The 41,632-nt window shown below is 69.4% G+C and carries 40 protein-coding genes and 7 pseudogenes; 25 read left to right on the top strand and 22 right to left on the bottom strand.

The window, feature by feature from the left end; translation table 11 throughout:
* Window positions 1-143: 143 nt before the first annotated feature.
* The gene (locus ACIBTS_RS45905; protein WP_399327407.1) at window positions 144-1,601 is read left to right on the top strand and encodes an NF041680 family putative transposase; all 1,458 of its coding nucleotides are present in this window, start codon (window positions 144-146) and stop codon (window positions 1,599-1,601) included.
* A gap of 8 nt (window positions 1,602-1,609) precedes the next feature.
* Here the strand turns inward: ACIBTS_RS45905 and ACIBTS_RS45900 are convergent, their stop codons facing one another.
* A complete protein-coding gene (locus ACIBTS_RS45900; protein ID WP_399327405.1) occupies window positions 1,610-2,557 on the bottom strand; it encodes a hypothetical protein in 948 nt (315 codons plus the stop codon).
* A gap of 294 nt (window positions 2,558-2,851) precedes the next feature.
* Between ACIBTS_RS45900 and ACIBTS_RS45895 the strand changes: the two genes are divergently transcribed.
* Window positions 2,852-2,986: a hypothetical protein gene (locus ACIBTS_RS45895; protein WP_399327403.1), complete on the top strand. Its 135-nt coding sequence runs from the start codon at window positions 2,852-2,854 to the stop codon at window positions 2,984-2,986.
* 128 nt (window positions 2,987-3,114) lie between these two features.
* Here the strand turns inward: ACIBTS_RS45895 and ACIBTS_RS45890 are convergent, their stop codons facing one another.
* Window positions 3,115-5,313 carry an MMPL family transporter gene (locus tag ACIBTS_RS45890; RefSeq protein ID WP_399327401.1) on the bottom strand — a complete coding sequence of 733 codons (2,199 nt, stop codon included), beginning with the start codon at window positions 5,311-5,313 and terminating at the stop codon, window positions 3,115-3,117.
* A 345-nt stretch (window positions 5,314-5,658) separates the two neighbouring features.
* Between ACIBTS_RS45890 and ACIBTS_RS45885 the strand changes: the two genes are divergently transcribed.
* From ACIBTS_RS45885 to ACIBTS_RS45875, 3 genes are all read left to right on the top strand, one after another.
* Entirely contained in the window at window positions 5,659-6,468 is an 810-nt protein-coding gene (locus tag ACIBTS_RS45885; RefSeq protein ID WP_399327399.1) for an FAD-dependent oxidoreductase, read from the top strand.
* A 35-nt stretch (window positions 6,469-6,503) separates the two neighbouring features.
* Window positions 6,504-6,989, top strand: coding sequence for an SRPBCC family protein (locus ACIBTS_RS45880; RefSeq protein ID WP_399327397.1), 486 nt, complete (start codon window positions 6,504-6,506; stop codon window positions 6,987-6,989).
* A 134-nt stretch (window positions 6,990-7,123) separates the two neighbouring features.
* The gene (locus ACIBTS_RS45875; RefSeq protein WP_399327395.1) at window positions 7,124-7,711 is read left to right on the top strand and encodes a TetR/AcrR family transcriptional regulator; all 588 of its coding nucleotides are present in this window, start codon (window positions 7,124-7,126) and stop codon (window positions 7,709-7,711) included.
* Between the two features lie 636 nt (window positions 7,712-8,347).
* Here the strand turns inward: ACIBTS_RS45875 and ACIBTS_RS45870 are convergent.
* The 3 genes and pseudogenes from ACIBTS_RS45870 to ACIBTS_RS45860 all read right to left on the bottom strand — a co-directional run bounded on the left by ACIBTS_RS45870 (window position 8,348) and on the right by ACIBTS_RS45860 (window position 11,861).
* Window positions 8,348-8,917 carry a DUF4232 domain-containing protein gene (locus ACIBTS_RS45870; RefSeq protein WP_399327393.1) on the bottom strand — a complete coding sequence of 190 codons (570 nt, stop codon included), beginning with the start codon at window positions 8,915-8,917 and terminating at the stop codon, window positions 8,348-8,350.
* Window positions 8,918-9,040: 123 nt separating this feature from the next.
* Window positions 9,041-9,401 (bottom strand): annotated as a pseudogene (locus ACIBTS_RS45865) (GNAT family N-acetyltransferase); the annotation flags it as partial.
* Window positions 9,402-9,845: 444 nt separating this feature from the next.
* Entirely contained in the window at window positions 9,846-11,861 is a 2,016-nt protein-coding gene (locus tag ACIBTS_RS45860) for a glycosyl hydrolase (protein ID WP_399327391.1), read from the bottom strand.
* 1,648 nt (window positions 11,862-13,509) lie between these two features.
* Here ACIBTS_RS45860 and ACIBTS_RS45855 point away from each other — a divergent pair.
* Window positions 13,510-14,928, top strand: a complete 1,419-nt coding sequence (locus tag ACIBTS_RS45855; RefSeq protein ID WP_399327389.1) for an ATP-binding protein — start codon at window positions 13,510-13,512, stop codon at window positions 14,926-14,928.
* Between the two features lie 426 nt (window positions 14,929-15,354).
* Here the strand turns inward: ACIBTS_RS45855 and ACIBTS_RS45850 are convergent, their stop codons facing one another.
* Entirely contained in the window at window positions 15,355-16,398 is a 1,044-nt protein-coding gene (locus tag ACIBTS_RS45850; protein WP_399327387.1) for a fatty acid desaturase family protein, read from the bottom strand.
* 273 nt (window positions 16,399-16,671) lie between these two features.
* The gene (locus ACIBTS_RS45845; RefSeq protein ID WP_399327385.1) at window positions 16,672-17,460 is read right to left on the bottom strand and encodes a hypothetical protein; all 789 of its coding nucleotides are present in this window, start codon (window positions 17,458-17,460) and stop codon (window positions 16,672-16,674) included.
* Between the two features lie 202 nt (window positions 17,461-17,662).
* Here ACIBTS_RS45845 and ACIBTS_RS45840 point away from each other — a divergent pair, with 202 nt between their 5' ends.
* The 6 genes from ACIBTS_RS45840 to ACIBTS_RS45815 all read left to right on the top strand — a co-directional run bounded on the left by ACIBTS_RS45840 (window position 17,663) and on the right by ACIBTS_RS45815 (window position 20,380).
* Complete coding sequence (locus tag ACIBTS_RS45840; RefSeq protein WP_399327383.1) at window positions 17,663-18,094, top strand: Asp23/Gls24 family envelope stress response protein; 432 nt, start codon at window positions 17,663-17,665, stop codon at window positions 18,092-18,094.
* Window positions 18,095-18,130: 36 nt separating this feature from the next.
* Entirely contained in the window at window positions 18,131-18,358 is a 228-nt protein-coding gene (locus tag ACIBTS_RS45835) for a hypothetical protein (protein ID WP_399327381.1), read from the top strand.
* On the top strand, window positions 18,355-18,801 hold the full coding sequence (locus ACIBTS_RS45830) for an Asp23/Gls24 family envelope stress response protein (protein WP_399327379.1): 447 nt from the start codon (window positions 18,355-18,357) through the stop codon (window positions 18,799-18,801). The genes ACIBTS_RS45835 and ACIBTS_RS45830 overlap by 4 nt, the downstream gene beginning before the upstream one ends.
* Window positions 18,798-19,487: a DUF6286 domain-containing protein gene (locus tag ACIBTS_RS45825; protein ID WP_399327377.1), complete on the top strand. Its 690-nt coding sequence runs from the start codon at window positions 18,798-18,800 to the stop codon at window positions 19,485-19,487. The genes ACIBTS_RS45830 and ACIBTS_RS45825 overlap by 4 nt, the downstream gene beginning before the upstream one ends.
* Window positions 19,488-19,496: 9 nt before the next feature.
* Window positions 19,497-20,090, top strand: a complete 594-nt coding sequence (gene amaP / locus ACIBTS_RS45820) for an alkaline shock response membrane anchor protein AmaP (protein WP_399327375.1) — start codon at window positions 19,497-19,499, stop codon at window positions 20,088-20,090.
* Between the two features lie 119 nt (window positions 20,091-20,209).
* Window positions 20,210-20,380, top strand: a complete 171-nt coding sequence (locus tag ACIBTS_RS45815; protein WP_319670842.1) for a hypothetical protein — start codon at window positions 20,210-20,212, stop codon at window positions 20,378-20,380.
* A gap of 239 nt (window positions 20,381-20,619) precedes the next feature.
* Here the strand turns inward: ACIBTS_RS45815 and ACIBTS_RS45810 are convergent, their stop codons facing one another.
* Together ACIBTS_RS45810 and ACIBTS_RS45805 are read right to left on the bottom strand one after the other, a co-directional pair.
* A complete protein-coding gene (locus ACIBTS_RS45810) occupies window positions 20,620-21,891 on the bottom strand; it encodes a PP2C family protein-serine/threonine phosphatase (protein WP_399327373.1) in 1,272 nt (423 codons plus the stop codon).
* 848 nt (window positions 21,892-22,739) lie between these two features.
* Window positions 22,740-23,285, bottom strand: a complete 546-nt coding sequence (locus ACIBTS_RS45805; RefSeq protein WP_399327371.1) for a hypothetical protein — start codon at window positions 23,283-23,285, stop codon at window positions 22,740-22,742.
* Window positions 23,286-23,810: 525 nt separating this feature from the next.
* Here ACIBTS_RS45805 and ACIBTS_RS45800 point away from each other — a divergent pair.
* Window positions 23,811-24,467 carry a DUF5994 family protein gene (locus ACIBTS_RS45800; RefSeq protein WP_399327369.1) on the top strand — a complete coding sequence of 219 codons (657 nt, stop codon included), beginning with the start codon at window positions 23,811-23,813 and terminating at the stop codon, window positions 24,465-24,467.
* Window positions 24,468-24,953: 486 nt separating this feature from the next.
* Here the strand turns inward: ACIBTS_RS45800 and ACIBTS_RS45795 are convergent, their stop codons facing one another.
* The 6 genes from ACIBTS_RS45795 to ACIBTS_RS45770 all read right to left on the bottom strand — a co-directional run bounded on the left by ACIBTS_RS45795 (window position 24,954) and on the right by ACIBTS_RS45770 (window position 29,150).
* Window positions 24,954-25,325 carry a hypothetical protein gene (locus ACIBTS_RS45795; RefSeq protein WP_399327367.1) on the bottom strand — a complete coding sequence of 124 codons (372 nt, stop codon included), beginning with the start codon at window positions 25,323-25,325 and terminating at the stop codon, window positions 24,954-24,956.
* Between the two features lie 171 nt (window positions 25,326-25,496).
* Window positions 25,497-26,213: a GAF and ANTAR domain-containing protein gene (locus ACIBTS_RS45790; protein WP_399327365.1), complete on the bottom strand. Its 717-nt coding sequence runs from the start codon at window positions 26,211-26,213 to the stop codon at window positions 25,497-25,499.
* 79 nt (window positions 26,214-26,292) lie between these two features.
* Entirely contained in the window at window positions 26,293-27,054 is a 762-nt protein-coding gene (locus ACIBTS_RS45785) for an ANTAR domain-containing protein (RefSeq protein ID WP_399327363.1), read from the bottom strand.
* Window positions 27,044-27,715 (bottom strand): hypothetical protein, encoded by a 672-nt coding sequence (locus ACIBTS_RS45780; protein WP_399327361.1) that lies wholly within the window; start codon window positions 27,713-27,715, stop codon window positions 27,044-27,046. The genes ACIBTS_RS45785 and ACIBTS_RS45780 overlap by 11 nt, the downstream gene beginning before the upstream one ends.
* Window positions 27,712-28,134 carry an STAS domain-containing protein gene (locus ACIBTS_RS45775; RefSeq protein ID WP_399327359.1) on the bottom strand — a complete coding sequence of 141 codons (423 nt, stop codon included), beginning with the start codon at window positions 28,132-28,134 and terminating at the stop codon, window positions 27,712-27,714. The genes ACIBTS_RS45780 and ACIBTS_RS45775 overlap by 4 nt, the downstream gene beginning before the upstream one ends.
* A 662-nt stretch (window positions 28,135-28,796) precedes the next feature.
* Window positions 28,797-29,150: a hypothetical protein gene (locus ACIBTS_RS45770; RefSeq protein WP_399327357.1), complete on the bottom strand. Its 354-nt coding sequence runs from the start codon at window positions 29,148-29,150 to the stop codon at window positions 28,797-28,799.
* Between the two features lie 277 nt (window positions 29,151-29,427).
* On the opposite strand from ACIBTS_RS45770, the gene ACIBTS_RS45765 reads away from it, so the two are divergent.
* The 8 genes and pseudogenes from ACIBTS_RS45765 to ACIBTS_RS45730 form a co-directional block, all read left to right on the top strand.
* Window positions 29,428-30,126, top strand: coding sequence for a hypothetical protein (locus ACIBTS_RS45765; protein WP_399327355.1), 699 nt, complete (start codon window positions 29,428-29,430; stop codon window positions 30,124-30,126).
* Between the two features lie 61 nt (window positions 30,127-30,187).
* On the top strand, window positions 30,188-30,322 hold the full coding sequence (locus ACIBTS_RS45760) for a hypothetical protein (RefSeq protein WP_399327413.1): 135 nt from the start codon (window positions 30,188-30,190) through the stop codon (window positions 30,320-30,322).
* A gap of 266 nt (window positions 30,323-30,588) precedes the next feature.
* Complete coding sequence (locus ACIBTS_RS45755) at window positions 30,589-30,780, top strand: mobile element transfer protein (protein WP_399327353.1); 192 nt, start codon at window positions 30,589-30,591, stop codon at window positions 30,778-30,780.
* 15 nt (window positions 30,781-30,795) lie between these two features.
* Window positions 30,796-30,990, top strand: a complete 195-nt coding sequence (locus tag ACIBTS_RS45750; RefSeq protein ID WP_399327351.1) for a hypothetical protein — start codon at window positions 30,796-30,798, stop codon at window positions 30,988-30,990.
* A gap of 22 nt (window positions 30,991-31,012) precedes the next feature.
* Window positions 31,013-31,264, top strand: coding sequence for a SpdD protein (locus ACIBTS_RS45745; protein ID WP_399327411.1), 252 nt, complete (start codon window positions 31,013-31,015; stop codon window positions 31,262-31,264).
* Window positions 31,265-31,591: 327 nt separating this feature from the next.
* Window positions 31,592-32,014, top strand: a pseudogene (locus tag ACIBTS_RS45740) (replication initiator); the annotation flags it as partial.
* Entirely contained in the window at window positions 32,007-32,219 is a 213-nt protein-coding gene (locus ACIBTS_RS45735; RefSeq protein ID WP_399327349.1) for an excisionase family DNA-binding protein, read from the top strand. The pseudogene ACIBTS_RS45740 and the gene ACIBTS_RS45735, both read left to right, overlap by 8 nt.
* Window positions 32,219-32,584, top strand: a pseudogene (locus ACIBTS_RS45730) (site-specific integrase); the annotation flags it as partial. The gene ACIBTS_RS45735 and the pseudogene ACIBTS_RS45730, both read left to right, overlap by 1 nt.
* 209 nt (window positions 32,585-32,793) lie before the next feature.
* Here the strand turns inward: ACIBTS_RS45730 and ACIBTS_RS45725 are convergent.
* Both ACIBTS_RS45725 and ACIBTS_RS45720 read right to left on the bottom strand, forming a co-directional pair.
* Entirely contained in the window at window positions 32,794-32,895 is a 102-nt protein-coding gene (locus ACIBTS_RS45725) for a hypothetical protein (RefSeq protein WP_399327409.1), read from the bottom strand.
* A gap of 80 nt (window positions 32,896-32,975) precedes the next feature.
* A pseudogene (locus ACIBTS_RS45720) lies at window positions 32,976-33,050 on the bottom strand (hypothetical protein); the annotation flags it as partial.
* Between the two features lie 185 nt (window positions 33,051-33,235).
* Here ACIBTS_RS45720 and ACIBTS_RS45715 point away from each other — a divergent pair.
* Window positions 33,236-33,358, top strand: a pseudogene (locus tag ACIBTS_RS45715) (IS5/IS1182 family transposase); the annotation flags it as partial.
* An 18-nt stretch (window positions 33,359-33,376) separates the two neighbouring features.
* Here the strand turns inward: ACIBTS_RS45715 and ACIBTS_RS45710 are convergent.
* From ACIBTS_RS45710 to ACIBTS_RS45690, 5 genes and pseudogenes are all read right to left on the bottom strand, one after another.
* Window positions 33,377-34,097 (bottom strand): annotated as a pseudogene (locus tag ACIBTS_RS45710) (class I SAM-dependent methyltransferase); the annotation flags it as partial.
* A 22-nt stretch (window positions 34,098-34,119) separates the two neighbouring features.
* A complete protein-coding gene (locus ACIBTS_RS45705) occupies window positions 34,120-37,467 on the bottom strand; it encodes a S8 family peptidase (protein WP_399327347.1) in 3,348 nt (1,115 codons plus the stop codon).
* Window position 37,468: 1 nt separating this feature from the next.
* Entirely contained in the window at window positions 37,469-38,524 is a 1,056-nt protein-coding gene (locus ACIBTS_RS45700; protein WP_399327345.1) for a CU044_5270 family protein, read from the bottom strand.
* Complete coding sequence (locus ACIBTS_RS45695) at window positions 38,521-39,165, bottom strand: RNA polymerase sigma factor (protein WP_055635628.1); 645 nt, start codon at window positions 39,163-39,165, stop codon at window positions 38,521-38,523. Before ACIBTS_RS45695 ends, ACIBTS_RS45700 begins: the two co-directional genes overlap by 4 nt.
* Window positions 39,166-39,236: 71 nt before the next feature.
* Window positions 39,237-39,788 (bottom strand): annotated as a pseudogene (locus tag ACIBTS_RS45690) (AAA family ATPase); the annotation flags it as partial.
* A gap of 467 nt (window positions 39,789-40,255) precedes the next feature.
* On the opposite strand from ACIBTS_RS45690, the gene ACIBTS_RS45685 reads away from it, so the two are divergent.
* From ACIBTS_RS45685 to tgmA, 3 genes are all read left to right on the top strand, one after another.
* Window positions 40,256-40,672, top strand: a complete 417-nt coding sequence (locus tag ACIBTS_RS45685; RefSeq protein WP_399327343.1) for an ATP-binding protein — start codon at window positions 40,256-40,258, stop codon at window positions 40,670-40,672.
* Window positions 40,673-40,680: 8 nt separating this feature from the next.
* Entirely contained in the window at window positions 40,681-41,031 is a 351-nt protein-coding gene (locus ACIBTS_RS45680; protein ID WP_399327341.1) for a hypothetical protein, read from the top strand.
* Between the two features lie 119 nt (window positions 41,032-41,150).
* Window positions 41,151-41,453: a putative ATP-grasp-modified RiPP gene (tgmA, locus tag ACIBTS_RS45675; protein WP_399327339.1), complete on the top strand. Its 303-nt coding sequence runs from the start codon at window positions 41,151-41,153 to the stop codon at window positions 41,451-41,453.
* Window positions 41,454-41,632: the final 179 nt, after the last annotated feature.

Genomic DNA, 41,632 nt, shown 5'->3' with positions numbered 1-41,632 from the left:
CTAGCTTGATCTTTAACATGCGGCGTCGAATGGTGTGTCGAACTTGATCACCTGGTCCGGTAACCGCCGTACACGGAAGCGGCCTTCGGCTGAACATGTGCTCCGACCAAGGAACACACACGTTCAGCACGAAGGCCGTGAGGATGAGTCTGCTGCATCACGACATCCGGCGAGAGCCGGTGGCGCAACTGTCACGCTTCCGGGGCGAGTTCTATGCCTGTCTGACCGCTCGTTCGGACGCGTTGTTCGAACTGGCTGATGCCATTCTGTGCGGCGACGGGCCGGTGAGGTCGCTGGCCGAGCTGTCGCTGGTGGGTGAACACCGCCGCGGCCATGGAGGGCTCTACGCGGCCATGACCCGTGGACGCGTCGATGCCGGCCGGCTGCGGCGGGCACTGGCCGAAGTACCACTGCCACGGTCTGCCGACGGCCGGCTGGTCCTTGCTGTCGATGTCACCTGCTGGCTGCGGCCCGACGCTCACACCTCACCCGAGCGGATCCTGTGTCACACCTACGGCCGGGGCAAGGACCACCACATCCCGGTCCCCGGCTGGCCCTACTCGATCATCTGCGCGCTCGAGCCGGGTCGCAGCTCATGGACCGCGCCGCTGGACGCACTGCGTCTGGCACCTGGGGACGACACCGCGACCGTCACGGCCCGGCAACTGCGTGATCTGCTGCAGCGACTCATCGCAGCAGGTCAGTGGCAGGCGGGTGACCCGGACATCCTCATCGTTGCGGACGCCGGATACGACGCACCCCGTCTCGGCTTCCTCCTCCAAGACCTACCAGTCCAAGTGCTGGCCAGGATGCGATCCGACCGCGTCCTGCGCAGGGCTGCCCCACCCCGCCTCCCGCACACCCAGGGCCGACCACCCCGGCATGGCGGCGAGTTTGTCTTCGGGCAGCCTGACAGCTGGGGCACGCCGGACACCGAAACGGTCACCGACACACGCCTCTACGGAACCGCCATCGCACGCTCCTGGAACCGGCTGCACCCCAAGCTGACCCACCGCTCTTCCTGGGCAGCCGACGGCGGCACCCTCCCGATCGTCGAAGGAACGGTGATCCGCCTGGACATCGGCCACCTGCCCAGCGGAGCAACACCGAAGCCGGTCTGGCTGTGGTGGTCAGGCACCGATGCCACTGCGGCCGACGCCGACCGTCTCTGGCAGACATACCTGCGGCGCTTCGACATCGAGCACACATTCCGCCTGTTCAAACAGACCCTCGGCTGGACCTCTCCAAAGATCCGCACCCCCGAGGCAGCCGACCGATGGACCTGGCTCATCCTCGCCGCCTACACCCAACTGCGGCTCGCCCGCCCACTCGCAGCCGACCGGCGTCGTCCCTGGGAGAGGCCCACCCCGCCGCACAGGCTCACTCCCGCCCGCGTCCGCCGCGACTTTCGGCACATCCGCCCCAAGGTCAGCTGCCCAGCACAAGCACCGAAACCCTCCCACCCCGGCCCCGGACGGCCTCCAGGCAGAAAGAACAACCGGCCCACACCCCGCCACGACGTGCACACACCCCGGAAAACACCCACGTCGAAGCAGCGAACCAAGAAGTCAACCACCCCACGACCCCGCCGCACAGGTTAAAGATCAAGCTAGGCTCGGTTTTCGGCAAGCGCAGGGTTCTGGGTGGGGGTGTCGGTCGGGGCCGGGACGTCCTTCCCGGTGTTCTCGGGCGCGCCGAACCAGGCCACCGCAACCGCGCCCGAGACCGCCAGGACGAAGCCGGTCACCGCCAGCCAGGCGAAGCCGGGGCGTGAGGCGTCCCCCAGCCACCAGACGCCGATCATGCCGGGCAGCACGGTCTCGCCGACCACCAGCGCCGCCGTCGCCCCGTTCACCGAGCCGATCTGCAGCGCGATGGTGTGCAGGTACATGCCGCCGATTCCGGCGACGAGAATGGCGTACAGGGCCGGGTCGGTGAGCAGCGTGCCCAGGTCGAACGGATCGATCCCGTTCAGCACCCGCACGCCCACGCCGAGCGCGCCGAAGCCGAGACCCGAGAGCAGACCGGCCATGATCGCGGCCCGGGCGCCGAGCAGCCGAACCAGGACCGTGCCACCCGCCATCAGCAGCAGTGAGATCGTGAGGAGCCACCAGTGGGTGGTGATCGGCGTGTGCCCGCTGCCCTCAGGGCCCGCCGCGCTCGCGAGCAGCACCAGCGCCGAGCAGACGACCGCGATCGAGGTCCACTCCGCCCGGGTCAGCCGGATGCCGAGCAGCCTGACGCTCAGGACGGCCGTGATGATGAGGTTGGCGCTGATGACCGTCTGGGAGAGGAACAGCGGCAGCAGACGGGCGGCGAGCGCGCCGAGCCCGAAGCCGACGAAGTCCAGGACCGTGCCGACGACGAACTCCCAGGTCATCGCGGCCTGGGCGGTGGAAGAGAGACTGGGGCCGCCATGCGTGGTGACCTGTCCGGCGGTGTGCCCGACGGCGGCTGCCTCGCGGCGGGCCGACTTGCGGGAGCCGACGGCCTGGAGGACGGAGCCCGTGCCGTAACAAATCGAGGCCGCAACGGCGGTCAGGAGTCCTATGAGCACCGAGCACTCCGTTCAGGGGGGTGGTTCCTGGCTGTTCTCCCTGCCAGACGAGGGATCGGCCGTCCGCGTTGCGCGGACCGGGTCTGCGTCGACATGGACGTGTAGAAGGCCGCCGTCCGGCATCCCGCAGAGGACGCGGCGTCACGATCAAGCGGAGACGCCTGCTGCGTGTTCCGCTTGAGAGGACGTTGAATCTGGTTCCGGTAGAGGCCTTCCGGGCTGGGTGAGGGCGTTGGACGCGGTCCGACGCCGGTCTGTAGTGGACATTCAGGCGGCGGATGCATTCGGAAGTACATGTCGAGGTGTGCCCTTGTCGACCCGCAGCAGGCGTCGGGCAACACGCCTCGTCTCTCCCGGGGCTGGTGCGAACTCGGTGAGGGTCGCGCCGTGCTGCTCGCCATGGTGGAGACGGTGTTCCAGCCAGCCTGATCGTATCCCCGTGATCGGGGCACCTTGGGGGACGGCACCCCAGCAAAGGCGAGGCCCTGGCCCGGAGGTGGTGCTCCGTCCGGGTCAGGGCCTCTGCCGGCGGCGGATCCGCCGGGTGCGCAGCCGGTTCAGGAGACTCGCTCGGGCTCCTTGGGCTGCACCTGCGGGGCCATCTGGAGGCGTGTGCCTTCTACGTCGAGGTCGGGCAGGACGCGGTCGAGCCAGGCGGGGAGCCACCAGGCGTGCCGTCCGGCGAGGGCGAGGACTGCCGGGACGAGGGTCAGGCGGACGGCGAAGGCGTCGATGGCGACGCCGACGGCGAGCGCGAAGGCGATGGGCTTGATCAGGGCGTCGTCGAGCGGGAAGAACCCGGCGAAGACGGTGAACATGATCAGGGCGGCCGCGGTGACGACCCGGACGCTGTGTCGCGCGCCGTCGATCACCGATCCGCGGGCCATGCCGGTGTGGACCCACTCCTCCCGCATCCCGGAGACGAGGAACACCTCGTAGTCCATGGCGAGTCCGAAGAGCACGCCGATCAGGATGATCGGCAGGAAGCTGACGACGGGACCGGTGTGGGCGAGGCCGAGGGTGTCCGCCAGCCAGCCCCACTGGAACAGGGCGACGACCAGGCCGAGCGAGGCCGCCACCGACAGCAGGAATCCGACGGCGGCCTTGAGCGGGACGACCAGCGAGCGGAACACCATGGTCAGCAGGATCAGGCTCAGGCCGACGACGATCGCCATGAACGGCAGCAGGGAGTCGCTGAGGCGGTTGGAGACATCGATGTTGACGGCGGTGGTGCCGGTGACCGCGACCGTCGCTCCGGTTGTCTCGCGGATGTCCGGGGCGGCGGCACGGATGTCGCGGACGAGCCGGTCGGTGCGGGCGCTGTCCGGACCGGTCTCCGGGATGACCTGGATGACGGTCTGCGCGGGGTCGCGTGTGGGCACGGGGGGCAGGACCGCCTTGACCCCCTTGAGGTCCCGCAGCTTCTGCGCGGCCTGAGCACCTGCGTGCGCCCCCGACCCCTTGTCGGTCTCGGTCAGCACCAGGAGTGGGCCGTTGAAGCCGGGGCCGAACTTGTCGTTGACCGTGTCGTACGCCTTGCGTTCGGTGGAGGTGACCGGGGCCGAGCCGTTGTCCGGCAGGGCGAGGCGCAGGTCCGCCGCGGGGAGCGCCAGTGCGACGAGGATGCCGGCGACAGCCAGGACGGTGAGCAGGGGCTTGGCGACGACGGTCCTCACCCAGCGGGCGCCCAGGGTCGCCCGGCCGGCGGATCCGTCAGGATCGGTGGCCTGCCGGGCCTCCTTGCTGCCGGGCTTCGGGGTCAACCGAGTGCCGGCGAATCCGGCGAGGGCCGGGAGCAGGGTGATCGCGGCCAGGACCGCGACGAGGACGGCTCCGGCGGCACCGAGACCCATCACGGTCAGGAACGGGATGCCGATGACGCTGAGTGCGGCCAGGGCGATGATCACGGTGCTGCCGGCAAAGACGACCGCGCTGCCGGCCGTGCCGTTGGCCAGCGCGATGGACTCCTGCGGGTCGGTTCCGCGGGCGAGCTGCTGGCGGTGGCGGGTCAGGATGAACAGGATGTAGTCGATGCCCACGGCCAGCCCCAGCATCAGGGCAAGCGTGACGGCGGTGGAGGAGATGCTGACCGCCGGAGTGAGGGCGAGCAGCCCGGCAAGTCCCACGGCCACGCCGAGCAGGGCGGGCAGCAGCGACATGCCCGCGGCGAGCAGGGAGCCGAAGGTGACGACGAGGACGAGCACGGCGACGGCGACACCGATGATCTCGGACGGGCCTATGTGCACGCCGTTGCTGCCGTAAGCACTGCCGCCCACCGAGGTCCTGAGCCCGCTCTTCTCGGCCGCCTCGGCCGCCCGTTCGATCACGTCCAGGGACGAAGGGCGTACCTCGGCCCGCTGCACCGAGTACTGCACCTGCACGATCGCCGTGCTCCGGTCGGCAGAGACAGCCCCGGAAAGGCGCGGGCCCATGACGGCTTTGACCTGGGGCGCCTTCACGACCGCCGCCTCGGTTCCGGCGATGGCCGCAGTGTATGGGGCCTCGGTGATGTGGTGGCCCGCGGGTGCGGTGAAGACGATCTGGGCGCCCGCTCCGGAGGCTTCGGGCAGCGTCTCGCCGAGCGTGTCCAGCGCGCGCTGCGACTCGGTGCCCGGCACGGCGAAGCGGTCGTCGAGCTTGCCGCCGAAGACGCCGGCGCACGTGATGAACGCGGCCAGGACCACGAGCCAGATACCGAGGACCAGCTTGCGATGGCGGTAGGCATTGCGGCCCAGCCGATGGAGCAGGACTGCCATGGCGAACTCCCAAGGTCGCTACGGGATGTCCCGGACGTCTCGTCGCGGAAGCGGGACGAACGGCACAACGGGTCGGCCCGCGCCGTCGAGCGGCCACGAGCATGAGGCATGCCGGTGCCGTCGGCGGCATCGAGCTGCTTCGAGCACCGACTTTATCACTTGCTCAAGTCGTGCGATCAAATCACTCAACTGGAACATCCGACATTGTCAGTCGACCATGCCATCTGTATGGTGATGGCCACCGGAGCACGCCGCCCCCGGGAAGCGCCAGGTCATGGGGCCTGCGCTGCTCTTCCCGCGGAGCACGTCCGCAGCGCCGGGACCACCCCGGGGCAAGGAGTGATCATGAGCAGCACGCAGAACAGGGACATCGCCACGGCGCACCACGCCCGCAGGGCGGATGTGGTGGTGATCGGTGCGGGGCTGGCCGGTCTGACCGCGGCACGGGAGCTCGTCGCGGCGGGCAAGTCCGTGGCCGGCCGCGTCCACCTGTCGGCGCCGGTGCGACGCGTCAGCCAGGACTCCACCGGTGTCACCGTGGTCTGCGACGCCGGCGACTGGCGGGCCGACCGAGTGATCGTCGCCGTACCGCCGCTGGTGGCCTCGCGGATCGTGTGGGACCCGCTGCTGCCGGCCCAGCAGGACCAGCTCTTCCAGCGGCTGCCGTTCGGCACCCTCATGAAGTGCGTGGCCGTCTACGACAAGCCGTTCTGGCGGGAGGACGGGCTCTCCGGCATGGGCCTGCTGCGCGGCGGCTCCCCCATCCGCGAGATGTTCGACAACACCCCGCCCGACGGCGGACCGGGCGTCCTGATGGGCTTCCTCGGCGGCCGGGAATGGCGCAAGTGGGCCCACCGCCCGGCCGCCGAACGCCGAGGCGCCGTCCTGCGCTGCTTCGCCCAGGTCGTCGGGGACCGCGCCTTCGACACCGTCGACTACGTCGAGCAGGACTGGACCGCCGAGCAGTGGACCCAAGGCGGCCCCACCTCCGTCGCCGCCCCCGGCGTGCTCACCGACTTCGGCCAGTGGATGGGCCGCCCCCACGGCCGCGTGCACTGGGCGGGCGCCGAGTTCTCCCCCTACTGGAACGGCTACATGGACGGCGCGGTCCGCTCCGGCAAGCACACCGCCACCGAACTCCTCCACCAGAACTGAGCGCAAGAAGTACCGACAAGCAAGGGAACCCTGCCATGAACCGTTTCGTCGTCGCCGAGACCGCCGTCATCGACGCCCCCCTCGGGCGGGTCTGGAACGTCATCTCCCGCACCGACCGGTACGCCGAGTGGGTCGCCGGAGCCATCGAGGTCACCGACCACCACGGCGTCGCCACCGTCGGCAAGACCTACTCCGAGCGCAACCGCACCCTCGGCCCGCTCAAGACCGACTCGGTCTGGACCGTCAGGGAGATCGAGCCCTTCAAGCGCCGCGTCGACACCGGCGCCGGATTCGCCCCGCTCCAGGACGTCACCAACATCTTCGAGTTCCGCCCGGTCCAGAGCGCCGACGGCCGGGAGGCGACGGAGATGCTCTACCAGGTCGAGTACACCATCGGCCTCGGCCCGCTGGGCCTGCTCCTCGACTCCATACAGCAGCCCGCGATGCGCGCCGGCATGCGCACCTCCATGGCCAACCTCAACACCCTGCTCCGTTCCGAGGCGTCGAGGACCGCTCTCTGACAGGCGGCGCATGCTCCTGGGCCGGCGGCCGGTCCGCCCGTCCGACCGGCCGCCGGCCCAGGAGCGGCCATCATCATGTACCGCTGATTTGTCGAGCGACCTGTTCGACAGACTGAGTCGGATAGGATCGCGTCATGGCTCATGTATCCACGGCGGAGCGCCGCCCGCAACTGATCAAGGCGGCCATCGGCCTCATGGCCAGGGAGGGCGTCGCCGCCGGCAGTACCCGCGCCATCGCCGCCGAGCTCGGCGTGGCACAGGCGACCGTGCACTACACCTTCGGCACGAAGGAGGAGCTGTACCGGGCCGTCATGGAACAGCTCACGCACGACCTCATCGACCAGGTGACACGGGCCGCGCCCACGGACGAGAGCTTCGAGGAAACCATCGTCACGCTCGCCGAAGCACTCTGGCGTACCGTGCTCGAACAGCCCGCCTCGCACCAGCTGCTCACCGAGCTGAGCATGTTCGCCCTGCGGACGCCACACCTGAAGGAGGCTCTTCAGAGCCACTACAGCGAGATCCTGGCGGTGACGACGAAGCTGGTCGAGCAGACCGCCGAACGCACCGGTCACCGGCTCGGCCAGCCCGCTGAGACGATCGCGAGGTTCTTCCTGGCCGGCTTCGACGGACTGACGATGCAGCACCTCTCCCTGCCGGACGAGGAAGCCGAGCGCGTCTGCCTGCGGTCCTTGGTCTCGGCCGTCCTGGCCATGGCCTGAGGCCGCTCGGCGATCACGACGCCGCACCGCGGCCTCCGTCCCCAGCGGGCGATCACGGTCGGCGCAGCGGTCGGCGTGGGGTGCCGTGGTCGCATGGATGGGCGGCCGGACGCCGCAGGGAGCAGACCGCTCTCCACTTAGCCCCGGTAGCGAGGCTTCAGTGAAGCCCGCATCAGGCCCTCCAAGCGGTCGCCCAGCTTCTCGTACCGTCGCCGAGCCAGCTCGTCCTTCGCGGGCATCTCGCAAAGCTCCCCACCTCTGCCCGCAGCCGCATGTGTGCCACATGTGTGCTGCGAGTACGAAGGCCCTCCCGCCCGATGGACGGAAGGGCCTCTGGCCAGGTGTTTCTCTGTGCCCCTCGGCAGGATTCGAACCTGCGACACCCGCTTAGGAGTTCGATCACTCCTCGGCACTGCCGGGGAGCCGCCTGACCCCGCCAGCAGTGCAGGACCGCCCAGGAGTGCTGGCGTCCGGGGTCGTTGATGTCACCTGTGGATGTCAGAACGGTGCAACCGCACGCGCTCGCTGGCACGATGCTCCTGTGGTGGACCTGGAGCGCAAGAAGCGCCTCCAGCGCGCGTGTAGGTCAGAGCCTTGCGATCGTCATGCAGGCTGCTCGACTTGCGGGGACGGGGGTCAGGAAGGCTTGACGGCCGAGACCGGGGTGGCAGTCACCTTGTTGTCGCACTCGGCCCACCACCCCTCGTTCAGGGCGACCTGGTGCTTCCCGGAGTGCGGCAGCCCGATGACCATCGTCGGATACGCCGCCGGAGTCTTGCCCGACACGCAGTAGCCGTCGCCCTCCCCCTGGACCTGGACGAAGGTCAGCTTCACCCACGCCTTGCCGTGCGGCCGGACCGTCACGGTGGCCGCCCTGCCGGTGGGGGTGACCTTGAGCGGGGTGTTGTGGGCGGGGGAGCCGTTGCCGGCGCCCGCGACCGTCGGATGGCCCTTCAGGACGCACGTCTTCCGGGAGACGTTGGTGAACTGCACGACCGCCGCCCCGGTCCCCGTCCCGACGGGCGGGTGGGCGGCCTGCCAGGCGCTGACCTGGAGGGCGGAGGCCGAACAGGCGGGCGGCGGGGTGGAGGTGGTGGTGCTCGCCGCCATGGCGGTGCCGGGCAGGATGCCGGTCACCGCCGCCGCGACGGCCGTGACCGCCGTCGTTGCCAGAGCCGCCCTGCGAATGCCGTTGCTGTGCCGCATGCTGTTGTCCCCCTGAGTCGTCTCGTCCGCGGGTTTCGGTCGTCGGTTGTTGCCCCGCGGTACGCGTGGTCGTGGTACGTGAGTGCAGACAGGGCGGGAGAGCGGCAGGGTTCCGTGCGGCGACTACTTGTGACGGAACGGTGACGACAGGCTGCAGCCGCGCAGATGGCCGTCCTCGGGATACGCGGGAGGCATGGCGGGCAGTACGGCCTCCACGCCGTACCCGGCCTTCTCCGCGACACGGCACGAGGCGGCGTTGCCGAACTGGTGCAGCAGTTCCAGCCGGCTCAGCCCGGCGGGAGCGAAGGCGTCGAGCGCTCAGTCGGTGAGGGCGGCGAGGGCGCGGGGGGCGGCCCCGCGTCCCCGGGCGTGCGCGGCCGTCCAGTACCCGACCTCGGCGGCCAGCTCCCCCGACGACCTCCTTGACCACGACGTGCCCGCTCAGCAGGCCGTCGGGGGAGTCCGGTTCCTCTTCCAGGGGCGCGGTGATCCACTGCCTGCTGAGGAGCTGGCGCTTCTGCGCCTCGAACTCGGCCTGGATGAGCACCCCTTGGTCCTTGAGCTCGCCGAGTTCCTTGAGCTGGTCGATTTTGTTGCTCATGTCGTCGGTGAGAGGGGGGGCTGTTACGGCTGTTGCAGCTGCAGCTGCGGCGCTTGCGGCTCGGCGTAGGCGTACGACTGGCAACTCGTGTCTCGTGCACGAGAGTTGCAAGCGTCTGACGCATAAATAGCAGCAGGTCAGGGTGGTTTTGGGCAGGGGTGGGCGCTCTGTGGCCATGCTGATGGCGGGTGTTTTGGTTCTGGTCGGTCAGGCCACGCTTTCCAACGGTCCCCGCACGGGAGCGTGATCTCGGCGCAAGGGGACTCGGGCGGCGGTAACCCCGCGGAGGGTGTGTCATTCGGCAGGGGGTTACCGCGTGCCGGTGTGTCATTCGGCCCTGATGTCGTCCACGTACACGATGCCTTTGGTCGCCGCGCCGCTCCCATGGACGAGGTACAGATTGAACGCCGTCACCTTGGCGAGGTGAGCCGCGTCGAGCACGGCTCCGGCGTGTGCGGTGTCCCAGGGAGCGGGCGTGAACTCGCTGAAGGGTGCCCTGACCTCCTGCCCGCTCGTGTCGGACAGCGGAACCTGGTACCAGAAATCGACTCCGCCGGCGACGATCTGGAGCGCCCCGCCGTTTGCGGAACCGTCGCCCTGCAGCCACAGCGCGAGGGACGTGAAGGCGGACCAGTCCGCGTCGACCGGCTTGCCTGTGCCGGTGTACTCGGCGCCGGTGAAGTCGTACGCGTAGGCCAGTCCGAAGGAGCCCGAGGACTTGTGGTCGGCCGACAGGGTGAGGGTGTGGGAGTTGACATGCGTGTACGCCTCGCTCAGGGCGATGTCGTCTCCGGCGTATCCCTCGAAGTCGTCGACCCAGCCGGCAGGCAGCGGTTGGACCTCGGCGAGGAGGACCACGGCCGAGTCGGTGAGCGTCTTGCCGTCCGCCCGCGCGCTCACGGTGAGGGTCACCGAGCGGTTGTTCCGCGTGGCCGGGTCGATCGACCAGTCGCCCGAGTAGAAGCCGTCGGCGTCGAGGCGCAGCCGTCTGGCCCGTCCGCCGTTCACTGAGTAGGTGACCCGGCTCGCCCTCGCGGGTGTGACACGCACCCGGACGGTGGTCTTGGAGGCCGTTACGCGCTGCCGGTCCGTAGGGGTCACGAGGTGCATGAACGGGGTGTTCCTGACAGCGGTGGTGCGAGCGGAGTACACCCCCCGGAGATCGGCGGCGAACAGGGTGTAGGGGTCCTGGTGGTAGGCGACGAAGTCCGGTAGCAGGACGTGGCCCGGGTACGGGACATAAGCACGTTTGGCCCCTCCGAAGTTGGCCCAGGTGAGCATGTACGTCATCTGACGGGCCAGCGGGTCCGCCTGGATGGCCTGCGACAGCTGGGTGAACCACTGCCGGTTGCGGACCTCGGTGCCGCCCTCCCCGAACTCGGTGAAGGCCGGTGCCTTGCCTCGCTCGTTCGCCAGCCGGACCACCATCGCCAGATCCTTCACCACACCGTCCAGCCAGGGCGTCGGTCCGGCGTTTTCGTCGTAGGAGTCGTAGCCGAGGATGTCGACGAAACGGTCGCCCGGGTAGGTCCTCAGGTAGCCGGTCGGGTCGCCTCCGAAACTTGAGTTGGGTGAGTAGGCGTAGAGCAGGTTGTGGACGCCCCTGGTGTCGCGCAGGTACTCGACGGTGTAGCGGAACAGCTCGATGAACTCGGCCGAGGCGGTGTGGCCGGCGCCCCACCAGAACCAGCCTCCGTTGTTCTCGTGGAAGGGGCGGAAGACGACCGGGATCGCGGTGCCGTCCGGCCGCCGTGCGCCCTTGACCGCCTTCGCGATGCGGTCGAGGAAGGCGTTGAAGTCCGCGTGTTTCGCGCCTCCGGGAAGGATCTGGCTGACCACTCGGCCCGTTGTGTCGTAGAAGTTCTCGCCGGTGACGAAGTTCGGCATGTGGGCGCTGAGGGTGTTGATCCCGCCGCGTGCGTCCCCCTGCCGGATGCACCGGCTGAGCGCGGCGATGTTCTCGGCTTCGGTCCCGCCCTCGACGCCGGGGCGTTCGTCGCCGTCGAGGATGAGGGTGTCCCAGCCGAAGACTGCGGGGTAGTCGCCCACCGCCGCCCTGGTGTCGGACGCCTTGCCGTCGGGGGTGGTGAAGGTGAAGCCATAGGTGAGGTCGTGCTGGTGACCGAACAGGATGCCTTTGCCCTGCTGCCGCTTCAGGTACGCGAACAGCGCGCGGGTGGCGGGGGTCGCCTTGTCGTCGACGATCCGGACCGGCGTCGGCGCGCCGACGGGCGCGGTCGGGGAGGTCGCCGCGGCGGCCACCGATGTCCGGGCGCCGGCTGCCGCGGCGACTGTGGCACCGAGGAGGATGAACGTGCGACGGTTCAGGGGAGAGCTGGGCATGTGTGTCTCCGTTTGACGTGGCGATCTCTCGCCAAGGGGAGGTGCCCCCGGGGGGCCGGGGTGCCCCGCCCCGAGGGGTGTCGTGGGCCGCCCCCGTCGGCGGCGCCAGGCGTCGTCGGGCACGGCGGCTGGTCGCCGTAGTCGTATGCCGGGCCGGGGGTACTCAGGTAGCTGTGGACAGGCGGCTGCTCGGCCTGCTCAGTCGGCCGTCGAACAGTCGTCGCACTCCGGGGGACGAGCCGTCTTCCACTCGCAGGTCTGCGACCCAGAGCCGTGAACCCGGCCCGGACTGCTTCGTGGCGCCTCGCGCGGACCCGTTGCAGGTGCAGCGCTGGAGGAAGAGGAACAGGAAGACGACGAGCGTGGGCACGATGCGAGGACTGCATCGGCCGTGAGGTCATCCCCGTGGGCTCCGAAGGGGATGAGGAGTCGGAAAGGGGGTGGCCGGGATCCCGGTGATCGGGTTGCCGTGGGGACCGGCCACGGCCTTTGTCCGAGGTTGTGGCCGGTCGTGGCTTCTCCGGTCGGAGTGCGTACTTCACCGCGGGGCCGACCTTGAGCAAGATCGTGGAGCCGTCCCTGGACTCCTTGACGATCTCGATCTCGATGTTGGCGCCAAGTCGTGGTCGTGCTCGGCGTGGTCCATCGGATCGTGCCGGTCCGCGGTCGCCGTCGGTGCACCCTCGTGGCCTGCGCCACCGCGAAGGCCGAGAACGTGGCTGCCACCGCTGCAAGGGTGACACTGGTCGCCGCTGCCCTGAGCATCCAGGGTCTGTAGGTCACTTGTGGGGGTCCTTCCCGTGACGCGGTCGGCTGCAGGTAGATGGGGTCCTGGTCAGGGACATCCGCAACGCACGACACACGTGTGCTTCAAGTGGCGCTATTCGACTAGAGGTTGAGGAAAAAAGAAAGGCTAAGCGGCTCGCGAGACCCAGGCGCACCCTCTGTTCACCGCGATTGCTACGGAGCGGCAAGCGCAGGGCTGCCGCGCTCTGGTGGACGCCTGCGCCCTCGGTGCAGGGGGCATGCCGGGCCGCAGGAGAACTGGCGTCGGCTTTGCGCGCCAGTGACAGCGTGATCCGGACGAGTCTCGCGAGGCCAGTCGATCCCGGACGCATAACCCCTCTGGAGAGATCCTCATGAGCGCGAGAGTCCGGGAGATCGTCGTGCGGCTGCCGTACTGGCTGGATGCGTGAGCCCGGTGATCGGCGACACCACGCGGCGCTCTCCCGCGTTGCCCGTGGAGTGGTGATCAGCGGCGCCGTGCTTGCGGCGGCTGCGGAGCCGGAACGGCGGCTGCGTGATGGACCGGAGCGTTGGGGCGCTGGGCTTCGCTGTCTGTCAGCCCATACTCCGCTGCGGGCTTGTGCTGCGCGGGCTTGTGCGCTGGGTGTCGGCCCGTGCCCTGAGGCGTTGGATGCGCCAGGGAGCGCGCTCCTGTTGCACAGTCCGCTCACGCACCGCTCACGCGCCCGGCGACCGTGGGGGTGTCCAATGGCGGACCATGCCGGGGCGCGGAAGGCTGATCTTCTCCCGTGGTGCACCGGGGGAAGTAGGCGTCTCCGACTCACCGCCTGTAACTAACTGCAATGTTGCTAACTGCGATGTTAGTATCTGCGGCATTAGGTGAGGCTGGAGAGGTGGCGGCATGGCAGATTTCGTGGGCAGGCGGCACGAACTCGAGACGCTGGATCGCGAGCTGGGCAAGGTGACGGCCGGGGTCGGTGGGGAGCGGCCCGGGCGGTGCGTGATGCTTCGAGGGCGCCGCCGGGTGGGTAAGTCGCGATTGGTGGAGCGGTTCGCCGAGAGGTCCGGTGCGCCGTTCCTCTTCTATGCCGCCACAGGGGCGTCGCCGGGGGCGGACTTGGAGCGGCTCGGCCAGGATGCGCAGTCGTCCAGCCTTCCGCTGGCGAATCTGCTGTCCGCGGCCCGCCCGGCGAGTTGGGATGCGGCCTTCGACGTACTGGCGGCGGCACTGCCGCACGACCGGGCGAGCGTGGTGGTCATGGACGAGGTGCCCTATTTGATGGATGCGGAGGGCGCCTTCGAGGGCATGCTTCAACGAGCCTGGGACCGATTGTTGGAGAAGAAGCCAGTTCTGCTGGTTCTCATCGGTTCCGATCTGTCGATGATGGAGGCGCTGGACAGCTATGGACGCCCGTTCCACCAGCGCGGACGGGAGATGGTGCTGGGTCCGCTCAACCCGGCGGAGGTGGGCGAGATGCTCGGCCTCGATCCTGCCTCGGCCTTCGATGCGGCCTTGATCACCGGTGGGCTGCCTCTGATCTGTGCGGAATGGACGCACGGCGCCGGAATGTGGGAGTTCCTGCAGGCGGCGCTCAGCGATCCGGTCTCGGCCTTGCTGGTGTCGGCAGAGCGCTCGCTTGCTGCAGAGTTCCCCCAGCAGGTCCAAGCCCGCACCGTCCTCTCGGCGATCGGCAGCGGTGAGCGGACGTTCTCCAATATTGCCCGCGCCGCTGGCGGGATCGGGGCGACCCCGCTGCAGCGGTCGTTGGGGATCCTTGCGGACAAGCGGGTGATCGCGGCGGAGCTTCCCGTGTCCACGCGGCCTTCGAAGGATCGTCGCTATCGGGTCGCGGATCCCTACCTCCGCTTCTGGCTGAAGCTCCTGGGCCCGGCGATGGAAGAGATCGAGCGGGGCCGGGGTGACCTGACACTGCAGCGCATCCGTGAAAACTGGACCAGTTGGCGTGGCAGGGCCATTGAACCTCTGGTGCGCGAGGGGCTGGCACGGCTGCTGCCTGACGCGAACCTCCCTGCCGCCCCCGCCATCGGCGGTTACTGGACCCGTACCAACGATGTGGAGATCGACGTCGTGGGAGCGGACCGCGCGCCGATCGCCAAGGAGTTGTTGTTCGTCGGCTCGGTGAAGTGGCTGGAGAACTCCCCGTTCGACCGGCACGATCTCGCGGCTCTGCACCGGCACCGCGCCGCGCTCACACCTGCTCCCGTGCCTGTGATTGCTGTCTCGCGCAGCGGGACCGACTGCACGGGGCTCGACGCTGCGTACGGCCCGGCGGAACTCCTCGCGGCGTGGTCCTCCTGAGCACGGGGGGATACGTGTCGGGCCGGAGGCGTACGGCCTGCCTGTCGAGCTTGGGTTGGCCGAGCCTCCGGCCCATCGCGACGGTGACGTCCTCCCGCTCACGCAAACGGCCCCGGACAGTGGGTCCGAGGCCGAGCGGAGTGCCTCCCTGGGCGAGAAACCCCAGGTCGGCGGCGTAATGCGCTGTGCCCCCGGCAGGATTCGAACCTGCGACACCCGCTTTAGGAGTTTTCCTTGGACGGGGCTGTGACCTGCGGAAACGCCGACATTGCGGTGCCTGGCCTGGGGAAAGGCCGACCGCCGACCAGAGCTCGTCGTCGACGGTGCCGCAGTCGTCGCCGTATGCCGGACAGCCCTGCTCCTGGACCGATGTGTGCCGTGTCAGTCACCGCATCACGGGCACCGACGGCTGCGGCAGCCGCGTCTCTAGGTAGGGACGCGGGCATGCCTGAGCGGTGCTCCGGCCTGATGGAGGCTGGTAAGGGCCTGCCGGTAGGAGGCGATCAGCCCGGTCTCCACGTAGTCCACGCCCAGGTCCTCGCAGTAGCGCCGGACGATGGGCCGGGCCTGGCGCAGGTTGGGGCTGGGCATGCTGGGGAACAGGTGGTGCTCGATCTGGTGGTTCAGACCGCCCAGTGCGATGTCGGTGAACCGGCCGCCGCGCACGTTGCGTGAGGTGAGCACCTGGCGGCGGAGGAAGTCCGGGCGGTCTTCGCCTTTCAGGATCGGCATGCCCTTGTGGTTGGGCGCGAAGAGCGAGCCGAGGTAGACGCCGAACAGGCACTGGTGGACGGCGAGGAAGGCGATCGCCATGCCGGGTGGCAGCAGCCAGAGCAGGACGGTCAGGTAGACCGCGAAGTGCGCGAACAGCAGGGTGCCGTCGAGCGTTCGGTGCTTGAGCGAGCGGTTGCCCAGCGCCTTCACGCTCGACACGTGCAGGTTGAAGCCCTCCAGTGTGAGGAGGGGGAAGAACAAGAACGCCTGCCAGCGGCCGATCAGGCGGGGGAGGCCCGTGGCGGCCCGGGCCTGGTCCTGGGACCAGACCAGCAGGTTGGGGTCGAGGTCGGGGTCGAGTTCCTCATGGTTGGGGTTGGCGTGGTGGCGGGTGTGCTTGTCCTGCCACCACCCATAGCCCATCCCGATACCAACACCGGCGATCCGTCCGGACACCTCGCTGGCCCGGCGTCGGCGGAACATCTGACGGTGGGCCGCGTCATGGGCGAGCAGGGCGACCTGGCCGAAGACGACGGCCAGGAAGCCGGCGACGGTCAGGGTCCACCAGCTGTCGCCGATGAGCGCGACGACGGCCCACCCACCGACGTAGAGCGCGGCCACCACGGTGATCCGCACTGCGTAATAGCCGGGACGGCGCCCCAGCAGGCCGGCATCAGCGATCTTTCTCGACAAGCGGGCGAAGTCACTGCCGGACGTCTCCGAGGGCGGGGGGTGGACCGTGGTGTCTGTGGTCATGTGGCTGAAACTCTCTCCGAAGGAGGCAGATGGTCAGGCGCCGCCTCGGGAGTTGCTGAGACCGGCCCACAGGCAGGGATGCGCTTCCGCCGTTGCGGATGCACATCGCGCGACCACGGAGCAGGGACGACGTCCCTCTCTGCATGCGGGTTCCCTGCCAGTCAGGTCTCACACCGTGGCAGGACAGGGCTGGCGGAGCGACGGCCGCGCGCTTTCAGGGAAGAACCGGGGACGGCCGGTGAAGGGGGGCGGCTGATCACTGAGGGGCACTCATTACGGTGACCGGCGAACTCCGTCGCCAGCCGCGGTTTCCGTGATGAGGACGGCGACGGTGGCAGGGCCCGGGGTGTCAGTGGAGGCTGCCTCGGCTACCGCCTCCCGGACGGCGCGGGCGACTTTCAGTGGATGGTGTCCGGGGCCGACCGCGAGGTGAACCTCGATGTGTCGGCCGGGTGGATCATCATGGTCCTCCACCCTGACCGGGCGGCTGCCCAGCACGGCGGTGAGGCGGGCGACGCCCGGCACACCCGCTGCGACGTCCGCCAGCTCCCCGACGAGTCCCCGCATGGACCCTGTTCCGGTCACCGGTGGCGAGCTCCGCGCGGCCGCAGCTTCCGGCGTGGGCCTCATGGCCGTCGCCGCGGTCCGAGACGTCACGCCTGCCTCCGGGACCTCACGGAGATCCGTTACGCGCATGTCAGCCGTCACCGTGGCCAGCCCGAGCCGTTCAGTGGCCGCGCCCAGCAGTGTGCTCCTCAATTCGTCGGCGGTCTCCGGCAGCGGCCGCACGAGGGATGCGGTGAAGGCGGCCTCGATGGTGAGCGGGCCAGGCGGCAGCGCGCTGGCCGGCGGACGGACGGCCGGCTCGGACACGGGTTGGTGCGGCGCCGACCCGATGCGCAGGGACTCCAGTCGGACACCGGGGACCTCGGCGGCAGTGCGCGCGAGGGCCTGGACGGCCGCTTGCTCGGTGATCCACGTCCCGTCGTCGGGTCCGCCGAGCGGGAGCAGCCGGCCCAGGCCAAGCCGGCTTCGTACTGCCTGCGTCCACGCCTCGGTCACTGGCCTCTCACCCTTCTTCTCCACGGCCGCGGTTCTCTTCCCGCGGCGCTCTGCCCGGAGCGTCCGCGAGAGCTCGGGGCAGGGGCCTCAGGCCACTCGTCGGACCACCCCGTCTCACGCTCTACAGTCGGGCAAAAGGTACTAAAAAGACTATAATCCGAGTAATGGGTGCTCTGTGGCCTCGCGAGGGAGGAATATCCCGATGACTGAGAACACCGGCGTCAGGCTCGGCGCTGCGCCCGGTACTCGCGGCCGGACGACCATCGCCGATGTGGTGGTGGAGAAGATCGCCGGAATGGCGGCACGGGACGTACGCGGCGTCTATGCCCTGGGCAGCGGATTCGCCCGCTCGATGGGATCCATGCGGGAGCGGATGCCCGGTGCCGGCAGCGGCAAGTCCGCCACGCGCGGGGTCAGTGTCGAGGTCGGAGAACTGCAGGCGGCCATCGATCTGGAACTCGTCGTCGACTACGGCGTCTCGATCACGGACGTGGCCGGTGCGGTGCGGGAGAACGTGATCTCCGCGGTGGAGCGGATGGCGGGTCGCGAAGTCGTGGAAGTCAACATCACGGTCAGCGACGTGAAACTGCCCGACGAGGAGGACGAAGGGGAGGAGCGGCAGCGGATCCAGTAGCCGGGGCGGGAGCCCGAGTGTGTGAAGGAGCGCGAAATGAGCAGGGCCGTGGTGGGCTTGATGGCCGGAATGGCGCTGGGTTTCGCCGCGTATTTCGGTGACTTCTGGGCTTTCCTGCTGGTGCTGGTGCTGGGCCTCGTCGGTCTCGTCATCGGGCGGTTCATGGAGGGTGATCTCGAACTGGGCGACTTCGTCCGCCGCCGGGACCGGCAGGATCGGATCCGCGACGACCGGCGACAGGCCCGGGGAGACTGGCGGCAGTGAGCGGGGAAGCCGATGAGCGTCCGGGCGTCCCCCGCGGGGAGCGCGGGGCGACCGCCGTCACCGACCGGGTCGTCGCGAAGATCGCGGCCCGGGTGGCGCGCGAGGCGCTGAGCCGGTTCGCCGAGTCGGCCGGCTACGTACCACCCGGCCGTCGGACCCCACACGTGAGCACATCCGTACGGCGGGCGCCGGAACGGACCGGCGCAGGACGGGACGCCGAGTCCGCCACCGGACGGCAGCCAGTACTCGGCGAGGCACGGCTGCACATCACCGTCGAGCTCGGCTATCCCTCCGACATCGGGGCGCAGTGCGCCGCGGTGCGCCGGGAGGTCACCGAGCGGATCAGGGCATTGGCCGGCATGGAGGTGTCCGACCTCGCGGTATCGGTCGGGCAGCTGCACTCGGCGCATACGCGGCACACGGACCGGGAGAGGGTGAGATGAGCGCGAACACCTCGCGGCAGCCGACCGGTGACAGCGACCTCTCCTCCGGTCCGGGACAGGCGGCACCGTCCGCCGACGGCACCCCGGGGGCGGCCGAGGGCGCTACGAAGGTGATCGACGGATCAGACCGGTCGGCGCACCGTTTCTGGTCGTCGCGGCGGATTCCCGCGGCCGTGGTGGCCCTGCTGTCCGCCGCGGCCGTCGGATTTCTCCTGTACGACGTGGTCTCGGTCCGGGCAGGCCGGAATGCGATGCGTTGGCGGCGGTGGCTCGCCGAGGAACTGGCCACACGGCCCCTGGACGACGTCTGGATGATCGTCGGGGCCGCGGTGGCGATGGCCCTCGGCCTGTGGCTCTTCCTGCTGGCGGTGACGCCGGGACTGCGCAGGCTGCTGCCCATGCGGCGGCCCACCGGTATCCCTCGGACAGAGGACGTCCGTGCCGGGCTCGACCGCCGCGCGGCCGCCCTGGTGCTGCGCGACCGGGCCATGCAGGTGCCCGGTGTCCAGTCGGCACAGATCGATGTCGGCCGCCGGAGGGTGAAGGCCCGGGCACAGGCGCACTTCCGCGATCTTGAGGAGGTCCGCACGGACCTGGACACCGAGCTGGGCGAAGCCGTGACGTCCCTGGGTCTGGCCCGGCAACCCACACTGGCCGTGCGCGTCCGGCGCCCGAAGAAGGGCTGAGGTGATCCGATGCTCAAGACGGCGAACCGGGTGCTGCTCGCACTGCTCGGCCTCGGACTGTTCGCCCTGGGCGGCGGCGTACTGCTGGGCGCACTGGACCTGCAGCGCCACTGGGACTTCGGCATGCCGGGCTGGTGGCCCTTCCGTGGGCCGGACGACGTGGTGCTGGGCGCCTGGGGACGCACCCGGTGGCGGGACGAAGGCTGGTGGTGGCCGACCGTGATCGCGGTGCTCGCCGTGCTGCTGGCCCTGCTGCTGTGGTGGCTCCTCGCGCAACGCAGACACCGCCTGGACCATGTCCTCGTCGACAGCGAAGACGGCGCGCCGGCCCGGCTCAACGGCCGCACGCTGGAGAGGGTCATCGAGGAAGAGGCGCAGGCCCTGGACGGGGTCTCACGGGCTCACGTCCGGCTGACGGGCCGACGTACCGCTCCCACCGCACACGTGCGGCTGCTGCTGGAGCCTCACGCCGATCCAGCGCGGACTCTTGGGCGACTGAGCCGCGAAATACTCGCACACGCACGGGACTCGGCCGGCCTGGACCGCCTCCCCTCGAAGGTCCGACTCCGGGAAGCCCGCCACCGCGCCGAACGCGCCACCTAGGACCCCCTGGGGTAAGCCTCAGTACGGCCGACGCGACATCGAGCACAGGCACAGCGTGTCCTGCCGTAGCCGAGAGAACACGCAGATCTCGCACGGTTCCTTCCGGGAGGCATCCCGTCATGGTCCTCTTCCTGATCCTGCTCATCGCCGGAATCGCTCTGGTCGCCATCGGCGCGGCCGTCGACGGCATGCTCTACCTGATGTCCATCGGCGTACTGCTTCTGATCGTCGATCTGCTCTACCTGGCGGCCCGCTCCATCTGGCGCTCCACACGGCGCCCGGCCCGCTGACCGGCTCCCGAAAGCCCCCGACCAGTCCCGGCCCCGACCCGATCCTCACGTCACTGGCGGACCTTCGAGCGGTTCGACGACCACGGAGTCCCCGGCCGGCCACGGCTACCGATTCCGCGGCCTGACGGCCAGGGTCCGTCTCATGCGCCGCCACCACCCTTTCCGTACCCAGGGGATCGCCGCGCGTCTGTCCGCCTGACAGCGACCTTGGGTACGAAGATCCAGGTCAGCGGCAGGCTTCAGCGAGGGAGCCGGAGCTCGTCGCGGGCTCGGTCGAGGGTGGCGAGGTGATCGGCGTCGCCGCCTCGCCACTCGATGAGGAGGATGGTCGCGTCGTCGGTCGTGGTGCCGCCGCGTTCCTGTTTAAGGGCGTGGGAGAGCGCTCGTGCCACCGCCCGTACCTCGGTGCGGTCGTGGAGGATCCGGTTGGTCCACTCGATGAGCTGCTCCTCACCGAACTGTTCCCCGCCGGTGTGGTGCTCCTCGATCAGGCCGTCGGTGAAGCACAGCAACCGGTCCCCGGGCTGCAGCATCCGCTCGCTGACCACCGGCTCCTCGCCGCCGAAGCCGACCGGCAACGTGGTCGGGCTCTCCAGCCGGTCCAGCACGGCGCGGTCACGGATCAGGAGCGGGGCAGGATGGCCGGCGTTGACCCACTGCAGCCGGCCTGTGGTGATGTCCAGGATCATCATCTGTGCGGTGACGAAGTGGTCGGGGCCGAACTGATCATCGATGGCCCGGTCCATGAACGCGTACACCTGGGACAGATCCGTACGGGCCCGTCGCGTGTGGCGATAGGCGCCGACGGCCACCGTCGCCATGGTCGCCGCGTCCAACCCGTGACCCATCGCGTCGAGCATGGCCACGTGCAGGATGTCGCCGTTGAGGGCGTAGTCGAAGCTGTCGCCGGCCACGTCGTAGGCGGGCTCCAGGATTCCGGCCACCTCGACCTGCGGAGTGGTCATCGACAGCGGGGGCAGCAACGACCACTGGATCTCCGCGGCCACGCTCATCGGGGCGCTGCGGCGGGCCTGGAAGAACAGGTCGGTGTAGGCGTCCTTGGTGACGATCATGTCCGCGACCAGACCGGCGAGCCTGCGGAGCAACCGCCGGTCGTCGTCGTCGACCCTGTCCAGGGTGACGGCCATCACCCCGATCTGGTCGCTGCCGTCCAGCAGCGGCAGGTACATCCGCACACTGCCGTTCTCCAGCACTTCCACCGTGCCGCGGCTCAGGAACGACTTGCCGGCGGGGGAGTCCTCGACCGGCTCCGGGCGGCCGACCTTCAGCCTGTGGCCCGGCAGCGGTACCAGCAGCACCTGTTCGTAGTCCTGCAGGAGGATGGAGACGTCCCGGCCCCCGACCCTGGCCACCTCTTCCGCGACGAGTGGGGCGATCAACTGCGGCGGCATCTCGTGGGCCCGGTCCAGCAGCGCACCCAGCAGTCGTTCGCCAAACCCCTCCGACCGGTCCACCCCGATCCGGTCCGGCTTCCGTCCACCGTCCGTCATCGCTGCCACTTCCCTTCGTCCCGGGGCATGGGGAACTCATCTGGGTGGCTGCGTCCTCGCGGTGTTCACCAGGGGGCCCGGTGCCCTGGCCTCGTCGAAACCGCAGCCGGTGCGGGCGGTGCCGGCCGGAATGGCACTGGCGCCTCCGGCACCGCGTATCCCGACACGGTGCCCGTCGCAATGCACACCCCGCCCCTCTTGGATCCACCCGGCAGGCAACGGCGATCAGCGTGGCACGACGCTGTCCACCAGCACAGGCTCGCATCGCCGACCGGTCCAACGAGCCGATCACGTCATGGCCGGCACGTCGCCCCAAACGCCGGTCATCACAAGGGGCTTGGTTCGACGGGGACATGGGCACGTCGGCCGGTTAGCGGGCCAGGGTGAGGGTACTGGTCTTGATCGAATGGGCAGACGGTGGCCATGGCCGGTTGGTCGGTAGTGGTGTTCGCGTAGACCGCTTCCAGAGTGCCGATCCTGCGCCCCCTTCGGGTCCACGACGTCGTGGGTCGCGCCACTACCGGACATCGGCGGAACGGATCACGCCCTGTCCCCGGCGGCCGCGTCCGTCGTGCTCCAACGACCCCGGCGTATACACACCGGGGTCGCCCTTCCGGGCCGGTCGCACGTGAGAGTGTGCCGACCCGCTTTCATGCTATGCCTGGTGCACAATTCGGGCATCCGGTGTCTCGCGGTTCTCGTGTCCATCGGTTCCGCGCGGCCAGGAAGGGCTTTCGCCCTGCGTCTGATTTCAAGGAGCCGATTACCCTCCGTGGCCTCGTACAGGGCTTCAGGATCGCCTCACGGTAGTTCTTCCGCTCGCTCAGTGTTGCCATGGGAACACCGCTTCAGATTTCGTCCGTCTGTGTACGGCCGTCCTCTGAGGACTGACTGGTGACCAGCCAGGTGCGGGCAGGCTCTGCTGCGCGGGCGGTGTCCACCGTGAGGTAGAGGCGAGTTCCGCCGGCCACCGTGCCGACGGGGTAGCTGCGCTGCTCGGTCGAGGCGAAGCAGCGACGGAGAACCTCCGCGACCTGGCGGGTGGCCTCGGGGGACGAGGCGACGAGGCGCACGTCGACGTTCCCGGCAGAGGGCAGTTCCGGTGACTCCGCGGGGTGACGCCGTCCCGGCCTGCCCACTGCTTCCACCGGGGTACGGGCCGAATCATCCGTGGCACCGCCCGGCTCGAGGTCGTCGGCAGTCGGCGAAGTGGGCGATGTGGAAGGCTTTGCCGCTCGTCGGTTCTTCGCCCGCAGGCGGCCGATTCCTGGCTGCGCATCGCTGTAGCGGTAGGCCGCGATCCTTGCGTCGTGCTGCGCGTTGAGCTGATGGATCAGGGCGATTCCCATGGTGATCACGGCGATGATCAATGCCGCGGTGACGAGGGTCTCCACGTCCTTCACCTCCCTCGGGCGCGCGCGGGGCCGGCCGTGTTCAGTGCCGGCTGTACGTCTGCTGGTCGCGGTCATGGCGCGAACCTGTCCCCGGACTCGTCTTCGACGATCCGGTCCTGTTGCGCGCGGAGAACGGCACCAGTGTCTGATCTGGTGTGCGAAACGCTCTCGGTATTTCGAGCCTACTCCGCTCGGGATGCCTGGGGCTGGGACGTATGACAGGCATTTTCTGGGCGCACCCGCCGCGTGGAGCCGCCGTAAGGGGACTTCGCCCTCGTCATCAGGCATCGTGGGTTTCTGGCTTGGTGATCCTCGTCCTCTCCGGACAGCGCCTTGGGGTCGGGCCTGTCCGGAGGGGGAGTGCAAGGGAATGATTTATCCGCCGACGGCACGATCCATTCGGTTTGGCCGAGGAGTACGCTAAAAGTGCCGAGGATATTTCGCGCATCGGTTACATGCCCATGTCGTTTTCGGCGATCGAATAGGCCGGGCCGACCGCGGTCGGCCCGGGGCAGGGTTCGCGTCATGACTGCGACCATTTCCCGCTCGCCGACACTCGAAGACCGGCTCTCGTTGGCCTCCCCCACCTCTTCCCCTCTCCGCCTGTCGCTGGCTCCCGTCGGCGCCGCGCCGGCTCTTCTGGACGGCGCATGGTGGCCCCGCTCCCGCGATCTCGGGGCGGAACTCCCGGCCCTGACAGCCGTACTGGAACCGCTGTGGGGGCGGATCACGCGGGTCACGGTGAATCCCACCCACTGGCCGGTCGTCCCGCGCAAGGTGCCTGTCGCCGGGCATGTCGTGAAGGTGGGCTGGTTCCTGCCTGAGCAGGATCCGCACGAACTGCTGCTGCTCTCGTACCACGTGGGCCGCTGGAACCTGCTGGTGGTCCCGCCGCAGACGGACCCCGTCTCGGCCGCCTGGCTGATGGCCGCCGCGAGCGACCCCCTGGGCAGGTCGACTGCGAGCCGGTTGATGGAGCAGGCCGCGCGCCGGCGGACGGTGACGGAGACCGATCGGGCCGTGGAGGCGGTCTGGGACTCCGAGGGAGGGCACGGGGTCCGCGATCCCGCCGCACGGCCACGGATCCCGGCAGCCATGCCCGAGGGCGGAGATCGAGCCGCTGCACCCGTCGCGACCCCGAATCGGCCGATGGGGATGTGGGGACCATGGAGACCTACGTGACTGTGGCGTGCTCATGACGGTGATCGCTCTGGGCGGGCTCCTCATCCACTTGGCCAACGGGCAGCACAAGCGACCGCACCGTCGCCTTCCACCACGGCCGCTCCTGGGCCATCGCGAGGGGACGCAGCACCCGGAAGGGGAGACAGGGCAGCGACCTGGTCCTCGAACTGCTCGCCGTCGGGGAAGCCGCGGTACCTTGCCAGGCGTGCCAGGAGCGTGTCTCCCGCGGTGACGGCCTGCTGCGGTGATTCGACGAACTGCTCCTGGACAGTGGTTCATTGAGTCACGTAGTGCTCGCGGGCAGTTCCGATCTCGGGGACTACCGGGACTACCAGGAGCGCCGGAATCGTCAGGAACGCCGGGACCGCCGCTACAGCCGTCAGATCCACCAAGGTGACGCCGAGCGAAGCCTGATGGTCGGCGAGCAGGCGCTCCTGCAGGCGGCGAGCGAGCCCGTGAGCGTGCTCATGCGGATGGACAACGGTTTCAGTGACGGCGAAGACATGTCCGGAGGCGGTCAGTTGCTCGAGGTTCTGCGGCAGAGGTCCCTCGAACTCCCGCCACCCACGAGCCCTCGCGCGGCATGGGGAATCCGAAGACACAGCCGGTCAGGGACTGCGCCTCGGCGACCAGCATGTCGAATCCGGGCTGTTGGACGTCGTGTGCCAGACGGCGCAGGAACTCCTGCCGATCCTGGAATTCCTGGCCGGGCGGGGTGGCGGAGGACTCCACGTAGAGATCCGCCAGGTCCTCTCGCATCCCCTCGGCCTGCCAGCGGTTCAACCGGCGCAGCCGCACCGTGTCCATGGCGGACGGCTTCGAGCCTTCGGGTTCGTGGGGTTGCCGCGGAGTCTGCATGGGGCGCCTCGGTTCAGGAGACCGGAAACGTGCGGGAGTGCCATCGTGGCCGATGGGCGGTGCGGCGCCTGGGTCTGGGACGTCTGCTCAGCAGCACAGCCCCCGACAAAGTGTCCAGACCGGGCCCCTGCGGCCGTGCACGCTGGTGGCCCTGCCGTGCTGTGACGCCGGTCAGGCCCCCAGACCGGCGAGGGGTTCGGATCCGCTGATGAATGCGCGGGCCACGTCGGCCAGGCGCCGGTTGTGGGCGCGGGCGTAGCCGCGCAGCGCGGTGAACGCCTGCTCCATGTCGATGCCCTGGCGTTCGGCGAGTTTCCCCTTCGCCTGTTCGATCAGTACCCGGCTGTTCAACGCCGCCTGCAGCTGTTCGTTGAGTACCGTGCCGCGGTGGACAGTGCGTTGTTGCAGCAGGCTGATGGTGGCGACGTCGGCCAGCGCCTGGGCGATGAGTGTGGCGGGCAGGTCGAAGGGGCCGGGGGCGGCACGGAAGAGGTTCAGGGCGCCCACGGTCTCGTCCCGCAGGCGCATGGGCAGGGCCTGGACGGCCCCGAATCCGCTGCGGTGGGCCGCCGTGACGAAACGCGGCCAGCGGTCGACCTCCCGGGTCAGGTCGTGGATGATCACCGGTGCGCCGGTGCGGAAGCACTCGAGGCAGGGGCCTTCGTCGTTCTGGAGCTGGAAGAGCTCCAACAGCCGCACCTGTTCGTCGGAGGCGGCCATGACGCGGAGTCTGCCGTCACGGTCGGCGAGCAGCACCCCGGCGGCGCTCGCGTCGAGCATGCCCACGCAGCGGTCGGTCAGCAGGCGCAGGAAGTCGATGAGGTCGAAGTCGGCGACCAGATTGTCGGCCAGCTCGACGAAGGTCTTGGCCAGAAGCTGTTGATCCATCGTGGACACCCTCGATTGAAACTAGTCCCTGCCTGAAGGGGCGGGAAGTACGGCATGTTCGTCGGTCGGCACCCATGCGTCAGGTTTCCTCATCGGTCTGGTCCGGCTCCGCGTCCGGTGAGAAACGAAGCCGACGGGCCACCACGTCCGCGGCCACGTCGGCGAGCCGGCGTCCCCGCGCATAGGCGTAGGCACGAAGCCGGACGAAGGCTTCATCGATGCCGACGCCGAGCTGGACGGTCAGGATGCCGTTGGCCTGGTCGATCTCCGCCCGGTACGCGCCCAGGTCCTCGAAGCTCTGTTCCGGAATCGGTCCGCCGGTCGGCGCGCCTGTCTCGTCGATCCTTGTATCGAGCAGGATCAACGTCGCCAGATCGGCGAACGCCAGTGCGTCGGCCAGTTCCTCCGCGTCCAGCGCGGTCGGCACGTTGGCGTACAGGTCCAGAACTCCCGGGCTGATCGCCCCCATCTGCAGGGGGAGCGCGAAGACCGCGCGGGCTCCGGCTTCCAGGGCCGCGTCGGCGAACACCGTCCAGCGGTCCTGCAGGTCACGGGTGAGCAGATCGGGTGTCAGGACGGCCGCGCCGTGCAGGAAGGCGTCCACGCAGGGCCCCTCGCCCAGGGTGAGTTGGAGCTCTTCCAGTTGCTCGCTGATGTCGTCGGTGCTGCACAACGGATGGCTCGGCGCGGACCGGAACATCGCCGACAGCCCGGCCCCGCCGACCGGCAGCGCGGCCACGGCCGCGGTGCACACGTCCACCACACCGACCCGGGCGCCACGCCGGACCGCCTGCTCGGCCACCAGCATCCGAATGCGGGCCGACCGCCTGTCAGGCCCCACCCGGGTCACCGCCTCCACGCGTTACGACAAGGCCGTCCACCCTCGCCCCGGTTCGTTCCCCGACGGGAAATACCAGCGCGCGGAACGTGGTGGGACCGGCCGGCCTGCGAAGCTCTCCGACGTCCGTCCACCCCCAGGAGCGGAGCGCAGCGAGAGTAGGGCGATCGGTCCGGTCCACCAGCGTGGCGCCGAGTGATGCCTGGTGGTCGGTCAGCAGCCGCTCCAGCAGACGACGGGCCAGAGCTCGGTCCTGCGGGTGCGGCCGGATCATGATGCCGCCGAACGCGAAGACACCGCCGGACACCGTGAGTTGATCGATGCGGCACGGCAATGCTCCCTCGAAGTTGAACCACCAGGAGCCGTCGCCGCGTACCGGGAATCCGAAGGCGCATCCCATCAGTCTGTCCATCTCGCCGATCACCATGGCGAATCCCGGCCGGCGCATGTCCGTGGTGAGACGGGCCAAGAAGTTCTGGCGGCCGGGACGGCGGCATGCGTCACCCGGCGCCGTTACGCGGGACTCCACATACAGATTCGCCAGTTCTTCACGCAGGCCCTCCACCAGCCAACGGTTCAGCCGACGCAACCGCACCGGAGCCATGGCGGAGGGCTCGCCCTCCGCCGGCTTCCGTGACTGTCCCCGCCCGGGTTCGGCCGTCATCGCACATCGCCCGAGAGAACAGGCGCAAGCGGGACAGACCCGTGCGGCGGGACTGGAGCGGGTGCGGCAGGGGTGCCCCTGAGGGGAGGTGACAGCCGGTCGGGCGGAAGGCCGAGGAGGAACCCGCAGTCGGTGAGGTCGAGAATCCGAGCCAGCGTCGTCGGCGGATGGTGCAGTCGCAGGGTCCCGCCGATCACGGTGGCCTGCTGCGCGGCGCGGAGGAATGCGTTGAGTCCGCTGCAGTCGCAGAAGGTGACGGGGGTGAGGTCGACGTCGATGGCGCGGATACCGTCCCGCAGGCACCGCTCCAGGGACGCGCGCACCAAGGGCGCGGATTCCAGGTCGATCTCACCGGACAGGGTGATCAGTGCCCGATTCTCTCGGTCCTGGCGGTACACGGTGAGCTGGGGAAGGGGCATGACGCCTCGGTTCAGAAGACCATCCGGCAGCGGGCGCGGTGGTGCCGGAGTCCCGGCATCCTGGGCGTGCTCCCGGCAGGGGCGTACGTTCGGCGGAGGCGGAGCAACGGCCGGTCCGACAGTCTGCGCAGCAGGACAGACAGAGGACCCACCCAGTTCCCTCCAGGGATGCGCCGGGTGACAGACGAACAGTCCGCACCGCAGCCATCTGTGTTCAGCAACAGCATGCCGCCGGGGTCTGGGACGTCAGTACAGCAGCGTAGTCCTCGCGTCGTGTGGTGGACGGTCCGAAGCCGCCCAATCCCAGGATGTGGACGGAGCAGAAAGGCGGTGGCGCGCGCATATTCGATGCATCGCACGGTACTCGGACGTGAAGCACTCGAAGCGATCGCCCGAGTACGGCACTACGTGCGCCGGTCCAGAAGATGGCTCGCATGGACGGAGCCGAACAGTTCCCCCTCGCGGCAGCCCGATCCGGAGAAGCCCCGCACTCGCCCGGACCGACGGCGTTCGTGACGGGTCGGCACATGGCCCAGGCACGAGAGGGCGAGGGAAGCGGGATCCACCTGGAATTCGGGATCTCGGGAAGGCGCCCGACAACTCGACGGCTCCGCGTTCAGAGTCCGGACCAGATGAGGAAACGCATCACCCTGCACCGGGTCTCATTGCCCTCGGTCGCTTTCACCGTGGTTCCCCGCTGTTCCCCGCTCGATCTGGTGCGCTTGTGGTGCGACGGTCGTGTCTTGGCGCGGTGCCGTCGACTCGTCGGCTCCGCCGTACAGATCGGCGCGGAGACGCTCCTTGGCCGCTTCGAGGCGTGGGCCGTAGTCGGGCATGAAGATCTCGCTCAGCGTCTTGTCCAGCGTTCCGGAGATCGCGTAGATCGTCGACCAGACGGCTCGGTCGTGCACGATCCCTTCAAGGTCGTCGGACTGGAACATGACTTGGTAGAGCCAGTCCGACAGCACGAACGCTTGATCGCGCGTGAGCCTGATGGTGATCGCTTCCTCGTCCACACTCTTAACCTAGCTGCCTCGACTGGCCGCGTCTTGAGACCAAGCTTCCGTGCTGACCAACATGCTTTCCAACTGTGGTGGTGGCCCCAGGGGCGTTGGACGGGGCCGTTCACCTGCGTTCATGGGCGGCCGGTTGAGCTAGCGGTACTGGCTCCGGTCTCGTCTGAACGTCCGCGAACGACACTGAATGAGACGGAAACTGAGACGGAAACTGAGACGGAAGAGGGCCGAACCTCGCTCCTGACGCGGTGGCTGTCCCGCGTGCCATCATCTGCACGTGCTCAAGATCCCCGGATACGAAGGCGGCCCCTTGGTTCGGGGCGACGCCTACCTGGACGACCCGTTGTTCTGGCCTGTGCACCTCGGTTCCTGCCTGCGTGGGGAGGACGCACAACGAGCCGCGTTCGGCGCCGACTGGGATGCGGCCATGGAGCTGTATCGCACACTGTCCGCCGAGCATGAGTGGCCGGTGTTCAGTGTGCCGCTGCGCTCCGGTCACACCATCTACGTCGTCTACCGCAACTTCGTGGACGAATGGGGTGTGGACTATCTGATCCATCAGCCGGCTTGGTCCGAAGCGGAAACCCTCGCTGTGGTCGACGGTCACTTCATGGGGCCCGGCATGGCCTGGCCGGAACTGCTGTCCGCTGCTCGGCAGTCGGCGACAGAAGGCATTGGTGATGCTGACGCCCGTCTCCTGCTGCTCTTCCCCACACTCGGCGACGCGCTACTTCCCGACGATGCAGCCGCGGCTCTCACCACTTCGCTCGCGGCTCTCACCCTGATCGAAGAGCCCGCCGAGGTGGCAAGGATGCTCCTTGAGAACCAGGGCCAATGGGCTCCCGCTCGGTGGAGGTCGGCAGGCGGCGTCTGGACCAACGACGGTGGGCACTCCTACCGGAACCCAAGCAACGCATTCGCTCTGCCCGAGGGGCGCCTTCTGGAGATCAGTAGCGCACTGCACGGCGGGAGCTGAGCACCACTTTAGGAGCGAGGTTGGGTGGCGGCTGGCGTGACCTGCGGGTTTCCTGCCTTTGGTGGTGGTCGACCATGCCCGCAAGGTCGCTGCCGAACACCACACCCGCACCGGTACACCGATCGACACGCCAACCCTTCGTGCCCGCCTCGGCATTCCGGTTCCCATGGCCGAAGCCATCGCCGCCCAGCTCTGAAGGCGGGCCCTGTGGGGAGGCTTTACCGCTTCCGCAACACTCGCCGGGTTCCGATAACGGCCGAAATGATCAGTACCTCAAGGCAGCACGTGGTGATCACGGTGGCCCAGGACTCGTCCAACCACCACCTTCCCCCAACACACGCGAGCCCAAGTACCAACGCGGCCGAACCGAAGGCGGCCAGCCGCCGCGCCCCTTGTGACATGCCGCTCATCTACGCACGTCCGCGCGCCCCAGGCAAGCGAACAAAGGAAAGGAACCCGGCTGTGCCAGTCAACCGCCGCTTCCGCAACGTCACCCGTATCGGCCCGGTGCAGGTCGGCACCGCCTACGACCACCGCGGCCGCGAGAAGCACACCGCCGTCTGCACCGCCCCGCGCTGCAACTTCTGCGCCGACTACGACAGCCGAGCCGCCGCTGAGCTGGCCGCCCGCACCCACCGCTGCCCCGTCCGCTGAAAGGACCCCGTACCCGTGACCGTCAGCCTGCCGCTCGTCGTCGTCCTCGGCTTCTTCGCCTGGGCGGCGGTCAAGTTCCTCGGCGTCCGCGTCTGGATCGTCGTCCTGATCACCCTCTTCGGCTGCTGGCTCTCGCGCACCTTCCTCGACCCCGCCATCGAGTCCGGCACGCGTACCGGCGTGGACGTCGTAAACGGCTCACATGCCTAGACGAGTAGATAAGAAGTTCGCCGTGTTCCTGCCCAAGTACCCGGACAACCCCACCCCGCCGCCCGCGCACACCCATACCCCGACCGACCCGGAACCCGTCTCGGTCCGGCGCTCGCTCGCGTCGGTGTCCATCGATCAGAAGACCGTCGTGGCCGTCCTCGTCGGCGGAGTCGTCCTCACCGCGCTCCTGGCCGCCGTCGCCGTCACGGCCATCTCGGTAGCCGCAGCCGCCGTAGTCCTGCGCTCCCTGCTCCGCGAACACCACCGCCGCTGACCTGCGGCCAGACCTCCGGGGCGGCGCGACACCGCCACGCATCCGCCGCCCCGGCGGCCCACCCCTCCCGAAGTGCCCGTCAGAAGGAGAACCGCCATCTTCACCCGCGCCACCCCGCCCCCCTTCCCGGAACTCAGCAACCTTGCTGCGTGCGGCACCCTGCCCGGTATCCTCCGCCAGCTCTCCGGGCTCGGCGGCTGCACCCACCCCATCCGCCTGGACGGCCACACACCGAGTACGACGTCGACACCACCACCGGCGAGATCGGCCGCATCCTCCACCACCTCGACTCGACCGACCTCCCGGCCGGCCAACTCCTCGTCCGATGCAACAACCGGCGCGGAGACGGCCACGGGAGCTCTCGACCGGCCGCTCAAGTTCGTCGCCGAACTCGCTCAGCTCGACATCAGCGAGCACGCCCGCCGCCTCATCCGAACCGCCTGGGCGCTCGGCGCACGCAAGGACCTCGAACACCTTCGCCTGCGCGCCTGGGCCCACATGCTCGGCTTCCGCGGCCACTTCTCCACCAAGTCCCGCCGCTACTCCACCACTCTCGGCGCACTCCGCACCGCCCGCGCCGAATGGCGACGAGCACAAGCGGCGGCCACTGCACCCGACCGCGCGCCCGAGACGACGTACGTCCTCGCGCACTGGGTCTTCGCCGGAACCGGCCTATCCGACGCCGAAGCCTGGCTCGCCGCATCCCTCGAACCCGCCCCCGGAACGGAAGGAGAACCCACCCGTGGCTGACCGCTACCTCACCGTGGCGCAGGTGGCCGAACTCCTCGGCACCACGGAGCGCTTCCCGCGCCGTCTGATCGCCGAACGACGCATCACGTTCGTCAAGGTCGGCCGTCACGTCCGCATCCCGGAGCGTGAGCTGAGCGCGTTCATCGACGCCAACACAGTGCAGCCGATCGGCCACCGGCGAGGCTCGCTGCGGAGGGCTGCCTGATGGCCAACAAGAAGGGGCAGCGCAGAAGCTTCGGGTCGGTCCGACAGCTCAAGTCCGGTCGCTGGCAGGTCCGCTACCGCGACCCCGAGACGGGGCTACTTCGTCCGGCCGAGAAGACTTATCCGACCAAGAGCGACGCCCAAGTCGCCCTCGCCCAGATCGAGGCCGACATAACGCGCGGCCAGTGGTCGGACCCGGACGCCGGGGCGGTGAACTTCGCGGAGTACGCCACGGCATGGCTGCGGGACCGGAAGCTTGCCGACCGCACCCGTGAGCGGTCTGAGTCCGTCATGCGGCTGCACATCCTTCCCACCTTCGGTGCCGGGACCATGGCTGACGTGACGACGGCTCGTGTGCGGAGCTGGCGGGGAAAGCTCCTCGCGGCCGGCGTCGGTGAGCCGACGGTGGTCAAGGCGTGCCAACTGCTGCGGGCTCTGATGAACACGGCCGTGGACGACGAACTGATCCGGCGCAACCCGTGCCGCATCAAGGGCGCCGATCGCTATGACGTGCCCGAGCGGCCGGTCCTGTCGGTCGCCGAGGTCTTCGCCGTCGCCGACGCCATTGCGCCGCGCTACGGGCCCTCACCGCCCGCGCCCGAGGGCGACGCGGCAGTGCGTGACCGTGCGACCCACTGGCGCAGCGACTCCGGGTTGACACCCAGCTCGCGCGCCACCGACGAGATGCGTCGCCCGCTGGACTCCACCAGCGCGACGGCGTCCCGCCGTTGACACCCAGCTCGCGCGCCACCGACGAGATGCGTCGCCCGCTGGACTCCACCAGCGCGACGGCGTCCCGCTTGAACTCCCCCGAGTACCTCGCAGTACCCATGAGGACATCCTCTCCACGGACCCCAAGATCCGCTTCTCAGAAGTGTCCACTGTTCGAGGTGAAGCCCACTCACCGAGGTCACCCCAACTGCCGGACAAAAGCAGCGGTGTTGAGCAGGCCATCAACCCCTACGACAGGCCTGTTCCCCGCCTCAGGCTCATCTATGTCGGCATTGCAGCTTGCTCCTTGAGCGCGCCATCAACCGGCTCAAACAGCACCGAGCGGTGGCCACGCGCTACGACAAGCGCCGCTACGTCTACCCAGGCACCGCCACCGCCGCAGCCCTCACCATCTGGCTCCGAACATGATCGGCCGGACAAGTCCGTGCGTCGGGCGACGAAGACGAGTTCTCTGCCCGGGCGGTCGGGGGCGTCGCGTACGGCCTCGACGGTGTAGCCCTGGGCGGTCAGTTCCGTCTCGATCTCCCGGCGTTCGCGGAAGCGCAGGGTGGAGTCCGAGGTCAGTACCCGGGTGTCCGCGGTGAAGATGTACGTCTGGCGGAAGCTCACCAACGGGCCGTGCACCTCGGCCAGCTGGACCCAGTACTCGACCGCGCCGACACCGGAAACGTCCGTCACCCGGTACGAGGTCTCACGGTTCCACTCCTCCCAGGCGCGCCTGGCCGGGTCGCGGGTCTCGAACACCAGGTGACCGCCGGGGCGCAGGGCCTCGTAGGCGCCTCGCAGGGTCCGGCGCCAGGTCTGCGGATCCACGATGGCCTGGGCGACGTTCGCCGTCATGGTCGCCAGGTCCACCCGGAGCGGCGGAAGTGTCGCCGCGGATCCAGCGCACCCGCTCGGCGCCCGGCTTGCCCCGGGCCACGTCGAGGGAGGCCCCGGCGGGATCGACGCCGACGACCTCGATGCCGCGGTCGGCCAGCAGCAGCGCGAGGACACCGGTCCCGCAGCCGATGTCCAGAACGCGGCGAGCCCCGACCCCCTCCGCCATCCGGAGGTAGGGGTCGAGGTCGCCGCGATCGGGGTCGAGGGCGTCGTAGATCTCGGCGAGGCGTGGATTCCCGAAGCATTCGTCAGGTTCGTCAGCCATGCCATGGAACCTACGGGGGGACCTATGTCAGGAGGTATGCCTTCAGGATCGTCACCGTGTACGTGTTGCCGGTGGTGTCGGTCAGGGTGGCCTTGAAGGAGACCGACCTGGCCGTCTTCGGGTGGGTCAGGGTGAGGGTCTTCTTGCCGTTCCTGGTGGTGACCGGGGCGTTGGACCAGGTCGTTCCGCCGTTGTAGGAGACCTTCACCGCGAGGGACTTGAGGTGGGTGGCGGCCGGGCCCTCGATGGAGAGGGGGACCGTGGTGCGGTGGCCGGCGCGGGCCGTGCTGGCCGGGGTCAGCTTCGGGTGGAAGCGGACGGTGGAGAGGGGCATCGCCTTCGAGTCGGCCGGCTGGGCGGGCTGCTTCGAGGTGAAGGTCCAGGCCGCGGTCAGACGGCTGGTGGTGCCGGCGACCGTGGCCGGGCGGGTCAGGTCCGTGCGGATCGTGTAGCGGGTGGACGTCGCCGGGAGGTTCTCCACCGTCTGGCAGAGGTCGCCGTCGTTGTCGAGCAGGGTACGGCCGCCCGCGGTGACCGTCGTGTGCCGTGCGGCGACGGAGGACGCGGGGTGTCCGGCGCCGTCGACGAGGTCGGGGACACACAGGTCGAGGGTGTCGCCGACCCGCTGCGCGCCCCACCCCTGGCCGACCATGGGGCTGAAGACGCCGACGTTGTACGTCGACTCGTACGTCCGGCCCGCCCGGTAGGACACCCGTTGGTCGTCGTAGAACACGTCGGTCTCTTCACCGGCGGCGTTCAGCTGGCCGACGTTGACCGTCCACCGGAAGCCCTTGGGCGTGGTGACGTACGTCTTCGCCGTCGTCGGCAGCGGGAACGGGTCGCTGATCGTGCCCAGCCCCAGCTCGGGGCCGTACCACAGGGCGTTGACGGAACCCTTGCGGTGCGCGACGGAGGAGCCGATGTTCCGCTTCAGCAGGGCCAGTTCGCTCATCCGCGCCGTGTGCTGGTAGCCGGTGGGGAAGCGGTCGGGCAGGTTGTAGAGCAGGTTGTAGGTGGTGCTGCCCTTCTGCCACAGGCCGCTGAGCTGGGTGCTGAGCCTCCCCGCGGCGGGCGCCGGGCCCAGGCTCGCGGTGCGCAGGTCGGTGAAGGAGTCCGAGAACAGGAGGGTGGTGTTGTAGCGGGTGCCGCCGGTGTCCATGCGGTAGTTGAGGTAGCCGGCCGACATCTTCGCGCCGCCGGGGGCGGTGATCCGGACCGGCTTGGTCTTACGGGCGTCGAAGGTGACCGTGGTGTCCTTGGTGAGCGAGAGCTTCGGCCGGACGAGCGCCGAGGTGCCCTCGCTGCCGCCGTCGCCGATCAGCGTGTCCAGGACGTAGTCGCCGCGCGGGACGCGCACCTTGTAGACGCCCTTGGCGATCTGCTGGGAGTCCTCCAGGACATTGGTCTCGTACTCACCCGAGTAGCCGATGATCTCGGTCAGCGGCGAGCTGACGGGCTTGCCGCCACGGTCGAGGAACTTCAGGGTGAGCTCGTACGCCTCCGCCTCGCGGATCACGCCGAAGGAGGTCCGCACGGACCTGCCGTCGCCGTCGCCCTGCGCGGTGGCGGCGACCGTGCCCGAGTACGCGCCGTCCGCCGCCTCGGTGCGGGTGTCCGAGGTGAGGTCGACGCTCGCGGTGCCGCCCGCGGGGACGGTGAGCTGCCGTGTGCTGAGCGTGAACATGCCGTCGGGGGCGGTGCTGCCCCCGGGGCCGGTCGCGGTGGCCGTCAGGTCCAGGGTGACGGGGTGGTCGCCGTCGTTGCGGTAGGTGACCCGCCGGGTGGCCGGCCGGTCGTCGGTGTGGGGCCACAGCTGCTTGCCGAAGGACACCGACATCTGCTCGCCGACCACGCTCTGGCCGAGCGCCCGGGCCACGTCGAGCCTGCCGGTGCCCTGCTGGTAGCCGGTCAGGCCGGCGGTCGGCGTGGCGGACGCGGTGAGTGCCTGCTTGATCCGCGCCCCCGTCCAGTCCGGGTGCCGTTGCGCCAGGATCGCGGCGGCGCCCGCGGCATGCGGTGTCGCCATCGACGTACCGGACATGGAGACGTAGCCGTCGGCGGCCGGGTCGCCCAAAACGCCGTTCGCCGCCTTCGCCGCGACGATGTCGACGCCCGGCGCGGTGAGGTCCGGCTTCAGCGCGCTGTCGGCGGTCGGGCCGACGCTGGAGAACTCGGCGATCCGGTCCTCGCCGTCGACCGCTCCCACGGTGAGCGCCGACTCCGCGGCGCCCGGGGAGCCGACGGTCCCGGCGCCCGGGCCCTCGTTGCCGGCCGCGGCGACGGTGAGCATGCCGGTGCTCTCGGAGAGGGCGTTCACGGCCGTCTCCACCGGGTCTGCCCCCGGGGCGTCCGTCTGGCCGAGGCTGAGGTTGGCCACCTCGGCGCCCTGCGCGGCGGCCCACTCCAGGCCGGCGATGACGCTGGAGTCGGTGCCCTCGCCGTCGTCGTTCAGCACCTTGGCGTTGAGGAGCCGCGCGCCCGGTGCGACGCCCTTGTAGAGGCCGTCGGATTTGGCGCCCGAGCCGGCCACCGTCGCCGCGACGTGCGTGCCGTGGCCGACCCTGTCGTCCGTGCTGCCGGTGCCGCTGAAGTCCTTCGACTCCGTCACCACCGAGGCGAGGTCCGGGTGCGTGGTGTCGATGCCGGTGTCCAGGACGGCGACCTTGACGCCCTTGCCGTCGTACCCGGCGTTCCAGGCGGTCGGCGCGCCGATCCGCGTGACGTTGTCGCTGACCTTGTCACTGTCACCCTGGGTCTCCGCCTTGAACCGGCCGTCCAGCCAGACCCGTTCGACGCCCGGTGCGGATGTGAGGGCCTGCCAGGTGTCCTCGGCCTCCTCCTTGCGGACGCTGAGCGCGGCGCCGTCCACGCTGGGCAGTTCACGGCGGACGGTGACGGCCCCTTGTCCGTCCGCGAGCAGCGACCTCTGGGTGTTCCTGCGCTGGGCGGCCTTCCCCTCGTACGACACGATCAGGGGGAGTGTGCCGCGCCGGGTGTCGTCGTAGCCGGCCCGTATCAGACCGCTGACGTCGAACAGCCGCTTGTCCAGGACGCCTTGGCCGATGAGGGCGGCGGCGTCGGCGGGGATGACGTACTGGTCGTCGCCGAGGCGGCGTACGGACAACGGGACGTGTCCACGGCCAGGGGCCCGCCGGACGCCGGTCACCTGGCCCCGGGCATCCAGTTGGACCCGGTCGCCGGTGACGAGGGTGACGTACCGGGCCGGGGAGCCGGTGTCCGGCCGGGCGGCGGTGGCCGCCGCGGCGGTCCGCACGCCGAGGCCGGAGCCGGTGGCCGACACCGAGACGCCCGTCATCACTCCCGCGACCAGCAGGGCGGCCAGCGCCGCCGAAGAGGAACCGAGGCGCACGTCAGCTCGCCTTCCCGGGGACCTGCTTGTTGGCGTCGACGACCGCGCGCTGGGTGATCGCGGAGGTGAACAGGACGGTGCCGGGCTTGAACTCCCCGTCCTTTTCGGCCTTGACCTGGACGGTGCGGTCGCCGAGCAACTGGAGGGTCTTCTTGTCGAAGATCCACTCGGTGCGCTGGCCGTCGGTGTCGTTCTGCCGCGCGATGGCGACTCCGTGGCGGCCCAAGGCGTCGACCGCGTCGTCCACCGCGACGACCCCCGGGATCTTGGCGGCGGCCTTGTACAGGGCGACGGCCACGTCCGCGGGCGGGTAGCTCTCGTTCAGCAGATCGCCGATGGCGACGAAGGCCGCCTGGTCGCGGGGGACTTCGGGGTCCCGGACGGCGTCCGACTCCTTGTAGATCTGCTTCAGCAGTACGTCGGGGTCGGTGGGCAGCTTGACCAGGCTGTCGTACGCCCCGGTGAGCGGGGTGGACCCGGCCAGGGTGATGTCCTCCTCGCCCGCTTCGATCAGCCAGCCGTCCTTCCCGTCGGTGGACATCCAGACCTGGCGGGAGTGCAGCTCTTTGCTGACGATCGTGGTCTTGTCGTCGACGGTCTTGGAATAGGTGCTGGCCACCTTCGAGGCGATGTAGATGTACTGGCCGTCGTGCGCCGTCGGTCCGGAGGTGTCGGCGGCGGCGAGCGAGATGCGGTCGAGCAACTGGGGGGCGCCCTTGGTGTCGACGGCGCCGATCTGGGTGGTCAGGGCGGGGCCGGCGGCCACGGCGGTCCTGCCGCCGTCTCCGTCGCCGCCGGACAGGGCGAGGCCGGCCACGACCGCGCCGGCCACGGCGAAGGCGGCGGCGGGCACCAGGATCGCGCGGCGCAGGAACGGGTTGCGCTGCCGCTGCGGGGCGGGGGTGCGGCTGCCGCGGAGGTCTTCGTGGATCTGGGCCATCATGTGCTCCTTGTGGAACTGGTGGCGGCCCGCCGGCAGATCCCGCTCGACGGAGGGCAGGAGGTCCTGGGTCTCCGTCCACTCAGCCGGGTGCGGCTGGGAGGGGCTGGCGTTCATCGGTTTCCTTCCTGTGCGGACCGGATCACGTATCCGCGATCACCTGTTATCTGCCGGTCTGTGGGGGTGAGTTCCCTTTTTTTTCGGAGCAGTTCCGCGTCGGCGAGTTTTCGCAGCTTGCCGCGGGCGCGGGACAGCCGGGAGCGGACGGTGCCGACGGGGATGCCGAGGGCGCGGGCGGCCTCGGCGTACTCCATGCCCTCGCACAGGCACAGGGTCAGGACCTCGCGTTCGGGGCGCTTGAGCGAACTGAGCGCGGTGAGCGTGGCGCTGATGCGGCGCCGGTCGTCCAGCCGGCCCGCGGTCTCCTCGGCGTGGTCCTCGACGTGCTCGTCCGCGGCGTTCGCGGCGGCTGCCGCGCTCGCGGCGTTCCGGTAGCGCCGGTTGCTGCGGTACTGGGCGCGGGCCACGTTGGTGGCGATACCCAGCAGCCAGGGCCGCAGCGAACCCCCTTCGGCCTCGACCGACGCACGGCGCCGCCACGCCTCCATGAACGTCGTCGACATGACGTCCTCGGCCGCGGACCAGTCGGCGGTCAGTCTGAAGGCGTGGTTGTACACGGCGCGGGCATGGTCGTCGAAGAGTTCCGCAAACGCGTTCGGATCTCCGGTTCGCACCCGGGTTCGCATATCTGTGGTCACGTTATGAACTGACTGTCGGAGCAGGCGAGTTCCGGTGACCTACGTCACATCAGCCCCAGGCGTCCCGTACGTCACCAGGGAAGCGCGCGGGCGTGCACCACGTCCAGCAGGGACACCGCGCGGGTCAGGACGACGTACAGCCGGTTCAGGCCGCGCGGCTCGGCCTCCGCGATGGCCGCCGGCTCGACGGCGACGACATGGTCGTACTCCAGGCCCTTGACGAGGGTGGCGGGGATGACGGTGATCCGCGGGGAGGGGGTGAGACCGGCCGCGTCGAGGGCCTCGCGCACACGGGACGCCTCGGCGTCCGCGGCCACGACTCCTACCGAACCTTCGTGCGCGAGCGCCTCCCGTACGACGGTGGCGACCGGGTCGGCGGCGGCGTCCGCGTGGCGGATGCGCAGGGCGCCGTCGCGGCGGAGCGAACGGGCGCGGGGTATGTCGGTGCAGAGGCGGTCGAGGAGGCGGTCAGCGAGGGCGAGGACCGCGCCGGGGACGCGGAAGCCGACGGTCAGCGGGACGACCGTCGCGTCCGGCTTGCCCAGGTGGGCCAGTTGGAGCGGCCAGGAGCGGGCGGCCCAGGGGGTGGTGCCCTGCGCGAGGTCGCCGAGCACCGTGAGCGACCTCGACGGGGCAGCCGAACACCCGCTCCAGCGCCGCGCATGTACGGCCGATGGGGCGGCGGGACGTTCCGTTCAGCAGGTTGCGGACGGTGCGGGCGGAGACGTCGCCGGGCCTGCCGGTGATCTCTGCCAGCGCAGTGTTCATCCGACCAGCCAATTCTTCCTGGGTGAGCCCGAGTTCATCCATCCGGCTCTTGAGGATGGCGTTCGCTCCCATGCCACTGACCGTAGACCGGCGGTCACCGACCGATCCAGACCCCAGGTCACGGAAACGCAAAGTCTTCCGGGTCGGGGCGACCAGCGCGGTCACGACTTTTCCTGTTCCTCACGGGCCACAGGCCGTTGACTCGGTAGCAGCCCGTCGAGGTCCTGATTCCCCTTTCCTCGACGGCATGGAGGAGAGCCCGCCCCGGCGCCACCCCGTCGCGAGGGCGGGCGTCCACCCCCGGAGGGATGTTCCTGTGACCATGACCGCAGCCCGACCTACTGCGACCGGCACCCCCGGTTACACCGAGACGATGCCGTGCGAGCCGGAATCCGCTCGCCGGGCCCGCATGCTCGTCTCCGCCGCACTGAGCACCTGGGCCATAGGCGAGTTGGCTGAGGCCGGGGTGCAGATCGTGGCTGAGCTGGTCAACAACGCAATCGACCACACCCGGTGCCGGAACGTCCGTGTCCTGGTCACGCGTCCCAGCCAGGGCGTGGTGCGTATCGGCGTCGCCGACACCTGCAGGGAAGGCCCCGAGCTGGGCAGCCCCGACGACGATGCCGAGGAGGGGCGTGGCCTGCTTCTGGTCGAGGCCCTTAGCTGGAGATGGGGATACGACCGGAAGCGCTGGGGCAAGGTCGTGTGGGCCGAGCTGGAAGTGCCGGCCAAGTGCTGAGACCTCGCGTGCTGTTACGGCTGATGCCTGCTGACGAGCTGGTGGACGATCCCAGCGCGGAAGCGTGCGTGGAGCTCATCATCCTCGGCCCCCTCCGCTCGACAAGTGACCCCGGCACCGCGATATTCGCCGAGCCCTTGCGCATCACTCCAGTGGATCTCTTCAGGCTGCACATGGAGTCGGCCTATGCACTTGCGGAAATCCGAGCCGAAGCCACGGGGGCGGAGATCGAGTACAAGCGGCGTCTCAACCGGTGGCATGAGGACGGCCGAGTCGCGGTCGAGTCCATGGAACCGGAGGTAGTGCTCCTTGCGCGCGTGATCGAGGCACTGCGCCGGCAAGCTCTCGCGCCGGGCTGACCCGGTTCCAAGGGGCGACCGGCGCTCCAGGACTTCCGCTTGGCGACTGGATGTCCGAGGCGCTGGGCGGACGAACAAGGCAGGCCAAAGTTCAGAACTTTCCCGGAGAAAGGAAGACCGTGTTCAACTACATGGATCGATTCCCCACCGGCAGCCCGCTGCCACAGGGACACCTGACCGCCGCTCCTTGGGGCCTACGTCGCATCGCCCCATACCCGCCCGTAGCGGCGCCGGACTACGTGACGGTGGAACTGGACCCGGCGACGCAGATCGCCCGGTACCTGGACGCGTCCGGAGCGCCCACCATGTCTCCGGGGCACGGCACATCGTCCGGTACCAATCCGTCTACTGGCACCACGGGCCAGGGCGACCGCAACAGCGACTCCCCGGACAGCGACACGGGGAACGACACCGACCAGTGACTCCATTGACGAAAGACGATCGTCCGGTTCTGGTCGTCACGAACCTCGACGACCCGACCGCAGACATTGTGATCACCGAGCTGCTGTTGCTCGACGTTCGTTTTGACGATGACGGCGACATTGCCGCTGCGGTTGGGCGCCAACCTGTAGGCCCCACTGGATCTTGATCCAGTGGGGCC

Source organism: Streptomyces sp. NPDC050121, from assembly GCF_044460385.1.
Classification (GTDB): domain Bacteria; phylum Actinomycetota; class Actinomycetes; order Streptomycetales; family Streptomycetaceae; genus Streptomyces; species Streptomyces soliscabiei.
This window is presented reverse-complemented; position numbering and strand designations above follow the sequence as displayed.

Coding starts and splice junctions, on each gene's coding strand:
- ACIBTS_RS45905 (WP_399327407.1), top strand. CDS start 144: ATGAGTCTGCTGCATCACGACATCCGGCGAGAGCCGGTGGCGCAACTG.
- ACIBTS_RS45895 (WP_399327403.1), top strand. CDS start 2,852: ATGTCGAGGTGTGCCCTTGTCGACCCGCAGCAGGCGTCGGGCAACACG.
- ACIBTS_RS45890 (WP_399327401.1), bottom strand. CDS start 5,313: ATGGCAGTCCTGCTCCATCGGCTGGGCCGCAATGCCTACCGCCATCGC.
- ACIBTS_RS45885 (WP_399327399.1), top strand. CDS start 5,659: ATGAGCAGCACGCAGAACAGGGACATCGCCACGGCGCACCACGCCCGC.
- ACIBTS_RS45880 (WP_399327397.1), top strand. CDS start 6,504: ATGAACCGTTTCGTCGTCGCCGAGACCGCCGTCATCGACGCCCCCCTC.
- ACIBTS_RS45875 (WP_399327395.1), top strand. CDS start 7,124: ATGGCTCATGTATCCACGGCGGAGCGCCGCCCGCAACTGATCAAGGCG.
- ACIBTS_RS45870 (WP_399327393.1), bottom strand. CDS start 8,917: ATGCGGCACAGCAACGGCATTCGCAGGGCGGCTCTGGCAACGACGGCG.
- ACIBTS_RS45860 (WP_399327391.1), bottom strand. CDS start 11,861: ATGCCCAGCTCTCCCCTGAACCGTCGCACGTTCATCCTCCTCGGTGCC.
- ACIBTS_RS45855 (WP_399327389.1), top strand. CDS start 13,510: ATGGCAGATTTCGTGGGCAGGCGGCACGAACTCGAGACGCTGGATCGC.
- ACIBTS_RS45850 (WP_399327387.1), bottom strand. CDS start 16,398: ATGACCACAGACACCACGGTCCACCCCCCGCCCTCGGAGACGTCCGGC.
- ACIBTS_RS45840 (WP_399327383.1), top strand. CDS start 17,663: ATGACTGAGAACACCGGCGTCAGGCTCGGCGCTGCGCCCGGTACTCGC.
- ACIBTS_RS45835 (WP_399327381.1), top strand. CDS start 18,131: ATGAGCAGGGCCGTGGTGGGCTTGATGGCCGGAATGGCGCTGGGTTTC.
- ACIBTS_RS45825 (WP_399327377.1), top strand. CDS start 18,798: ATGAGCGCGAACACCTCGCGGCAGCCGACCGGTGACAGCGACCTCTCC.
- amaP (WP_399327375.1), top strand. CDS start 19,497: ATGCTCAAGACGGCGAACCGGGTGCTGCTCGCACTGCTCGGCCTCGGA.
- ACIBTS_RS45815 (WP_319670842.1), top strand. CDS start 20,210: ATGGTCCTCTTCCTGATCCTGCTCATCGCCGGAATCGCTCTGGTCGCC.
- ACIBTS_RS45810 (WP_399327373.1), bottom strand. CDS start 21,891: ATGACGGACGGTGGACGGAAGCCGGACCGGATCGGGGTGGACCGGTCG.
- ACIBTS_RS45800 (WP_399327369.1), top strand. CDS start 23,811: ATGACTGCGACCATTTCCCGCTCGCCGACACTCGAAGACCGGCTCTCG.
- ACIBTS_RS45795 (WP_399327367.1), bottom strand. CDS start 25,325: ATGCAGACTCCGCGGCAACCCCACGAACCCGAAGGCTCGAAGCCGTCC.
- ACIBTS_RS45790 (WP_399327365.1), bottom strand. CDS start 26,213: ATGGATCAACAGCTTCTGGCCAAGACCTTCGTCGAGCTGGCCGACAAT.
- ACIBTS_RS45780 (WP_399327361.1), bottom strand. CDS start 27,715: ATGACGGCCGAACCCGGGCGGGGACAGTCACGGAAGCCGGCGGAGGGC.
- ACIBTS_RS45775 (WP_399327359.1), bottom strand. CDS start 28,134: ATGCCCCTTCCCCAGCTCACCGTGTACCGCCAGGACCGAGAGAATCGG.
- ACIBTS_RS45700 (WP_399327345.1), bottom strand. CDS start 38,524: ATGAACGCCAGCCCCTCCCAGCCGCACCCGGCTGAGTGGACGGAGACC.
- ACIBTS_RS45685 (WP_399327343.1), top strand. CDS start 40,256: ATGACCGCAGCCCGACCTACTGCGACCGGCACCCCCGGTTACACCGAG.